Source organism: Gordonia sp. 852002-10350_SCH5691597 (assembly GCF_001665715.1).
Classification (GTDB): domain Bacteria; phylum Actinomycetota; class Actinomycetes; order Mycobacteriales; family Mycobacteriaceae; genus Gordonia; species Gordonia sputi.
This window is the reverse complement of the sequence record NZ_LZMO01000287.1, coordinates 1-51,775: the sequence shown is the minus strand read 5'-3', so window position 1 is coordinate 51,775 and position 51,775 is coordinate 1. Positions and strand designations below refer to the sequence as shown.

Annotated in this window: 43 protein-coding genes and 2 pseudogenes; 28 read left to right on the top strand and 17 right to left on the bottom strand. The window is 64.3% G+C overall.

Annotated features, from left to right (window positions below):
- The 3 genes from A5777_RS21830 to A5777_RS21820 form a co-directional block, all read left to right on the top strand.
- Positions 1–1,790, top strand: a 1,790-nt coding sequence (locus tag A5777_RS21830) for a hydantoinase/oxoprolinase family protein (protein ID WP_231895162.1), incomplete at its 5' end; no start/stop codon positions are given.
- Positions 1,787–3,763, top strand: coding sequence for a hydantoinase B/oxoprolinase family protein (locus A5777_RS21825; protein ID WP_064864539.1), 1,977 nt, complete (start codon positions 1,787–1,789; stop codon positions 3,761–3,763). The genes A5777_RS21830 and A5777_RS21825, both read left to right, overlap by 4 nt.
- Positions 3,760–4,995 (top strand): acyl-CoA dehydrogenase family protein, encoded by a 1,236-nt coding sequence (locus A5777_RS21820; protein ID WP_156529456.1) that lies wholly within the window; start codon positions 3,760–3,762, stop codon positions 4,993–4,995. The genes A5777_RS21825 and A5777_RS21820 overlap by 4 nt, the downstream gene beginning before the upstream one ends.
- Before the next feature lie 4 nt (positions 4,996–4,999).
- Here the strand turns inward: A5777_RS21820 and A5777_RS21815 are convergent, their stop codons facing one another.
- On the bottom strand, positions 5,000–5,713 hold the full coding sequence (locus A5777_RS21815) for a GntR family transcriptional regulator (protein ID WP_082933795.1): 714 nt from the start codon (positions 5,711–5,713) through the stop codon (positions 5,000–5,002).
- Between the two features lie 136 nt (positions 5,714–5,849).
- Between A5777_RS21815 and A5777_RS21810 the strand changes: the two genes are divergently transcribed.
- The 5 genes from A5777_RS21810 (at position 5,850) to A5777_RS21790 (ending at position 11,009) form a co-directional block, all read left to right on the top strand.
- Positions 5,850–6,944, top strand: coding sequence for a zinc-binding dehydrogenase (locus A5777_RS21810; protein WP_064864535.1), 1,095 nt, complete (start codon positions 5,850–5,852; stop codon positions 6,942–6,944).
- A 160-nt stretch (positions 6,945–7,104) separates the two neighbouring features.
- Complete coding sequence (locus A5777_RS21805; RefSeq protein ID WP_064864533.1) at positions 7,105–7,644, top strand: flavin reductase family protein; 540 nt, start codon at positions 7,105–7,107, stop codon at positions 7,642–7,644.
- Between the two features lie 31 nt (positions 7,645–7,675).
- The gene (locus A5777_RS21800) at positions 7,676–8,761 is read left to right on the top strand and encodes a 3,4-dihydroxy-2-butanone-4-phosphate synthase (RefSeq protein WP_064864531.1); all 1,086 of its coding nucleotides are present in this window, start codon (positions 7,676–7,678) and stop codon (positions 8,759–8,761) included.
- A gap of 44 nt (positions 8,762–8,805) precedes the next feature.
- On the top strand, positions 8,806–9,921 hold the full coding sequence (locus tag A5777_RS21795) for a maleylacetate reductase (RefSeq protein ID WP_064864529.1): 1,116 nt from the start codon (positions 8,806–8,808) through the stop codon (positions 9,919–9,921).
- A complete protein-coding gene (locus tag A5777_RS21790) occupies positions 9,918–11,009 on the top strand; it encodes a zinc-binding dehydrogenase (protein ID WP_064864527.1) in 1,092 nt (363 codons plus the stop codon). The genes A5777_RS21795 and A5777_RS21790 overlap by 4 nt, the downstream gene beginning before the upstream one ends.
- A 24-nt stretch (positions 11,010–11,033) precedes the next feature.
- Here the strand turns inward: A5777_RS21790 and solA are convergent, their stop codons facing one another.
- Genes solA through A5777_RS21775 form a run of 3 tightly spaced genes read right to left on the bottom strand, consistent with a single transcriptional unit; the run spans position 11,034 to position 14,801 of the window.
- On the bottom strand, positions 11,034–12,182 hold the full coding sequence (solA, locus tag A5777_RS21785; protein WP_064864552.1) for an N-methyl-L-tryptophan oxidase: 1,149 nt from the start codon (positions 12,180–12,182) through the stop codon (positions 11,034–11,036).
- Entirely contained in the window at positions 12,179–13,306 is a 1,128-nt protein-coding gene (locus tag A5777_RS21780; protein ID WP_064864525.1) for a tyramine oxidase subunit B, read from the bottom strand. The genes solA and A5777_RS21780 overlap by 4 nt, the downstream gene beginning before the upstream one ends.
- Positions 13,307–13,337: 31 nt before the next feature.
- On the bottom strand, positions 13,338–14,801 hold the full coding sequence (locus tag A5777_RS21775) for an APC family permease (RefSeq protein WP_064864548.1): 1,464 nt from the start codon (positions 14,799–14,801) through the stop codon (positions 13,338–13,340).
- Positions 14,802–15,046: 245 nt separating this feature from the next.
- On the opposite strand from A5777_RS21775, the gene A5777_RS21770 reads away from it, so the two are divergent.
- On the top strand, positions 15,047–16,543 hold the full coding sequence (locus tag A5777_RS21770; protein WP_064864523.1) for an APC family permease: 1,497 nt from the start codon (positions 15,047–15,049) through the stop codon (positions 16,541–16,543).
- Positions 16,540–17,229 carry a helix-turn-helix domain-containing protein gene (locus tag A5777_RS21765; RefSeq protein WP_064864522.1) on the top strand — a complete coding sequence of 230 codons (690 nt, stop codon included), beginning with the start codon at positions 16,540–16,542 and terminating at the stop codon, positions 17,227–17,229. The genes A5777_RS21770 and A5777_RS21765 overlap by 4 nt, the downstream gene beginning before the upstream one ends.
- Before the next feature lie 52 nt (positions 17,230–17,281).
- On the opposite strand, the gene A5777_RS21760 is transcribed toward A5777_RS21765, so the two are convergent.
- From A5777_RS21760 to A5777_RS21750, 3 genes are read right to left on the bottom strand one after another with little or no spacing between them, the layout of a single operon-like run.
- Entirely contained in the window at positions 17,282–18,595 is a 1,314-nt protein-coding gene (locus A5777_RS21760) for a xylulokinase (protein ID WP_082933794.1), read from the bottom strand.
- Positions 18,592–20,064, bottom strand: a complete 1,473-nt coding sequence (locus A5777_RS21755; protein WP_064864521.1) for a mannitol dehydrogenase family protein — start codon at positions 20,062–20,064, stop codon at positions 18,592–18,594. Before A5777_RS21755 ends, A5777_RS21760 begins: the two co-directional genes overlap by 4 nt.
- Entirely contained in the window at positions 20,061–21,101 is a 1,041-nt protein-coding gene (locus tag A5777_RS21750; protein ID WP_064864520.1) for an NAD(P)-dependent alcohol dehydrogenase, read from the bottom strand. Before A5777_RS21750 ends, A5777_RS21755 begins: the two co-directional genes overlap by 4 nt.
- Positions 21,102–21,226: 125 nt before the next feature.
- Here A5777_RS21750 and A5777_RS21745 point away from each other — a divergent pair, with 125 nt between their 5' ends.
- The 6 genes and pseudogenes from A5777_RS21745 (at position 21,227) to thpD (ending at position 27,777) form a co-directional block, all read left to right on the top strand.
- Complete coding sequence (locus tag A5777_RS21745; protein ID WP_156529455.1) at positions 21,227–22,291, top strand: sugar-binding transcriptional regulator; 1,065 nt, start codon at positions 21,227–21,229, stop codon at positions 22,289–22,291.
- Positions 22,292–22,341: 50 nt separating this feature from the next.
- A complete protein-coding gene (locus A5777_RS21740; RefSeq protein ID WP_064864517.1) occupies positions 22,342–23,670 on the top strand; it encodes an ABC transporter substrate-binding protein in 1,329 nt (442 codons plus the stop codon).
- A gap of 18 nt (positions 23,671–23,688) precedes the next feature.
- A complete protein-coding gene (locus A5777_RS21735; RefSeq protein WP_231895163.1) occupies positions 23,689–24,633 on the top strand; it encodes a carbohydrate ABC transporter permease in 945 nt (314 codons plus the stop codon).
- Positions 24,633–25,516 (top strand): annotated as a pseudogene (locus A5777_RS21730) (carbohydrate ABC transporter permease). Before A5777_RS21735 ends, A5777_RS21730 begins: the two are co-directional and overlap by 1 nt.
- 41 nt (positions 25,517–25,557) lie before the next feature.
- Entirely contained in the window at positions 25,558–26,667 is a 1,110-nt protein-coding gene (locus A5777_RS21725; RefSeq protein WP_005201843.1) for an ABC transporter ATP-binding protein, read from the top strand.
- A 195-nt stretch (positions 26,668–26,862) separates the two neighbouring features.
- Positions 26,863–27,777, top strand: coding sequence for an ectoine hydroxylase (gene thpD, locus A5777_RS21720; RefSeq protein WP_064864512.1), 915 nt, complete (start codon positions 26,863–26,865; stop codon positions 27,775–27,777).
- Between the two features lie 52 nt (positions 27,778–27,829).
- On the opposite strand, the gene A5777_RS21715 is transcribed toward thpD, so the two are convergent.
- Together A5777_RS21715 and A5777_RS21710 are read right to left on the bottom strand one after the other, a co-directional pair.
- Positions 27,830–28,489 carry a TMEM175 family protein gene (locus tag A5777_RS21715; protein WP_064864510.1) on the bottom strand — a complete coding sequence of 220 codons (660 nt, stop codon included), beginning with the start codon at positions 28,487–28,489 and terminating at the stop codon, positions 27,830–27,832.
- A 65-nt stretch (positions 28,490–28,554) separates the two neighbouring features.
- Complete coding sequence (locus tag A5777_RS21710) at positions 28,555–30,051, bottom strand: MFS transporter (protein ID WP_064864546.1); 1,497 nt, start codon at positions 30,049–30,051, stop codon at positions 28,555–28,557.
- Between the two features lie 120 nt (positions 30,052–30,171).
- Here A5777_RS21710 and A5777_RS21705 point away from each other — a divergent pair, with 120 nt between their 5' ends.
- Genes A5777_RS21705 through A5777_RS21695 form a run of 3 tightly spaced genes read left to right on the top strand, consistent with a single transcriptional unit; the run spans position 30,172 to position 32,688 of the window.
- Complete coding sequence (locus A5777_RS21705; RefSeq protein ID WP_231895161.1) at positions 30,172–30,663, top strand: MarR family winged helix-turn-helix transcriptional regulator; 492 nt, start codon at positions 30,172–30,174, stop codon at positions 30,661–30,663.
- An 8-nt stretch (positions 30,664–30,671) separates the two neighbouring features.
- Entirely contained in the window at positions 30,672–31,547 is an 876-nt protein-coding gene (locus A5777_RS21700) for an SDR family oxidoreductase (protein WP_064864506.1), read from the top strand.
- Positions 31,534–32,688 carry a CaiB/BaiF CoA transferase family protein gene (locus A5777_RS21695; RefSeq protein WP_064864545.1) on the top strand — a complete coding sequence of 385 codons (1,155 nt, stop codon included), beginning with the start codon at positions 31,534–31,536 and terminating at the stop codon, positions 32,686–32,688. The genes A5777_RS21700 and A5777_RS21695 overlap by 14 nt, the downstream gene beginning before the upstream one ends.
- 2 nt (positions 32,689–32,690) lie before the next feature.
- On the opposite strand, the gene A5777_RS21690 is transcribed toward A5777_RS21695, so the two are convergent.
- Complete coding sequence (locus A5777_RS21690) at positions 32,691–32,984, bottom strand: hypothetical protein (protein ID WP_005201837.1); 294 nt, start codon at positions 32,982–32,984, stop codon at positions 32,691–32,693.
- Positions 32,985–33,188: 204 nt separating this feature from the next.
- On the opposite strand from A5777_RS21690, the gene A5777_RS21685 reads away from it, so the two are divergent.
- From A5777_RS21685 to A5777_RS21660, 6 genes are all read left to right on the top strand, one after another.
- Positions 33,189–34,025, top strand: coding sequence for a sulfurtransferase (locus A5777_RS21685; RefSeq protein ID WP_197502439.1), 837 nt, complete (start codon positions 33,189–33,191; stop codon positions 34,023–34,025).
- A gap of 187 nt (positions 34,026–34,212) precedes the next feature.
- A complete protein-coding gene (locus tag A5777_RS21680; RefSeq protein ID WP_064864504.1) occupies positions 34,213–35,241 on the top strand; it encodes a zinc-binding metallopeptidase family protein in 1,029 nt (342 codons plus the stop codon).
- A gap of 2 nt (positions 35,242–35,243) precedes the next feature.
- Positions 35,244–36,017, top strand: coding sequence for a crotonase/enoyl-CoA hydratase family protein (locus A5777_RS21675; RefSeq protein ID WP_064864502.1), 774 nt, complete (start codon positions 35,244–35,246; stop codon positions 36,015–36,017).
- A 257-nt stretch (positions 36,018–36,274) separates the two neighbouring features.
- Entirely contained in the window at positions 36,275–37,486 is a 1,212-nt protein-coding gene (locus tag A5777_RS21670; protein WP_064864500.1) for an LLM class flavin-dependent oxidoreductase, read from the top strand.
- Positions 37,483–37,980: an NAD(P)H-dependent oxidoreductase gene (locus A5777_RS21665; protein ID WP_064864498.1), complete on the top strand. Its 498-nt coding sequence runs from the start codon at positions 37,483–37,485 to the stop codon at positions 37,978–37,980. The genes A5777_RS21670 and A5777_RS21665 overlap by 4 nt, the downstream gene beginning before the upstream one ends.
- Positions 37,977–38,531: a flavin reductase family protein gene (locus A5777_RS21660; protein WP_064864496.1), complete on the top strand. Its 555-nt coding sequence runs from the start codon at positions 37,977–37,979 to the stop codon at positions 38,529–38,531. Before A5777_RS21665 ends, A5777_RS21660 begins: the two co-directional genes overlap by 4 nt.
- Before the next feature lie 4 nt (positions 38,532–38,535).
- On the opposite strand, the pseudogene A5777_RS21655 reads toward A5777_RS21660, so the two are convergent.
- From A5777_RS21655 to A5777_RS21635, 5 genes and pseudogenes are all read right to left on the bottom strand, one after another.
- Positions 38,536–39,021, bottom strand: a pseudogene (locus tag A5777_RS21655) (GAF domain-containing protein).
- A gap of 46 nt (positions 39,022–39,067) precedes the next feature.
- Positions 39,068–39,892, bottom strand: a complete 825-nt coding sequence (locus tag A5777_RS21650; protein ID WP_197502438.1) for a TIGR03619 family F420-dependent LLM class oxidoreductase — start codon at positions 39,890–39,892, stop codon at positions 39,068–39,070.
- Positions 39,893–40,057: 165 nt separating this feature from the next.
- Entirely contained in the window at positions 40,058–40,333 is a 276-nt protein-coding gene (locus A5777_RS21645; protein WP_064864492.1) for a GlsB/YeaQ/YmgE family stress response membrane protein, read from the bottom strand.
- A 229-nt stretch (positions 40,334–40,562) separates the two neighbouring features.
- The gene (locus tag A5777_RS21640) at positions 40,563–41,435 is read right to left on the bottom strand and encodes a formate/nitrite transporter family protein (RefSeq protein WP_064864491.1); all 873 of its coding nucleotides are present in this window, start codon (positions 41,433–41,435) and stop codon (positions 40,563–40,565) included.
- Positions 41,436–41,573: 138 nt separating this feature from the next.
- Complete coding sequence (locus A5777_RS21635; RefSeq protein ID WP_064864489.1) at positions 41,574–42,623, bottom strand: NAD(P)-dependent alcohol dehydrogenase; 1,050 nt, start codon at positions 42,621–42,623, stop codon at positions 41,574–41,576.
- 177 nt (positions 42,624–42,800) lie between these two features.
- Between A5777_RS21635 and A5777_RS21630 the strand changes: the two genes are divergently transcribed.
- Together A5777_RS21630 and A5777_RS21625 are read left to right on the top strand one after the other, a co-directional pair.
- The gene (locus A5777_RS21630) at positions 42,801–46,130 is read left to right on the top strand and encodes an arabinosyltransferase domain-containing protein (RefSeq protein WP_064864487.1); all 3,330 of its coding nucleotides are present in this window, start codon (positions 42,801–42,803) and stop codon (positions 46,128–46,130) included.
- Positions 46,120–49,497, top strand: a complete 3,378-nt coding sequence (locus tag A5777_RS21625) for an arabinosyltransferase domain-containing protein (protein WP_156529453.1) — start codon at positions 46,120–46,122, stop codon at positions 49,495–49,497. Before A5777_RS21630 ends, A5777_RS21625 begins: the two co-directional genes overlap by 11 nt.
- An 80-nt stretch (positions 49,498–49,577) precedes the next feature.
- Here A5777_RS21625 and A5777_RS21620 read toward each other — a convergent pair whose 3' ends face one another.
- Positions 49,578–50,621: a hypothetical protein gene (locus A5777_RS21620; RefSeq protein ID WP_064864485.1), complete on the bottom strand. Its 1,044-nt coding sequence runs from the start codon at positions 50,619–50,621 to the stop codon at positions 49,578–49,580.
- A gap of 68 nt (positions 50,622–50,689) precedes the next feature.
- On the opposite strand from A5777_RS21620, the gene A5777_RS21615 reads away from it, so the two are divergent.
- Positions 50,690–51,166, top strand: coding sequence for a glutathione peroxidase (locus A5777_RS21615; RefSeq protein ID WP_064864484.1), 477 nt, complete (start codon positions 50,690–50,692; stop codon positions 51,164–51,166).
- A gap of 62 nt (positions 51,167–51,228) precedes the next feature.
- On the opposite strand, the gene A5777_RS21610 is transcribed toward A5777_RS21615, so the two are convergent.
- Positions 51,229–51,702 carry a DUF2231 domain-containing protein gene (locus tag A5777_RS21610; RefSeq protein ID WP_064864482.1) on the bottom strand — a complete coding sequence of 158 codons (474 nt, stop codon included), beginning with the start codon at positions 51,700–51,702 and terminating at the stop codon, positions 51,229–51,231.
- Positions 51,703–51,775 lie beyond the last annotated feature (73 nt).

Sequence of the window (51,775 nt, the reverse complement as noted above, 5' to 3'; positions counted from 1 at the left end):
TCCTCGACCGAGGAAACGTGCACCGCCCGCTCGACGCGCAGACCGATCCCGCATGGCGTCGGTCGTTCGGCGATGCCAACCGGCCGCTGGTGCCGAGATACCTGAGGCGCGGCGTCGTCGAGCGTGTGACCGCCGACGGAAGCGTCCTCATCGAACTCGATGAGGACAGCGCGCGCCATCAGCTCGAGGTGCTCGGTAAGTGCGGCGTCGAAGGCATCGCCATCTGCACCATCAACAGCTACATCAACCCGGCGCACGAGATCCGGCTCCGAGAACTCGTGCACGAGGTTCTCGGCGACGACATGGTGGTGTCCATCTCCTCCGAGACATCGCCTCTGGCAAAGGAATACACGCGCGCGTCGACCACGGTCATCGACGTCTTCATGAAGCTCATCTTCACCGACTACTCGGCCCACATCGATCGCGAGCTACGGGAACTCGGTTTCGACGGCGAATTGAACTTCGCCGACTGTGCCGCAACACTTCTGCCGTGGCAGGAGGCGCTCAATCGCCCGTTCCGTATCCTGTTCGCCGGGCCGGCGGCAGGCACCATCTCCAGTGTCCGACTCGGTGCGGCCATCGGCGAGAACAACCTCCTCTGCGCCGATGTCGGCGGGACATCGACCGATGTGTCGTTGATCGTCGACGGAAAGCCGTTCATCGAGAACACCTTTGAGCTCGAGCACGATCTCGTGATCAATGCGCTCTCGACCGAGGTCTACAGCGTCGGCGCAGGCGGCGGCAGTCTGGTCGGGATTGCCCCGTCGGGCGGCATCCAGGTCGGTCCGGGGTCGGCAGGCGCGGAGCCGGGACCGGCCTGCTACGGACGCGGGGGCACTCAGCCTGCGGTGACCGACGCCTGTCTGTTGATGGGCATCCTCGACGGCGAGGCGTTCGCCGCAGGTGAGATGTTCCTCGACAAGGAGGCATCGCGCGCAGCGTTCGAAGCACTCGACACTCCCATCGAGTTCTCCGAACGGGTCGCCTCGGCGTACTGGCTGGCGGTGTCGAACATCGCCGAAGAGGTGCTCAACGTCGCCGTCCGGCACGGAGTCGACATCCGTGACTTCGCGCTCATGTCCTACGGAGCTGCGGGACCGATGCTCCTGCCGGCGGTGCTGGACCTGTTGCCTCTGAAGAACGCAATCATTCCGCCGTACCCGGGACTCTTCTCCGCGCTCGGCCTGCTCTCGACGGATCAGGTCTTCTACGAATCACGTAGCGCATACATGGTGTTGAGTCCGGACAATGCCGACCAGGTCGCCGAGGTCTTCGACGAGATGGAGCGCACCCTGCGTGAACGCGTCGGCGCTGCTGGCGCAGACCTCAGGGTCAGGCGCAGCTTCGACGGACGCCTGCTCGGCCAGAGTTGGGAAACCCCCTTCATCGAGATCACCGGTGACACGATCACGCATGACACGGTGGGCGACATGATCGCGGCATTCCACCGCGCCTACGAGGATCGCAACGGGCATCGCTTCGAGCAGATCCCGGTGGAGGGGGTCACCTATCGGGTGGAGTTGATCGTCCCCTCGGAGAAGGTGGACTACATCCCCGCCGAGAACCGGGCACCATTCACCGCGTCGCCCGACAGGTTGATCACCCTCGATTACCTCACCGACACCCCGGTCACCGCGGGCGAGTACCAGCGCGCAGAGCTCGCCGTTGGGGCGACCGTCGAGGGGCCCGCGGTGATCCGCGAAGACCTGTCCACCACCATCGTCCTGCCCGAGCAGACGGCCCTCGTCGGGCGGTGCGGCGAGCTCATCATCGAAAGGAAGACGAAATGACACTCGTCGAACAGACGGCCCCCGTGGAGTCGTCGCAGATACGTGATCTCGACGCAGAGATGTTCACTCACCTCTACGGGTGCGATCGGTACACCGCCACCGTTCTGAGCAACCGTTTCGACTACCTCGTCGAACACATGAGTGCTCGCCTGCTGACCGGTGCATTCTCGCCGGTGCTCCGCGACTTCTACGATCTCGCGTGCACCATCAGCGGACCGACAGACCTCGATTACCTTGTGCCCGCGGCAAGCAATGGCATCGTGCTGATGGCGGGCACAGCGTTGGACGGAGTCGCCAACACAGTCGAGGAGTTCGGCCCGGAGAACCTCGCCGAAGGCGACGTGCTCATCTCCAACGACCCCTACCGCACGGGCAACCACAACAACGACCTGACGTTCATCCGGCCGGTCTTCGTCGACGGCAGGATCATCGGCTTCGTCAATCTCAATGCGCACCAACTGGATATGGGTGGTGTGGTGCCGGGCGGCTTCAGTGCCACGAAACGAAACGTCTACGAGAACGGGCTGGTGATCTCGCCGCGCCTTCTGGTGCACAAGGGCGAGAAGGTCCCCGAGACCTGGAATCTGATCTTCGACAACGTCCGGATGGCCGACATCCTCTACCCGGACATGCTGACGATCTGCTCCAGCCTCGAACTCGGCGAGCAACTGTTGCTCGAGTCGGTCGAGCGATATGGACTGGCGGCGGTGCACGGCACCATGCGCTACGTCTGCGACCTCGGTGCCGAATCCATGGCAACCGCGTTGTCGGTGCTCGCCGACGGCGACTGGACGGGAAGCGAGCAGATCGACTGCGACGGAGTCGATGACACCGAGCACTATTCGCTCGAGGTCGCGATCCGCAAGCGGGGCGCGCGCATCGAGGTGGACTTCTCCGGGACGTCACGGCAGGCGCGTAGCTCGGTCAACGCCACCGCGTGGGACACGAAGACATCGGTGGGCATCGCCCTGAAGTATCTCTTCCTCCCGCACGGGCGGTTCAACTCAGGCCTCTACCGCAATGTCGACATCGTGCTTCCGGAAGGCACCATGCTGTCGGCGCTTCCGCCCGACGGTTGTGTCTTCATGTACTGGGAACAGAATCAGATCATCCTGACCGCCATGCTGCGTGCGCTCGCCGATGCGGTGGGCGACGCCGCGATCGGCGGCGATCGTGGCAGTGCCGACCTGCATACCGCGTTCGGTGAACTACCGGACGGAACGCAGTGGGTCTCGGCGCTGCAGTGTGGTGGCGAGGTCGGTCCTTACGGCGCCAACCAGTTCGGCGATGCCGACAGCCAGTGCATGAGCTATCAGGCCAATGGCGTCGCACCTCCCATCGAGGCGATCGAGAAGAACGCGCCTGCCGTTGTGCTGCGTCATGAGATGAAGATCGATTCCGCCGGGCCCGGTCATTTTCGCGGGGGTGCCGCGGTGCTCCGGGATACGGTGTGGAAGCTCGACGCCGGACACTCCCTGACATCGCTGCGGTACAAGAACGCAGCGGGATTCGGCGCACAGGGCGGCAAAGACGGTGCCCGAGGCGGGATCTGGATGTTCGAGCCGCAGTCCGACGGTTCGCTGTCGGCGCCTGACGCCGACGATGCGTCGTACCGTGACGCGACGCCGTGGGCGGGAGTTGTCGATCCCGAGACGCACCTGCCGTCCGATGACGGTGATTTCGTGTACCCGTTCTCCGCTGATCGCAACGTCTCTCGGGCCAATTCGGTAATCCGTTATGTCACCAACGCCGGCGGCGGTTGGGGAGATCCGTTCACCCGTGATCCGGAAAAGGTACTCATCGACGTCCGTGATCAGTACGTGTCGGTGGACGGGGCAGCGCGAGACTACGGCGTTGTAGTGATCGGCGATCCCGAGAACGATCCCGAGGGCCTCGTCGTCGACGAACAGGCGACGAACGAACTGAGAAAGACCCACACGGGGAACACACACACGGAAGGACAGCGACGATGACCGGCAGCTTGTTCGCGCCACCGAGCGCCGTCGACAACCGATCGGTTGTCGACACCCTGATCGCCCGTGCGGCAGACCTACGTCCGCGGCTACGGAAGATGCAGGCACAGCACGAGGACCTCGGCGGCTACAGTGCCGAGATCCACGAAGAGTTCCTCGACGCGGGGTTCTATCGGGCCCTGGTTCCGCGCCGCTACGGTGGCTTCGAGATGGGTCTCGACGACTTCATGCGCCTCGGCATCGAGATCTCGCGTGCAGACCCTGGGGTGGGGTGGAGCTTCATCCTCGGCGCGGGTCACGCCTACCACGTGGCATGCTTCTTCGGCGAGCAGGCGCAGGAGGAACTGTTCGCGGGGACGTTCATCGCTCCCGGTCGAACGGTGCCGTCGGGCAAGGCCGTCAAGGTATCGGGCGGCTATCGACTCAGTGGACGGTGGGACTACTGCTCCGGTTCCGCATGGAGCACTCATGCGATGGTGCTCGCACGGACAGAGGGAGCCGACGGCGAGGCAGGTGAGCAACGGATCTTCATCATCCCCCGGTCCTCCTACACCATCCTCGACGACTGGGGCGGCGACCAGACCATCGGCATGCGCGCCTCGAGTTCGAATTCGATTACCGCCGAAGATGTTCTGGTTCCCGACCACCTCAGTGTCGCCTACGATTTCCGCGATCACGTGCTCGGCACCGATGGCACACCCGGGTACCGGCTGCACAAGAATCCGATGTATCTCGGTCGTACGCTCACCTACTTCAACGCAGAACTGGTGGCGACGCAGGTCGGCGCGGCATGGGCGGCCATCGACCAGTTCGAGGAATTGATGGAGGCGCGCCCGGCCAGCTTCCCGCCACGAACCCCGCGCATCCAGACCCCCGAGTACCACCGGTGGTTCGGAAGTCTGCTGGCACAGATCGATTCGGCCGAGAACCTGCTGATCTCCGCGGTGCGGCAGCACGAGGCCCTCGGTCGGAAATGGGTGGATACGGGCGAGGAGTTCACTCCGGAGCAGGATGCACGTCTACGTGGAATCGTGCAGACCGCGGCTCGGATCGCCAACGATGCCGTGGATCTCGCGTTCTCCACTGCGGGAAGCACGTCGGCCAAAAAGGGCTCGTCGATGGAGAAGTACTACCGTGACGTCGCGATGTACAAGACGCACATCGCCGCACAGTGGGATGTGACGTTCAATTCGTTGTCGCACTTCCACTTCGGAGAACCGCTGGTCTTCTGACGAGCTAGACCGTGAGTCGCCGCAGGCTTCGCACCGCGTTGTCTGCGGCGGCTCGCAGGTGGTCGTCGTAGAGTTCCTCGGCGCGGTCGGCATCGCCGTCTCGTGCTGCGTCGACAACACCGCGGAGTTTGTCGATCGAGATCGAATGGTCGGCGGGCATACCCTGAGCTCGCAGCACGCGTAGTCGGCTCTGCAGATTCCCGACCAGGGATTCGAGAACCGGGCTGCGCGCGCCTGCCACGATCACGGCGTGATAGTCGTCCACGGCGTCGAGAATGCGTAGTGGCTCGCCGGATTCCGTCGCTTCGGCGAACGCCTCCGCGGCTGCGGCCAGCGCGATGATCTGCGACTTTGCGGCACGCTCGACGAACCGTCGGACCAGAAGTCCTTCAAGACGACGACGCGCCTCGTACAGTTCCTGTGCTTCCTCCACCGAAGGGGAACTGACGATGGCGCCCTTCTGCGGCACGACGGTGATCAGCCCCTCGGAGGTCAACTCGCGCAGTGCTTCACGCACCGTCGTACGGGAGACGCCGAGTTGTTCGATGAGTTCTCGTTCGATAAGACGTTGCCCGGGAGCGAGTGTGAAGTCGAGAATGGCCGCTCGCAGCGCGTCGATGACCTGTTCGCGTAGCGGAGCGGCCACCCGGCCGACGGGGCCGGGCGTCCAACTCTCGGCAAGCGTCCTGCTCGGCGACACTTCTCTACTCGCAGCCACTCGCTCTCCCTACCCGCTTCACCCACCTGTACGACAAGTCTACGAAACCGCAGTGGGTACTGACCGCCACTACTTCCGTGCAGGTTCTCGGCAACGCTGATTGTCATATCGTCCGATACCAGAGGAAAGGTTCCGCATGCGTGCACATGCAGCAGTGATGGTCGCAGAGGATGCGCCGCTGGAGTACATGGAAATCGACTTCCGATCACCGGCCCCGACCGACGTCGTCGTGCGTGTCGAAGCGACACCGTTCTGCATCACCGACTGGCTCGGCGTGCACGGGTCGCTGGGCATCGCCGCTCGCGGAATCCTGCCGACGGTCCTCGGTCACGCTGCGGTGGGTGAGGTGATCGACGTGGGCACCGACGTCACCAGGGTCCGCGCCGGTGATCGTGTGCTCGTTCCCGCCACGCCCGAATGCGGTCGGTGTCGGTGGTGTGCGCGCGGGCGAATGGATCAGTGCGTCGAGCTGTTCGCGACACCGGCGGTGATCGGCTCGACGACCGACGGTGTACCCGTCACCGCATATGGAAACGTCGGCAGTTACGCGGACGTGGTCGTCGTGCGTGAGATCGGGGTGTTCGCGGTGCGCAGCGGTCTCCCGGCCGAATGGCTCTCGATGATCGGTTGCGGGATCTGTTCCGGCGTCGGAGCGGTGCTCAACGTGGCGCAGGTGCGCCCCGGCAGTTCAGTGGCGATCATCGGCTGTGGCCAGGTGGGGCTGTGGATGGTGCAGGGCGCGCGCCTGGCCGGGGCAGACCGCATCATCGCAGCCGATCCGGATGAGTCGCGTCGCAGCAGCGCACTCCGGCTGGGCGCGACGGACGTCATCGACTCCGGCGCGGTCGACGTCGTCGGGTGCATCAAGGATCTGACCGCGGGCATCGGAGTCGACTACGGCTTCGACGCCGGCGGGACCTCCGACGCTGTCGTCGACGCATTCAGGGCGACGTCCCTGGCGGGGGTGGTGGTGCTCACCTCCCTCGAAAGCATCTCCGCGACAGTGACTCTCCCGCTGTTCGACCTCGCACTGCGTGGTCGGGACGTGCGCAGCGCGCAGTCCGGACGTACCTCGTTCACCCGCGACATTCCCTTGTACACACGTTGGCTGGAGACCGGGCAGCTCGATGCGGCCGCGATGCTGGGTAATCGTTACCGGCTCGGCGACGTGAACGGGGCGCTCGATGCCGCTGGGCGGCGCACGGAGTTGACGCCCATGATCGTGAACTGACCTCTTCGCCGCAGCATCCTGCTTCACGTTATCGACACGGATGTGCACATTTCTCCGATGTGGGTGACGTGCATCACGCCATACCGTGAAAGCAATCCACAAGACATCTGGGGAATCGGAAGACGTAAGGGTCTCGGTTTCCGAGCACGGAGGAGCAGCGATGACAACCACGAATCCGATAAGCGCCGACGCGGCACCCCGGGTCGACGCCGACAGCTACCGGGCCATCTTCCGCGACCACCCCGCGGGGGTCGCGGTCATCACCGCAGACGCAGGGAATGGGCCCGCGGGGCTGACCGCGACATCGGTGTCGTCGGTGTCCGCCACCCCGCCCATGATCGTCTTCTCCCTGTCGAACGCCTCGTCCGCGGCGCCGACGATCGCCGCAGCGGAGACCGTCGTGGTGCACATGATGACGGCCGACCAGATGCACCATGCACTCACCTTCGCCACGAGTGGAATCGACCGGTTCGCCGACCGCTCCACCTGGACGCGACTGCCCAGCGGAGAACCGCTGCTGCAACCGGCCGCACGATGGATGCGCGGCAAGGTCATCGATCGTGTCATCGCGGGCACTGCGACGGTCCTGACCGTCGAAGTACTCGAAACCCACATCGACAACGATGCCGATCCGTCGGTGCCGCTCGTCTACCACGACCGCACATGGCACACACTCGGCGAGCATTCGCGCGTGAGCTGATCAACCACACTCGTGCCAGAAGGAGACGATCATGACCACTCTCACCAGCAACGACGGCTTTGTCGAGCACTACGACGCCACCAAGCTCCGGAAATCCTTCGTGCGTTCCACGTCGTGCATCAACCGCATCCACCATGCGCGCGAAGAGCTGCTGTCGGGCAAGCCGGTACTGCTCGTCGACGACGACGGTGATGAGGCCGCGGGCCACCTGGTGATCTGCGCAGAGCAGGCGCGGGTCGGTGCGGTGTCGTTCCTGGTGCGTCACAGCTCCGGGTACCTCTGCGTCGCAATGGAATCCGAACGGTGTCGCAAGCTCGGACTGCCGCCGGCGTGGGAGTCGGACGCACCGGATCGCAGTCGATTCGACTATCGGATAGCAGTGGATGCAGCGACCGGCATCGGCACCGGGATCTCGGCGACCGATCGTGCTCGGACCGCGCACGTACTCGCCGATGAGGCGACGGTTCCGGCTGATCTGACACGTCCGGGTCACGTCATCCCCGTCGCCGCAGCGCCGACAGGCGTGCTCAGCGCGGATGCGTCAGTGCCCGAGTTCGTTGTCGAACTCGTGCGCGCCACCGGCAAGAATCCGGTGGCGATGTACGGCGCGATGGTCGGTGAGGGCATCACCTCGCTGCCGAGCCGGCGCGAGCTGTTGGACTTCGCGGCGGAACATTCACTGGTTGTCTTGACACACAACGACATTCGCATGGCGTCGGCTCATCGGGATGGACGTTCACCCGAGGCTGCGGTTCTCGTCGAGGCAAACGACACCGTCAGCATCTATCAGCTCGACTGTGTCGGTCTCCCGACGCCGTGCCACGTTGTCGCGCCGGCGCAGTTGCGCCAAGAGTCCGAAGTCGTCGTAGAGGTCCGCCAGGTAGAGGGCGTCGCGGGGCTGCTCACCGGCCTGTCGACAGCTTTCGCTACCGCGTCGTCGACCGATACGGTGACCGTCTACGTGCCGTCGACGTCGCGACTGACGCAGATCCTCGCGCCGACCCTCGTGACCCGGGCACTCGACGCAGTGGGTTGCACCGCATCGGCGCGACGCGACAACCTCTCGTCGCGCCGGGCACACCTGCCGGCCCGAGAACCGGTCGCCGCGACGAACTGAACGTCGTCCCTGCATACGAGTCACCTGATCACAGTTAGGGTTTCATGGAATTCACACATACGACGCTCGGCCAGCGGGTGCGTTTCGCTACGGGGTGCGCCGCCGAGCATCTGCGATCGGAACTCTCCGAGCAGGGAATCTCGCGGCCGATGGTGATCGTGTCCGACCGCGACCGTCCCCTGGCGGACGCGGGAACCGCCGACACGAAGCCCTCGGTGTGGTGGAGCGACATCGCCCAGCATGTTCCGGTGGAACTCGTGGAGCGAGCCACCACCGCTGCGCGGGACAGTGGTGCGGATGGAGTGGTCTGTATCGGTGGCGGATCGATCACCGGACTGGCCAAAGCTGTTGCACTGCATACCGGACTGGCCATCATCTCGGTTCCGACCACCTACGCGGGGTCGGAAGCCACCAACGTGTGGGGGATGACCGAGAACGGCGTGAAGACGACCGGTGTCGACGACCGTGTGCTGCCTGCCGCGGTGATCTACGACGCGGAGCTGGTACGTGGGTTGCCGACTGAACTCGCCATGGCGTCCGGGCTCAACGCTCTGGCACATTGCGTGGATTCGCTGTGGGCGCCCCGAGCGGATCCCATCAACCGGGCACTGTCGCTCGAGGCCGCGAGCGCGCTCTCGTCGGCGCTGCGCGGAATCGCGGCGAACAGCGGCGACACGGAAAGCCTCGAAGAGTCGCTGTACGGCTCTTATCTCGCTGGAGTCGCGTTCGCCAGCGCCGGTTCAGGACTGCACCACAAGATCTGCCATGTACTCGGCGGTGCCTTCGATCTCCCGCACGCGCAGACGCACGCGGTGGTTCTCCCGCACGTCCTGGCGTTCAACGCTCCGGCGGTGCCAGAACTCGCGGCACGGCTCGCGACTGCGCTGGGTGCCTCGGCATCCGAGCAAGGTGAGGTGACAGCGGTCGCGGCACTGAACGAGCTCTATTCCGTCGTCGGTGCCCCGAATCGTCTGTCGGACATCGGCTTTCCCGACGATGGTGCAGAGCTGGTGGTCGATCGCATCCTCGAGGTGGCCCCGCCGTCGAACCCGATGCCGGTGACCCGAGGCGCACTACTGTCGCTGCTCGCTGCTGCTCGGGTGGGAGCGCCAGCCATCGGCGACGAGGTAGGAACTCGTGGTGAAGGGGGTGCGCGATGAAGGCGGCCGTTCTGCAGACGCTGGCCTCCCCCTTCGTCGTGGAGGACCTCGACTACCTGGCGCCGGAGCCTGACCGGGTGTTGGTACGCACCCACGCCACCCCCTTCTGTTCGACAGATTGCACGAACTGGGCGGGCAAGTTCGGCAAGGTGCCGCCGGTCATCCTCGGTCACGCATCCATCGGAGAAGTGGTGGAGGTGGGCAGCGACGTCGGACATGTAACCGTCGGGCAGCGCGTCGTCGTGCCTGGGACACCGGAATGCGGGCGCTGCTACTACTGCTCGATCGGACGCCCCGACCAGTGTTCAGAGCTCTTCGACCGTACCGACGGCTACCCGGTCGTCGCGATATCCGGTGCGGGGCAGAAGGTCCGGGCGTCGGGAAACGTCGGCGGGTACGCCGAGCTGATGAGTGTGTCCGCCAACCAGGTGTTCGCCGTCGAGTCAGATCTCGGGTCCGACGTGCTCTCCCTGATGGGCTGCGGGATCATGACCGGCGTGGGCTCGGTGGTCAATGTCGCGCGGGTCCAGCCCGGCGAGAGCGTCGCGGTCATCGGCTGCGGGCATCTGGGACTGTGGGTCGTACAGGCGGCGAGACTCGCAGGGGCTGCGCAGATCTTCGCGATCGACCCTGTTGCCGAACGCACGGCGATGGCATTGAAGCTGGGAGCCACGCATGCGATCGATCCGGCCACGGAGGATGCGATCGAGCTGGTGCGTGATGCCACTGACGGCAGGGGAAGTGACCACGCCATCGAGGCTGCAGGGCCCGCGGGGTCCCAGGAACTCGCGGTCGCCGTGACCAGGAGAGCGGGCACGGTCGTACTCAACGGGGTCAAACAGCTCGGTACGACGGTGACCTACCCCCAGGTGTCCATCGCGGTGCAGGGGCGCGCGATCCTCTCGTCGCAGAACGGCAATGTGCGGATGCGACGCGACCTAGCGCGCTATGTGTCCTTGCTCGAAGGAGGTCTGCTCGACCCGGAGCCCATCATCACCTCGCGGTATCGGCTCGACGGCATCAACGACGCCTTGCGGGCATCGGCCGAGCTGCGAGACCTCAGTGGCCTGATCGTCTTCGACCACTGAGGTCTCGCGACCGCATCGGCACTTTCACGCCAGTGCGACCGCCCGGTGAGCGGAGACCGTGAACGCCTCATCGGCGAACGGGTTCTGTCCGTTCGTTGCGAGCGCGGCGAGACATTCACCCCACACCGGTGCGAACTTGAAACCGTTGCCGCTGAACCCGGTCGCGACGATCACGCCGTCGGACGCCGTGTCGATGATCGGCATCTTGGTCGGCGTCCACGAGTCCGAATGCAGTGACCATCGGACGACGTCGGGTATCAGATCGGGGATCATGCGCTGAGCCTGCTCCCCGATCCAACGGAGCTGTCCGCGGTCCAGTGCTGTCGGCCGGTCGGCCCAGTCGTCGAAGGCGTCGAGATCGATGTGCGGGCAGATCTTGATGCTGTACCCGTCGAGCGTCGGCACGCCGAACGCGTGCACGTCGTCGATGTCGCGCATGAATCCGGGGAACCTGTCGGCGGTGAACCTCTCGACGTGACGCGGCATCAGCCACGTCAGTGCGAACGTCTTGGTCTGCACCACATCGGAGAGATCAGGCAGTAGGCGTGCCGTCCACGGGCCTGCGGTCACCACGACGCGGTCGGCGGTGAACGGCCCTCGGCTCGTATGGACGACCACGCCGTTGCCGGAATCGACGACGTCAAGCACCTCTGTCTCGTAGATCGCCGACGCCCCGTGCGCGAGAGCCTGATCCGTTGCCGCTGCCACAGCCATCTCCGGGCGCATGGCACCACCGAGGAGGTCGAGCACGCCGATGTCGTCGTCCTCGATGTGGAACTGGGGATAGCGCTTACGCAGTTGCGCGGCGTCGAGGATTTCATGGGGAAGATCGAAGTGCTCGATCGACGCCAGCGTCGGCTTCAGGTCGGGATGGTCCGCGGGCGCGAGGCTCAACGCCCCAGCTTCGAGGAGGACATCGGTGCCGTATGCTGCGCCGAGTTCTTTCCACAGCTCGCGCGAGCGAAGGAGTGCGGGCGTGAAGAGCTCGCCTTCCTTGGCCGCGACGCGGAACAGACGTGATTCTCCGGCATACGCTCCCTCGGTGTGCACGTGCCCAAACTGCTCGATACCGAGCACATCGACACCCTGTTTTGCCAACTGCCACAGCGTCATCGAGCCGATCGAGCCGAGGCCGACGACGATCACCTCACGGTGCCGAGCGTTCTCACTCATGACAGCGCCGGGCTTTCCCACAGGTTCAGCGGAGTACCGATACCGCGTTCGACGGCGTTGCGGTAGATCACAGTTCCCCACGCGACGTCCTCGACGGGCATGCCGCCAACCGACAGGATCACGATCTCGTCGTCGTTGCGTCGTCCCTCGACGGCGCCCGCTGCAACCGCGCCGAGATCGACGAGTTCTGAACGCGGCATCGAGCCGTCGTGGATCATGTCCATGAACTTGCAGCCGATGATGGGAATCGAGTTGTGCGAAGGGTATTCGGTCTCGTCGAACCAGGCGTCGTAGAGGCCGATGTTGTCGACGACCTTACGAACGTCGGATGCCTTGAGGCCCTCGTCGATCTCGCAGCTGGCGGGCATGCTCAAGAACGCCCCCGGTTTCAGCCAGTCGCGGCGGACGAGGGGATAAGTCGACGGATCGCCGATCTCGCCCGAGGTGCAGTAGGTGACGATGTCGCTGTCGCGCACGGCATCCTCGACGTCGTCGACCTCGATGACGGTCAATTGCGGGTACTCCCGCGCAACCCAACCGGCGAAGTTGTCGAGGCTGCCGCGGCTGCGGCCCTTCACCTTGACGGTGTCGATCTTGGGGCAGGTCGCCATGAATGCGGCCAGCGAGGTCCGGGCCATGACGCCGGGGCCGACGATGCCGACGACCTGTGCGTCCTCGCGTGCCAGGAATCGCGCGCCGACGCCCGGGACAGCTCCGGTTCGATACGCCGACAACAGGTTTGCCGACATCAATGCCAGCGGAGCACCTGTATCTGTGTCGTTGAGCATGAACATCAGAATGGACCTTGGAAGGCCCTTCTCGCGGTTGGCGATGTTGGAGCCGTACCACTTCATACCGCTCGTGCCGAAGCTGCCACCGAGGTAGGCGGGCATCGCCATGAAACGACGATCCGCCGTGTTCTTGGGCATGGTCTCGAACGGGGACTCGTCCGGGAAGGTGACCATTGCGCCGTGGGAGTCGCTGTTGGTGCCCGCCATGCGGTAGTCGCCGGAATGCAGCAGCACGAAGGTTTCCTGCATGGCGTCGACGCACGCCGCCATGTCGGTGACGCCTGCGGCGATCATGTCGGGTTCGGAGAGATAGCGAAAGTCGATGGAGGTCATGGATTTTCCTGTTCTGTGCTGAGAGAAGGAGTCAGACTGCGATGGCCGAGGTCAGGGATTCGTACGCAACGACGTTGCGGCGTCGCATGATCAGTGCCTGGACCACGCCGAGCGCGACTGCCGCGACAACGAGTGCGATGAAGAAGTCGGCAAGCGACTGCGAACCGCCGATCAGCGTCGGGAAGTTCCAGATCACCGCCACGAGGATGGTGATGAGTCCAATGAACCCGAGCGTCGGTGCGATCACTGCTCGCCAGAGGCCGGCCTGAATGTTGTTGCGGCGGAAGTACACCAGCACCGCGAGGCAGGTCAGCGCCATCAGCACGACGATTCCCAGGGTTGCGACGCCGGAGAACCAGGCGAAGACCTCGAGTTCGGGATCGAGTCCCAGGGCAGCGAAGACGACGATGAGCAGTGCTGCGGTGATGGTCTGCACGAACGAACTGACATGGGGTGACAGGTGATTCGGGTGCACCGTGCCCAGCTTCGACGGCATCGCCGTCGCCGAGGCCATCGAGTGCTGGTAGCGCGAGATCACGTTGTGGAAGCTGAGGATGCACGCAAAGAGGCTCGTGATCAGTAGCACGTTGACCGTCGTCGATGCCCAGGTGCCCAGGTAGGTCTGTGCCGTCGCCATGATCATGCCCGACGGGTCCTTCGCGGCAGCGGCGACCACGTTGTCCGGTCCCCACGCCATGACGAGTGCCCAGGACGAGAAGGCGTAGAAGACTCCAATGAGCAGGACGGCGACGTAGGTGGCGCGCGGGATGGTGCGGTCGGGGTCACGAGCCTCGTTGCGGAAGATCGCGGTTGCCTCGAAGCCGATGAATCCGGCGACGGCGAACATCAGGCCGATTCCCGGTGCGCCCGACATCACCTCGGACGGCTTGAACGAGGCCATCGAGAGTCCCTGGTTGCCGCCCTTGGCCATGATGGCGATGTCGAGGATCAGCACGATCCCGATCTCAGCGATGAGCAGCAGACCGAGAACCTTGGAACTCAACTCGATGTGCCGGTAGCCGAGGATGCCGGTGAACGCTGCGATCACCAGCGCCCACACCCACCAGGCGATCGACGGTCCGCCGAGGTCGGAGACGCCGGAGGAGATCAGCACACCGATCAGGCCGTACACCGCTGCCTGGATCATCGTGTAGGTCAGCAGCGCCAGATGCGCGGTGCCCAGTCCAAGAGGCCTGCCGAGACCGTAACCGACGTAGGTGAAGAAGGCGCCCGGCCGGGGGATGTAGCGGGCCATCGTGCTCAGTCCCACCGAGAAGAGCAGCAGGACGACGGCGGCGATGACGAACATCGACGGCACGCCCGCGCCGTTGCCGAGCAGGAATGCGACGGGCACACCACCGCCGACGACGGTGAGCGGAGCGGCCGCGGCGACCACCATGAAGACGATGGCTCCGACGCCGAGCGACCCCTGCAGGGATCGAGACGACGAGCCGGATTGGCCGGCGGTGGCAGCGCCGGTATCGATAGATGTCATGTGATTCTCTTCTGCGATCAGACGGACGACACCATGCAAGGAATCGTGCAGGGAGATGTCGTGAGGACTGGGCGTCGATGCCCGTGGATATATGTTCTGACCGCCCCGTCGCGGCGCCGTTGCCCGCCGGTAACACGTCTGGACACCCTTGTGGGACGACGCTCGACGCCGAGACCCGTTGCGTGTCACGCCCACAACACCATCGAGTAACACGGCCGAAACACGCTGTGGTTAGCGTCCGCGCTATGTCGGGACCAGCAAGAGAGCGCGTTCGCGAGCGACTTCGTCTGGGCGCTCGCACTCAGTTGGTCGGGCTTGATCGTCGAAGTCTTGGATTCACCGATGTGGTCGCGCAGTCGGTGGCCGTCATGGCGCCATGTGCTGCAGCCGCAACGATACCCATGCTGCTCGGCCAGGCGAACGCGCCGTTGGTGTGGTGCGTCGTCACGGCAACCGTGCTCTGTGCGCTGGTCGCATCGACGCTCGGTGTCTTCGCTTCGCGCGTGGTTGCTCCGGGCGCCCTCTACACCTATGCGGCCAAGGGGCTCGGCCCCGCGGCAGGCGCTGCCACCGCGGCCGCGATGACACTCGGCTACGGGTCGTTGGCGATGTTCACGCTCTCGCAGACCGCAGCCTATGGGCTACGGATTTTCGGCCTCGGTGCACCGTCGACGCTGACGACGTGTCTTGCCGTTGCGGGGATCGCGGTCGTCATGGGGGTTGTTCTGATCCGAGGCGTACGAGTCTCGGCGCGAGTCGGGCTGATCATCGAGGCCGTTGCGGTCGCCGGATTGTTGACCCTTGTCGGAGTGCTGGTCACACGCAACTGGGACCACATGTCGGTGCGCGCTGCGGTCGCGGTGCCGACCGGATGGTCGCACTACCTTGCGGGCGTAGCCGTCGCGACATGCGGGATCATCGGATTCGAAAGCGCCGCAACACTCTCGGTCGAAGCGAAACGTCCGCTGCGAACCATTCCGCGGGCGATCAACGTCTCGCTGGCCCTCGGCGCTGTCGTCGTTCTCATCGCGACACTGGCACAGGCGGGCGGAGCGAACGTGCTCGACGGCATCTCGGCACTCGGCGAGGGAAACGTCGATGTGCTCACCGAGAGTATCGGAGCGTCGTGGGTGGCCCCGCTCGTGAATCTCGGTGTGTGCGCATCGTTTCTGGCGTGTGCGCTTGCGAGTACGACGGCGCTGACCCGAACTCTGCTGTCGCTGGCCCGAGAGGGCGTCCTTCCCGGCCGACTCGGCTACACGCATCCGCGATTCAAAACGCCGGTCGTCGGTGTGGTTGTGAGTCTGCTCGTGATGGTCGCAGTCATTGTCGTATCGCTGGCGGCGGGTGCGTCGGAGAGTTCCATGCGCGGCTCGATGGCGGCAGCGCCGGCCATCGGATTCATGGTCGCCTACGTCCTGGTCTGTGTTGCGGCGCCTGCCTTTCTGCGCAAGACCGGTGAATTGCAACGACGGGCGGCGGTGACAGCCTGGCTCGCCGCGGTCGGATTCGGCGGCATCCTGGTGGTGTTCGTCGCGACGAACATCGGCGGCATCTGGGCACCTGGAATCATCGGCGCGTTGGTCTGGCTGGCGCTGGCGGCAGTCGGCTATGGGGCGCTGCGTCGCGTTCGGCCACTGGTCACAGCGCACATGGGAATACACGAAACACCAATGCGCTCGGAGGTGTTCAGCGGACACCTCGAGTCCGACGACGCAGTCAGTGGCGGACCGTCGCGATGAGTCCTGCCTTCGGGGGCGACTCGTCGTCGAAATCGGTGATCAACGCACTGCAGATCCTTGAAGAGGTCGCGACGATGGGACCGGGTGTGACCGCCGTCGAGTTGTCCAGGCATCTCGGATTGTCGAAGTCGGCGACGTATCGCCTCGTGAATCTTCTTGCGCAGGAGGAGTATTTGGTCCGTACGCCCGATCTGGGCGGCTTCGCGCTCGGCGCCAGAATCGATCGCATGCTCGGCGCCGCGGCCGGCCCACCGGTCTCCGACCAGCTCCGTACCGCTCTCGACGAGGTGCGCTCGGGTCTGCGGTTCGGTGTGCACTTGTTCGGGTGCCACCGCGCGGGGACGTCGCGGGCCCGGCTGAGCCTGATGGACATCGATCCGGATTACCCGCTCAGTGATCCCGGCCGGCTTCTCCATGATCTGACCGCGTCCGCGGCGGGCCGGCTGATGACCGCCGTCGGATCCGGGCATCCCGCCGCGGCACCGACGCATGCGAGCCAAATCGGTTCGTTCATACCCAATTTCGGCTGCGTCTCGGTACCGGTGTGGGGAGCAGATTCGACGCTGGTCGCCGCGCTCACCATCGCCGCGCCCGCCAAGCACATCGAGAACCCGGAGACACTGGTCCGATTACTGGCCGACCCTGCACGACGGGTCGCCGAGATCATGGACTCCGGCGAGGAGTGAGCTGAAGACGGGGAGTAGCTCATATCGCTGAGATCAAGACATGGTCGTGCCGCTACGTCGCCACCGGCCATCCCGGCAGATGCCCCGTCAGTGCCCAGGCAGCCTGTCGGGCCGCCCCGAGTGCGACCCATTCACTTTCGGCGGGAAGAATGACGGTGCCTTCGAAGACTGATGGTGCGATGGCACGTATCGCCGGCGATTTCGCTCCACCTCCGATGAGAATGACCCTCTCGACATCGACGCACTGCGCCTCGATCTGCTCCCGGCACCACACCAGCGAACCGAGTAGTCCTTCGACGGCAGCACGTGCGACCGATGGCGCTGTGAAGTTCTCGGTCGTGATCCCCGTCAGCGATCCAGTCGCATCGGGCAGGTTCGGCGAGCGCTCTCCGGCGAAGTAGGGCACGAGACGCAGTCCGTGTGCGCCTGCAGGGGCCGAGACCGCCAGTCGTGCAAACTCTTCGAGGTCGACGCCAAGCATTCTCGCGGTTGCGGCGAGAACCGGTGCACCGTTCAACGTGCACACCAGTGGCAGATGGCGGCCGGTGCCATCGGCGAAGCCCGCGACAATGCCGGATGGATCGCACGGCGCGACATCGGTGACAGCGCTAATGCCTCCGGAGGTACCCAGCGAGACAACCGCGTCGCCCGGACCGGCCTGTAGTCCGAGTGCAGCGGCGGCGTTGTCGCCGAGCCCCGCGCCGAGTAGCGCGCCGCCGGGGATTCGCGCGGCAGCCTGTTCGGCTTCGATCACCCTGGGCAACAACGGACTTCGCCCGTGGAGTGCAAGTTCAAGGAGGTCGGGGCGATATTCGTCTCGGGCAGCGCTGAAGTATCCTGTTCCCGAAGCATCGCTGCGGTCGGTAGTCAGTGTGGCGATGTCGGTCGACCCGGACAGGCGCCACGTCAGCCAATCGTGGGGAAGACATACAGCGGCAGTCGTGTTGGCGTTCTGAGGTTCGTTGTCGGCGAGCCAACGCAGTTTTGCCGCAGTGATCGAGGCAACCGGGACGACGCCGACTGTCTCCGCCCATTTCTCGGGTCCGCCGAGCTCGTCGATCAGATCGGCGGCGCTCGTCGCCGATCGGGTGTCGTTCCACAACAAAGCATCTCGAATCACCCTGCCCGACTCGTCCAGGCAGATCATGCCGTGTTGCTGTCCGGCAACGGACACGGCCGCGACGTTGTCTAGCCCGCCTGCGGCGGAGATGGCCGCGCACAACGCAGTCCACCAGTGCTCGGGATCTACTTCGGTACACGGCGGGTGTGGCGCGCTCGCCGAGCGAACGACGGCGCCGGTCTCGGCATCACAGATCACGATCTTGCAGGATTGCGTCGACGAGTCGACCCCCGCCACGAGTGTCATGAGAGCAACTCCTTCAGGGTCTCGCGGGAACCCTTGGACCGCAGAGTTTCCAGCGCCCACAGGTAGGGCTTGGTGAAGCCGTCATGGTCGGCGAGTTCGCCGAAGAGCCCTCTTTCCGATACGAAGGCGAGCGGTTCGGTCCGCGACTTTTGTGCCAGTGGCACGAGTTCGTCGGCCTTCGGGTCGACGACGTCGATCGCGTCGCCGTTCTCGTCGATGCCCTCGGCGTATCGCGTCCAACTCGCCACGACGGCAGCGGCAAGATCGACGTTGCCACCCGCCTGGAGCCGCTCGCGAATCACGGGCACGAGCCATTTGGGAATGCGGTCGGAGGAATCCTGGCACAGGCGTGCGATCGTGTCGGCAATGGCGGGATTGGCGAAGCGCTCGAGAAGTGTGTCGATATATGCGTTGACGTCGACACCGGGCAATGGTGCAAGTGTCGGTTCTGCTTCGTCGAACATGTAGCGGCGCAGCAGTTCACGGATGTCGGAATCGCTTGCAGCGTCGTGAACATAGCGGTAGCCGAGTAGGTAACCGAAATAGCACAACGCTTGGTGGCTCGCGTTGAGCAGACGCAGCTTCATGAGTTCGTACGGCGTGACGTCATCGACGATCTGCACTCCGACATTCTCGAGCGCAGGCCGTCCGTCGCTGAACGAGTCCTCGAGGACCCACTGGGTGAATGGCTCGGCAACGACAGGCCAGTTGTCGACGATGCCGGTGCGTGCCTCGACCTCCGCCGCCAATTCAGGCGGGGTGACCGGCGTTATCCTGTCGACCATCGAATTGGGAAACGACGTGTGGGTGTCGATCCACTGAGCGAGCTCAGGATCACGCAGATGCGCGTAGGCAAGGAACGTCGAGCGCGCTACGTGGCCGTTGCCCTGTATGTTGTCGCACGACATCACTGTGAACGACGGAATGCCGCGTGCACGCCGACGTGCAAGGGCTTCTGTCACCAATCCGAAAACCGTTGCCAGAGGCTGATTTCCGCTCAGATCTGCGACGATGGCTGGATTCTCGGCGTCGAATTCACCTGTCGCAGGGGAGAAATTGTAGCCGCCCTCGGTGACCGTGAGCGACACGATGCGGGTGCCGGGGTCAGCGAGCTTTTCGAGGACAGTCTCGGGATTGTCTGGAGCATAGAGATACTCGACGATCGATCCGATGACCGAGGTCTCGACAGCGCCATCAGGACTCTTGAGGGTCAATGTGTAGAGCCCGTCCTGGGGCACGAGGGCGTCCCGCATGGCCTGATCGGCATGCCGGACACCGACGCCGCAGATACCCCACGATCGTGACTCGGGCTCGGCGAGAAGGCGATCGACATACATTGCCTGGTGTGCGCGGTGAAATCCGCCGACACCGAAGTGGACGATTCCGACGGTGATGTGTGCGCGGTCGTAACCGGGAGTCGGAATGCCGGTGATTGTTGGGAGAGCGTCGTTGCTGAGCCGGATACTCACGAGTGCGCCTTTCGGGTGTCGGGTCGGGGTTCGGTGTAGCGCGAGAGTGCCGGGTACACAACAGCTTTGATGTGTCCTGTGATGTGATCGGCGTTGAGCGCCGCGGGCAGCTCGTCGAGTCCGAAACGGGCGGTGACCATGGAGTCGAGGTCGACGGCGCCGGTGGTGGCGAGTCGGGTCGCCGTTGGCCAGGTGTTCGCATAGCGGAAGACGCCCGTCAGGACGATCTCGCGGTTCTGTATCAACGATATGGGCAGTTCCATGGTGTCAGCACCCATGCCGACGAGCACAGCACGGCCGCCGGGTCGAAGAGCGGAGATGCCCGCGGTGACTGCTGCCGGCGCGCCGCTCGCATCGACGAATGCGTCCACGGGTGCGATGACCGTGCCGGGAACGGCGACATCGGTTGCCCCGAATCGGAGTGCCTGCGACCGACGCTGTTCGTCGGGCTCGGTCACGACGATTCGTGAGAGCCCGGCCGCACGGGCTACCTGCGCGCACATCAGCCCGATCGGCCCCGCTCCGCTGATCAGAAGTGAATCACCAAGTCGAACCGATGCTTTCGCGATCGACGCGAGACCGACCGACAGGGGTTCGAACAGTGCGGCGGCCTCGTCGCTCACGTCGTCGGGTACGGCATGAGCGAATGCGGAACCGATCGTCACGAACTCGGTCAGTGCGCCGTCGACCGGGGGCGTTCCGTAGAAGCGCATGGCCGGGCACAGGTGGTAGTCACCACGCATCGTCTCCGTGCTCGTCGGGTCGGGTCGCTGCGGCTCGATCGACACACGTTGGCCGATGCGTGAGGATTGGACGCCCGCTCCGACGTCGACGATCACCCCGGCGGCCTCGTGCCCGAGGATCAGCGGCTCGCGCACCACGTGCTCACCAATGCGTCCGTGGCGCAGGTAGTGCGTGTCCGAACCGCATATTCCGACCGCGCTGACCTGCACAAGGACATCTCCGGGGCTGGGCCGGGGTACGGCTCTGGTCTCCACGGTCAGCTGTCGGCCGGGTGAGAGAACCGAAGCCCGCATTGCGCAGAGTCCCTGATCACTCGTTGTCGAGGATGTTGCATAGCTCACATCACGGATGTTAGCGTATTGAGCACATTCACCGCTAGTGAGCAAATGCTCACCAGTCGACATCACGCGAACAGGCGATGCTCATGGCGACACGCAACAAGACACCGGCACAGACCCGAGCCGAGGCGACGCATTCCGGTGCCGGCACCTCTTCACGTTCGACGTCTCGCGCGACGTCGGATAGTGGATCGGATCTGAGGTTGCTGGTCCGAGCGGCAACGATGTACCACCTCGAGGGCTTGACCCAAGCCGAGATCGCCGCGCGTCTCGGCGTCTCACGCCCGACCGCTGGGCGGCTCGTGGCACGTGCTCGGGCGCAGGGCCTCGTTCAGGTGACGGTTTCGGCTCCGCCGCACCTCTCCGCGTCGATTCACACCGATGTCGAGCGGAGCGTCGAGCAGGCATTCGGACTCGATGAGGCGCTAATCATCGATGAGGTCGCCGACGGGACCACATCCGGTAACGCTGCGCTCGGCAGGGCCGGGGCTTCGGTCCTCGCACGCCGAATCCAGCCCACGGATACATTCGGATTCACCTGGGGCCCTGAACAAGTCGCGGTAGCCGATGCGATGAGCGCCTCGGCGTCGTGTCAACGGGTGGTCCAGATGGATGGTTCGATGACATCCGTCGAGTACCACACCGGCGTCGATCATGCGCTCGCGAGATTCTCTGAACGATTGCATGCGCAACCACTGCGGTTGGTCGCCCCGCTCTACGTCGACGCAGAGACCGTCACCGCCCTCAACCGCGATTCGATTCTGTCCCAATCGCTTTCCGCGGCGCGGGGCGCTCACATCATGCTCTTCGGAGTGGGCTCCGTGTCCACCTCGACGACGCTGTTCGAGGGTGCGTACATCGACGCCATCGTGCTCGACGAGCTCATCGAGCTGGGCGCGGTGGGAGAGATCGGCGGACGCTTCTACGACGCCGCGGGCGAGCCCGTTTCGTCGAGCCTCGTGGAACGGACGGTGTCTGTGCCGCTCGATGCCGTGCGCGCCTGTCCCACATCCATTCTCGTATCCGGTGGAGTTCACCGCCGTGAATCGATACTCGGAGCCCTGCGCGGCGGTTTCGCCACCATTCTGGTGACCGACACCGAAACCGCCGAATGGCTTGTCATGCAAGAGAAAGGCCGACAGTGAGGTCACTGAGACAACGAAGTCTTCGCGCCGCGCGACGACGGACGACATACATGGTGGCCGCGGTGTGTGCCGCTGCATCACTCGCATTCGTCACCGGGTGTTCGGGCGCGGGTTCGCTTGGCGGAGGCAGCCGAGAGGTCACCGTCGCCATGGTGTCGAACTCGCAGATGCAAGACGCCGTCAAGCTCTCCGAGCAGTTCGAACAACAGAATCCGGGAGTGCACGTCAAGTTCGTGACGTTGTCGGAGAACGAGGCACGAGCGAAGATCACCGCGTCGGTCTCGACCGGCGGTGGCGAATTCGACGTGGTGATGATCAGCAACTACGAGACACCCATGTGGGCAAAATATGGCTGGCTGGTCAACCTGACGCCCTACATGAATGCCGACTCGTCCTACGACGCAGACGATTTCATTCCCTCGCTCAAATCAGCACTTTCCTACAACGGGCAGATGTACTCGGCGCCCTTCTACGGTGAGTCGTCATTCCTCATGTACAACAAGAAGCTGTTCGCGCAAGCGGGTGTGAGTCTGCCCGCCACCCCGACGTGGCCGCAGGTCGCCGACGCCGCTCGCAAGCTCACCAACGACAAGACAGCCGGAATCTGCCTACGTGGCAAGCCCGGATGGGGCGAGGTGCTTGCGCCGCTCAACACGGTGATCAACGCGTACGGCGGACGTTGGTTCGACGAGGACTGGAACGCTCAACTAACCAGCCCGGAGGTCGAGGCTGCGGTGCAGATGTACGTCGACACGGTTCGCCGATCCGGCGAGGCCGGTGCCTCGTCGTCCGGTTTCCAGGAATGCGGAAACCTGATGTCGCAGGGGCAGGTTGCCATGTGGTACGACGCGACGTCGGCGGTGTCCGTGCTGGAGAGCCCCGACGACTCGACCATCGCCGGCGACGTCGGCTATCTGCCCGCGCCGACGATGGCCAAGAAGGACAACGGGTGGCTCTACACCTGGTCGCTCGGCATTCCGTCGAGTAGCGACAACAAGGACGACGCGTGGAAGTTCATCGACTGGATGACCAACAAGCGATACATCCAGCACGTCGCCACGACACTCGGCGCGACGCATGTCCCGCCGGGCAGCAGATTGTCGACGTATCAGTTGCCCGCTTATCAGAAGATCTCGCAGCCGTTCGCCGAGCAGACGCTGTCGGCGATGCAGGCGGCAGATCAGCTCAAGCCGACGCTCAAGCCGGTGCCCTACACCGGAATCCAGTTCCTCGCGATCCCAGAGTTCCAGGACCTCGGTACCCGTGTCAGCCAACAGATCTCGGCCGCGATCGCAGGTCAGATCAGTGTTCATGACGCACTGGAGCAGGCGCAGCAGTACGCGCAGGTCGTCGGTAAGTCCTATCAGAGGGAGAGGTAGACCATGGCGACTGCAGTCATGACACCGCCGGCGCAACCCGACGCCGGTTCGGGTAAGGCGGTAACGTCCAAGCGCGACCAGATCACGCGCGCCGAGGGTTGGCGCAGGCGGGGACCGCTGCTACCCGCGCTGATCTTCATGATCGTGGTGACACAGATTCCGTTCGTGTTCACCCTCTACTACTCGACACAGTCCTGGAACCTGGTCCGCCCCGGTTCGCGTCGATTCGTCGGACTCGACAACTACGGCGCCGTCTTCTCCGATAGCCAGTTCTGGAAGGTCACGCTCAACACCATCGTGCTGATTGTGGGAACGGTGCTGATCTCGGTGGTGTTGGGGCTGATCTTCGCGCTGCTGCTCGACCGAAAGTTCTTGGGACGAGGGATAGTTCGAACCTTACTCATCACTCCCTTCCTGGTCACACCGGTTGCTGCGGCACTGTTGTGGAAGACGAGCCTGCTCTCGCCGACCAACGGCCTGGTCAACTGGGCACTCAGTCCGCTGGGGATTCACGTCGACTGGTTGTCGCAGTTCCCACTCATGAGTGTGATGGCCGAATTGATCTGGCAGTGGACGCCGTTCATGATGCTTCTCATTCTCGCTGGACTGCAGTCGATGCCGCGCGACATCCAGGAGGCAGCGCGAGTCGACGGTGCGACCAGCTTCCGGCTGTTCCGCGAGCTGACGCTCCCACACCTGCGTCGCTTCATCGAACTGGGCATGGTACTCGGTGCAATCTATCTGGTCAACACCTTCGACGCGGTCTACATGATGACGGCGGGCGGGCCGGGTGTTGCCAGTTCCAACCTGTCGTTTTACATCTACCAGCGGGCGTTTCTCGGATTCGACATCGGCCAGGCCGCCGCGATGGGTGTCGTCACTGTCATCGGGACGATAGTCGTTGCATCGCTGGCACTTCGACTGATCTTCAAATCATTCACCGGAACCGAGGAGGCAGCCTGATGACCGCCACCGCCACCGCCACCCCGACAACGTCGAGGTCTCCCTCGACGCCGACCCCGATCATCCGACGTCGACGCGATCCGCGCGGCGGTGTGCTGACCGCGATCACCTGGATACTCGCCATAGGGTTCTTCTTCCCGGTGTTGTGGATGGTACTGACGGCGTTCAAGCAGGAGAGTGACGCGGCAACCAACCCGCCCACCTTCTTCTTCACGCCCACCCTGCAGCAGTTCCGCAATGTGTTCGACGCCGGGATCGGCACCCCGCTGCTGAATTCGTTGTGCGCCACCGTGGTCTCGACGATCCTGGTGTTGCTTCTCGGTGTACCAGCAGCTTTCGCGCTGTCGCTGCGCCCGGTGCGTAAAACCAAGGACGCTCTGTTCTTCTTCATCAGTACGAAGATGTTGCCCATCGTCGCGGCCATTATCCCGCTGTACGTGATCGTCGGAAAACTGGGGATGCTCGACAACGTCTGGACGTTGATCATTCTGTACACGGCGATGAACCTGCCGATTGCAGTGTGGATGATGCGGTCGTTCTTCCTCGAAGTGCCCGGAGAACTGTTGGAGCGGCCAGTATCGACGGCGCGAGTATGTGGACCGCCGTGCGCGAGGTGATCTTGCCGCTCATCTCACCCGGTATCGCTGCCACTGCACTGATATGCGTCATCTTCTCGTGGAACGAATTCTTTTTCGCCGTCAACATGACCGCGGTCAACGCGCAGACCATGCCGGTGTTCCTCACCGGGTTCATGTCGGGGCAGGGACTGTACTGGGCGCAACTGTCTGCGGCGTCGGTCTTGACTGCACTTCCCGTCGTCGTTTGCGGGTGGATCGCGCAGAACAAGCTCGTCCGCGGACTGTCCTTCGGCGCCATCAAGTAGTCAACAGACAATCCAACATTCAGCACACACAGGAGTTCACAATGGCTTCCATCACCTACGACAAGGCCTGCTGCGTTTATCCCGGAGCCGAGAAACTGGCTGTCGACTCACTCGACCTCGACATCGAGGACGGCGAATTCATCGTTCTGGTCGGTCCCTCGGGATCCGGCAAGTCGACGGCCCTTCGAATGCTTGCAGGTCTCGAGGAGATCGACTCCGGCGCAATCCATATCGGCGGGAACAGCATGGTGGGTGTTGCGCCCAAGGATAGGGATATCGCGATGGTGTTCCAGAACTACGCGCTCTACCCCAACAAGACGGTCGGGGAGAACATGGGATTTGCGCTCAAGATGCGGGGAGTGCCCGCAGACGAGCGTAAAGCCAAGGTTGCCGAGGCGGCAAAGCTGCTCGACCTCACCGACTTCCTCGATCGCAAACCCGCGAAACTCTCGGGTGGGCAACGGCAACGTGTGGCGATGGGCCGTGCGATCGTGCGTGAACCGCAGGTGTTCTGCATGGATGAGCCGTTGTCGAACCTCGACGCCAAGCTCCGCGTGCAAACCAGAACTCAGATCGCCGCACTGCAGCGTCGGCTCGGCACCACGACGGTGTATGTCACCCACGACCAGGTCGAGGCCATGACGATGGGCGATCGGGTCGCCGTACTGAAGAACGGGGTGCTGCAACAGTTCTCCACTCCGACCGAACTCTATGACCGACCTCGCAACGCATTCGTGGCAGGCTTCATCGGGTCGCCGTCGATGAACCTGTTCACCGCTCCGGTCACCGACGGCGCGGTGGGTATCGGCAAAGCGAGTGTCGATCTCGACGCGGAATCTCAAGCGGCGCTGCGTAAGTCCGGTGTGTCGTCAGTGACCGTCGGTATCCGTCCTGAGCACCTTGCACTGGCCGATGACGGGGATGCCGGTATCGACGCCGACGTCGCTCTTCTCGAGGAACTCGGTAGTGAGACCTATGTGTACGCGTCTCTGGTCGACGACTCGATCAGAAATCTCGACGGCGACCCGATGACCGTGGTGATCCGATCCGCCGATCGCGCACCGGCCAAGAGGGGCGACGGCATCCGACTGCGCCAGGCCGATCGCGCGGTACACCTCTTCCATCCCGAGACGGGGGAGCGGCTGAACTGATTTCTCCTGGCCATCTGTGCAGTTGGCACCGACTTTTCGGTGGTCTATGGACCCTTTCGATGGTCGACGCACCGTCTTTGGGTACGTAGACTCCGCGAGTGCATGGGCCGCGGTGTGGTTTCGTGCCCACCCGCCGTCTGCAGGCCGGTACGAGTACGCTGCGGCTCCGCTGCACCAACACTCGACCATGGCGAAATGCAGATTGAGGAAGGATCAGCGTTGATCACAGAAACTCGAACGGCCAGCCGCCCCGTGGACGTGTACCGAACACGGCTCGCGGATCACGGAGAGATCGAACCCCGCCCACACCCCGTCGTGTGGGCACAGGACCAGCAGGGTCCGCTGTCGACCGCGGAGATCGATGGCTACCGCGACCGGGGATACCACACAGCTGAAAACGTATTGTCCGACAACGATATCGACACATGCCTGACCGAGGTCGCCTCGATCACGGACAGGTTGGGAGACGACGAGCGCGTGATCCGCGAATCGTCGAACGGTGAGGTGCGATCACTCTTCGCGGTGCACCACCTCAGCGACGCGATCGCGGAGATCTGCGAGCGCACCGAGATCGCAGGCGTCGCACGGCAGATACTCGGAGACGACGTCTACATCCACCAGAGCCGGATCAATCTGAAGCCGGGATTCGCTGGTGGTCCGTTCTACTGGCACTCCGATTTCGAGACGTGGCACGCCGAGGACGGCATGCCGACGCCCCGTGCGCTCAGTGTCTCGCTCGCGCTCACGCCCAACCTCCTGACCAACGGGGCCCTGATGATCATTCCGGGTTCGCACAAGCAGTTCGTCGGATGTGTTGGACGGACCCCCGACGACTACCACAACCAGTCGTTGGTCTCCTACCGTCCGCCGTTCGGGACTCCCGAGGAGTCCGACGTGACAACGCTCGCAGACGAACACGGCATCGACATGATCACCGGGCCTGCGGGGTCGGCGCTCTACTTCGACTCGAACTGCATGCACGCATCGTCGGGCAACATCACGCCGTACCCGCGTAGCAACCTCTTCGTCGTGTTCAACGCGAAATCGAATGCGCTGCAAGAACCTTTTGCCGCCGATGCACCCCGACCGGACTACCTCGCACACCGCTGAGCGGCCAACCGGCCGAGTGCGCTGCCGCCGGACGGCCGCATGCCCGGTCGGATCAGTCGGTCAGGGCGTCGGCGAACCCGAGTCCCTCCGAGGTGAGAAAGTAGAACAACGGAAGGATCGGAAAGACGACGAGCGCAATGAGCGGGTAGACGAAGAAGCCGAGTAGTCCGGCAATCAGATAGAGCCCGATTCCCGCCACCGACCGCCACACCCCGTGCCGCGTGTAGTTCGGTTCCACGCCGTCGGCAAGTAGGTCCGGACGTCGAATCAGATAGGCGTACAAGAGAACCCAACTGGCACACATCGCAGCTGTGATCAGCGCGTAGAGCGCGATGGCGGTGCGGGCGTCGGCGCCGGTGAGATCCTCACGCAACGCGTCGGAGACGACGGCGGTGGGGAATGCGATGAGCGACGTCGTGAAGAGAACGCCGAGGTTGAGTGCGAGTAGCGGCCGATTGGCGTAGCGGATTCGGGCGAAGGCCTGATGGTGGTTGAGCCAGATGACACCGACGTAGATGAATCCTGCCGTATAGGCGACGTAGTCGGGCCAATGTGCGACGAGCGACGGAAACAGTTGACCTGGTTCGTGTCGTGGATCGACCAGACTGAGCACGATGATCGTGACGGCGATGGCGAACACGCCGTCGGAGAAGGCTTCGACGCGGCTGGTCGGCAGAGCCGAGAATCGCTGCCTCTGGTCCGGTGCCGTCATGCGAAGACCTCCCGGTCGGATCCGTCGTCTGATGTCGACGGTATCCGGCCGGGAGGTCTTCGGACTCAGCTGGTGCTGCCGACCGCCTGCGCGTCGTCGGACGACGGCGTCGCCGTCGGTACCGGCTGCGGACCGCGCTTCGGGATCGTCAGCGTGATCGCGACGCCCACGAAAGCGGCGATGGCTCCGACGAGGAAGCACAGCCGGAACGAAGTGTGTGACGGCATGTCCTGTCCCCCCATCGAGACGGTTGCTGTGGTCAGCAGCACCGCCATCACGGCAGACGAGACCGTGGTACCGATCGAGCGCATCAATCCGTTGAGGCCCACGGCGGAACCGGCCTCGGTCATGGGTACCGAACCCATGATCAGTGTCGGCATGGCCGCGTACCCGATTCCGACGCCAGAAGCCGCGATGATCGATGCGATCATGAGCTGCCACGGCGAGTTCATCAAGAACAGTGCGATCAGGTAACCCACGCCGAGAACGGTCGCACCGATGGCCAGCGTGTATTTGGCGCCGATCTTGTTGATCAGGATGCCCGACACCGGAGAGAAGACCAGCATCATCAGTCCACCTGGTGCCATCCAAAGCCCGGCTGCCAGCATGGTCTGGCCGAGTCCGATCCCGGTTTCCTTCGGCATCTCCAGCAGCGCCGGGATGACCACCGACTGAGCCATCATGCCGAAGCCGATCGCGATGGCGGCGATATTGGTCAGCAGCACCGACGGCCGCGCGGTGGTACGCAGGTCGACGAGCGGGTCTGTGGTGCGCAGCTGGTAGAAACCCCACGCGATCAGAACGACGATGCCCGCAGCCAGCAGTCCCAGCGTGGTGCCGGATGCCCAGCCCCAGTCGTTGCCCTTGGAGACGGCGATGAGCGCGGCGCACAGTCCGATGGCCAGGCCGATGGCGCCGACGATGTCGAGGCGGCCACCGGTGGCGTCGGGCACGTGCGGCACGACGACGACGACCAGCGCCAGCACGACGGCGCCGAGAGCCGCGGCGACCCAGAACAGGGCGTGCCAGTTCCATGTCTGTGCGATCCACGCAGACAGCGGCAGGCCGATCGCACCGCCGACACCCAAGGTCGCGCTCATCGCGGCGATGGCCATCGAGGTGATCTTCCGCGGAGTCACCTCGCGCATGAGGCTGATGCCCACCGGGATGAAGCCCATCGCGAGGCCCTGGATGGCGCGACCGATGATCATCGGGATGACCGAGTCGCTCAGTGCACACACAACCGAGCCGACGACGAGTAGGACGCCCGAGCCGACCAGCACTCGCTGCTTTCCGAACATGTCACCGAGTCGGCCCGCGATGGGCATGGCCACAGCTGCGGCGAGCAGCGTAGCGGTGATGACCCACGAGGCGTTCGAGCGCGACGTGCCGAGCAACTGTGGCAGTTCAGGTTGGATCGGGATCACGAGTGTCTGCATCAACGCGGCGACGAGTCCGCCGAGGCACAGGGCGATCACGGTGGCGACCGCGCCGGTCGCGGTCTTGTTCTCCGCATGCGGCAGTGAAGTTTCTGCAGCAGGGGAAGATTGTGTGTCGGACATGGACACCTCCTTGGGATATGCACAATACATATGTAAACTACATATGCCTAATCGCTAGGGATATTTCGGACATAGTGGACAGTGTTGAGGGCGAAGGGAATTCGTGTGACGAGGGAACGCGTGAGCGGCACCGACGACTCGAGCGATGAGTACGCACCCTGGCCTTCGCCCCTTTATCGCGATCTCGCGGAGGAATTCCTCCGCATGACGCGCCGTCGTTCGCACGTCGATCCCGACTCGATCCTCGAGGTCTCCGCTTTCAACCTGCTCTGGATACTGTCCGATGGCAGGCCCCGCACCCTGCGACAGCTGACCGATGCCATGCAACTGGAGCAGTCGACCGTCAACCGGCAGGTGAACGCGGCGATCAAGCACGGCTATCTCGAGCGCTTCGACGTCGCGGGATCGATCAGCAAGCAGGTCAGGCCGACGAAAGCGGGTCTCGACGCTTTCGAGCACGACGGCCTGCTACGTGCGCGACGCCTCGAGCGTGTGCTCTCCGACATGGGGCCCGGATCTCCGGAGGCGTTGTTTCGCCAACTCCACGCGTTCAACAATGCGTATGACCGTACGCTGGCCGACGACGACCGCAACCGGCGGCGACACGGATAGGAGGCACGATGGCCGACGCTCCGCGGCGATACGTGGTCACCGGAGCCGCCTCTGGAATGGGCTGCGCAGTGGCCGAATCCCTTCGGGCACAAGGGCACACCGTCATCGGTGTCGATCAGCGTGACGCCGACGTCGTCGCCGACCTCGCGACGTCCGACGGTCGAGGCGCCGCCGTCGCGGCCATTCTCGCACTCTGTGACGGTGAGCTCGACGGCGCCGTGCTGGCCGCGGGAGTCGGGCCCAAGGCGGGTGCAGAACGCGCGATTGTCGAGGTCAACACCTTCGGTGTCACAGAACTGCTCAGCGGGTTGCGCGACGCGCTCGCGGCGTCGAACAAGGCGAAAGTGGTTGTCTTCGGCTCCAATTCGACGACCTCCACGCCGTTCGTGCCGAAGTCCGCGGTGCGCAGACTGATGAAGGGCGACGCGGCTGGGGCGGCCACGATCATCCGACGCCGAGGTAAGGCACTGTCGGGGCCGGTCGCTTACGCGGCGTCGAAACTCGCTGTGACCCAATGGTGTCGTGTGCACGGTACCGATCTCGACTGGGCAGGCGCGGGTATCCGGTTGAACGTGATCGCGCCGGGTCCGGTGATGACCCCGCTGTTGCAGGCGCAGCTAGAAGGTGCGTCGGGCAAGAACGTCCGGTCGTTCCCGGTTCCGTTGCGCGAGTACGGCACGCCGGAACAACTCGCGGCGTGGGTCATGGTCATGCTGTCATCGGATGCCGACTTCATGTCGGGTTCAGTGGTCACTGTCGACGGCGGCACGGAGGCGTATCTCCGGTCGCGCGATTGGCCGGTCCGGCTGCCGTTGCACGAGGTCCCGAGAACACTGTGGCGTATGTACCGGGCTCCCAAGGAGGGTCGTGTTGCCAGATACTGAAGGTTCGTCGTCCGAGAATGATTGGGCACCAGGAGCTCTCGACGGCCTTGTGGTCGCCGACTTCACCCGCGTGCTCGCCGGTCCGTACGCGACGATGATGCTCGCAGACCTCGGCGCCGACGTCGTCAAGATCGAACGCCCGGGGGTGGGGGACGACACGAGGACGTGGGGGCCGCCGTTCACCGCCGACGGCACCGCAACCTATTTCGCGTCCGTCAATCGCAACAAGAAGTCGGTGACGCTCGATCTACGCGATCCGGACGATCTGGCCCGCGCTCGCGCGATCGCGCTGCAGGCCGACGTCGTGATCGAGAACTTCCGGGCCGGGACGATGGAGCGTCTCGGTCTGGGATATGACCAATTGCGTTCGGAAAGACCAGATCTCGTGTACTGCTCGATCACCGGATTCGGTCGTGACGGGGGCGCGGCACTGCCCGGATACGACCTGCTCGTTCAGGCGGTCGGCGGATTGATGAGTGTCACCGGCTCTGGACCCGACGAACCGGTGAAAGTCGGTGTCGCGGTCGTCGACGTACTCGCCGGATTGCACGCGGGCTTGGGAATCCTTGCCGCACTTCGTCATCGCGACCGGACCGGACACGGTCAGCGCGTCGACGTCGACCTGTTCTCGGCGTCGTTGTCGTCGCTGGTCAATCAGGCGTCGGGGTTTCTCAACGCAGGTGTAGTACCCGCGCCGATGGGAAATCGCCATCCGAGTATCACTCCCTACCAGGTGTTCTCGACGGCAACCCGTCCGATCGCGTTGGCTGTCGGCAACAATGGTCAGTTCGAGAAGGCTGTCGAGGTTCTCGGCCGCCCGGAACTGGCTGCAGACGAGCGCTTTACGTCGAACTCGGCGCGCGTTGCCCACCGCGATGAATTGATCGACGAGATCACCATGGTGCTCGTCACGAAGGATGCCGATCACTGGTACGCCGAGTTCACAGCGGCGGGAGTACCTGCGGGACCGATCAACTCGGTTGCCGAGGCGTTCGACTTCGCCGACGAACTCGGAATCGACGTGCGCGCCGCGACCCCGGACAGCAAGATCGTGACGACCGCGAACCCGATACGGATGTCGGCGACGCCTGTCACCTACCGCAGTGGAGCGCCGGAACTAGGCGCCGACAACGAGGGCTGAGGTCACTCGTTGTGATCCTTGGGCCAGTCGCCCTCAGTGATCAACTCTTCGAAGTTCTTGAGGAGATGCGGATTGAGCTCGTCCTCGACCGCCTTCTCGTAGTTGCCGTTCCACTTGGCGAACCACTTCTCGTCGCGATCCATCAGATAGATCGGCCAGCCGTGCGTGATGATCAGTTCGTCGGAGTACAAATCCGTCGACCCGTCGTCACGCATGTACCAATACTTCTTGCCTGAGTCGTAGAACGCGGCCAGTTCCTCGGCCGTCACGAAGTATGTGCCGTCTGCCTGCCTCATGGCGACGATCCTACGGAGTTGGGCAGGCCTGCGGGCAGGACTCGACACACGGGCAAAGGCCGGTGGTGGCGAGTTCGGGCGCCGACAGGGCACGATTGGTATGCGCGGGTCGCCATGAGTCCACCTCCGCCATGACAGGTCCGTGATCCTTGTTCGCCCCAGAGTGTTGTTTCCCAGGTAGTTGTTTGTGCAGAGAGGTCTCGTGTGTCAACCGTGCTGATCGACGTTGAGCAACTTGCCGACGCCATGCTCTCCGACACCCCACCGGTCGTGCTCGACGTCCGGTGGCAACTCGGCGACGCCGACGGTCACGCTCGCTACCGCACCGGACACATTCCGGGAGCGGTCTATGTCGACCTCGACTCCCAACTCGCAGCGCCGCCGTCGCCAGAGGCCGGGCGGCATCCGCTACCCGAGATCGACGCGCTGACCGAGGCGGCGCGTTCGTGGGGCATCGACGACACCTCACCCGTCGTGGTCTACGACGACAACGGCAACCTCGCAGCCGCTCGCGCCTGGTGGCTACTGCGATGGGGCGGCCACCCCGACGTCCGCCTTCTCGACGGCGGTCTGGCCGCATGGCGCGATTCCGGCATGCGGTTGTCGAGTGGAGACACACCCGTTCGGCCCGGAAAAGTCACGCTGCAGGCGGGATCACTGCCGGTCGCCACGATCGACGACGTCGCGGCGCTCGGTTCCGATGACTCAAGGGCAGTCCTCGTCGACGCGCGGGCAGCCGAACGTTATCGCGGCGAGGTCGAACCCATCGACCCGCGCGCGGGTCATATTCCAGGCGCGATCAGCCTTCCCACCAGCGAGAACATCGACGCGTCCGGACGTTTCCGCGCCGCGTCGGAGCTGCGAGAGCGGTTTGCACAGGCGGGCGTCACGGACGGATCGGCGGTCGTCGCCTACTGCGGTTCGGGTGTGAATGCCGCACACGAGATCGCCGCCCTGGAGATCGCAGGATTGTCCGGGACTCTGTACCCCGGCTCGTGGTCACAATGGTCGGCCGACCCTGCGCGTCCAGCCGAGATATGACCGAACTGGGACCTGAACACAATCGAATTCGACGAATGTAGTGCGAGAACAGGGTGACACTGGTCACGAACGCGTGCAGAAGGCAGCGCGGCTCCGACCTCCATCACGATGCATAGCTCTGAGACGTCAACGACTCAGAGTTCACCACCGGGTTACGTCCGGCCCGACGAACGAAAAGAGTGAGTAGATGCGCGATTTCCATTGTTCCAACTGTGGGCAGCAGCTGTCCTTCGAGAACACCGTCTGTCTCAATTGCGGACACAACCTGGGATTTCACCTGCCCAGCCGCACGATCCAGGTACTCGACGACGACGAAAAGGGCACCGTCGATGGGGCGACGATCGTCCGCTGCGCCAACAACCTTCCCGCCGCCTGCAACTGGATGGTAGAGGAGGGGCCGGATCTGCCCGCGCTCTGTGAGTCGTGCCGGTTGACGCGCACCAGGCCGTCGGATTCCGACGAACAGGCCATGGCGGCCTTCGCCGAGTCCGAAGCCGCAAAGCGTCGAGTGATCTACGAGCTCGACGAACTCAAGCTCCCGATCTTCGGGAAAGACACCGACCCGGAGACCGGACTCGCGTTCGATCTGCTGTCGAGCCGCGATCAACCGGTCACCACCGGGCACGCCGATGGTGTGATCACCCTCGACCTCGCCGAGGGCGACGACGTGCACCGTGAGCGACTGCGCGTCTCGATGGACGAGCCGTACCGCACGTTGATCGGACACTTCCGTCACGAGATCGGGCATTTCTATCAGATGGTCCTCGTTGGTGACGGCCCGAACCTCGAGCGGTACACAGAGCTCTTCGGTGACCCCAATACGAGCTACCAGGACGCGATCGATCGTCACTACAACGACGGCCCGCCGGAGGATTGGGAACAGGACTACGTTTCCTCGTACGCAACGATGCATCCGTTCGAGGACTGGGCCGAGACGTTCGCTCACTACCTGCACATCCGCGACACGCTCGACACCGCAGCCGCTTTCGCGCTGGCTCCCGCGGGTGCGACGTTGGAGGCAGATCTGCCGGGCAAGGTGGGTTTTGAGCGGATCATCGACTGGTGGCTGCCGTTGACCTGGGCGCTCAATCAGATCAATCGGTCGATGGGGCATCAGGACCTCTACCCGTTCGTGCTGCCGCCCAAGGTGCTCGAGAAGATGGAGTTCATCCACGAGCTCATCACCTCCGACGACCACGCGGTGGTCGCGCAGTAGTCATGTCCGAGCCGGTCCTCTGCGAGGTCGACGGGTCGATCGTCACCATCACGCTCAACCGGCCCGAAGTACGCAACAGCGTCGACGGGCCGACTGCGCACGCACTGCGGGCGGCCTTTCACCGATTCGACGACGATCCCGATCTCAAGGTTGCGGTACTCGCAGGCGCGGGCGGGACCTTCTGTGCCGGAGCCGATCTCACGTCGGTCGGTGATCCGTCGCGCCGCAACGACCTCGACGTCGACGGCGGCGGTGACGGCCCGATGGGACCGACGCGCATCCCCTTGTCCAAACCGGTGATCGCCGCGGTCAGCGGGTATGCGGTGGCCGGCGGCTTGGAGTTGTCCCTTCTCGCCGATCTCCGGGTGGTCGAAGAAGACGCGACGCTCGGCGTGTTCTGCAGGCGGTGGGGGGTACCGCTGATCGACGGCGGGACGGTACGCCTACCGCGCATCGTCGGACTCGGTAGGGCGCTCGACCTCATACTCACCGGGAGGCCGGTAGACGCAGAGGAGGCCTTGGCGATGGGGTTGGCCAATCGAGTTGTGCCGCATGGCGAGGCGCTGGACGCTGCGCGGGAACTCGCGCGCCAGATCGCGCAGTTCCCGTTCGAATGCGTGCTCGCCGACCGTGCGTCGGTGTACGCGGGACTCGACCTCCCCCTCGGCGACGCGCTCCGCGCCGAGGGGGCGGCAGGCGTACCCATCGTCGAACGCGAGGGTGTCGCCGGTGCAGCACGTTTCGCGGGCGGCGCAGGGCGTCACGGGAGCTTCTGAAGCGGACCACGATCTACGCGCGGCGACGGGACCTGTTGATCGTTGCCGAACCGAGGACGGCGAAGGACACCGACACGGCGAACGGAACGGCGGTGACGAAGGGTGACACCGCGACGGTCGTCGGGTGGCCTCAACGGACTCGCCATGTGGCAAATCTAGTAATCACTGCGAACGCAACCCTTGGAAAAACTCTCCACCTGCACTGAACTGGTGTAGTTGCGCCTACGGCGCGCCACCTTCTCGCGCTCGATGCCCGGATGTGTCGATCGACGAGATGCGTCGATCGAGGAGAGAGGCTTTACGTGAGCTCCCTGAAGTTCCACTGGTTCCTGCCCACCAACGGTGGTGACAGCCGCAACGTCGTCGGAGGTGGTCACGGCGTCGCTGCCGAAGCCGCGGGTCGACCGGCGTCGGTGCAGTATCTGGGACAGATCGCGCGCAGCGCCGAGCAGCTCGGCTTCGAGGCCGCGCTCACTCCGACGGGCGCCTGGTGCGAGGACGCGTGGGTCAGCACGGCCATGATCAGCAGTCTCTCGGAGCGTCTGAAGTTCCTCGTGGCGTTCCGCCCCGGCATGACCGCCCCGTTCTTGGCCGCGCAGATGGCCGGGACCTTTCAGAACCTCTCCGGTGGTCGACTCCTGCTCAACGTCGTCACCGGCGGTGAGGATGCCGAGCAGCGGATGTTCGGCGACTTCCTCGACAAGAAGCAGCGCTACGCGCGGGCCGACGAGTTCCTGGAGATCGTGCGACGGCTCTGGACCGGCGACACTGTGAACTTCGACGGTCAGTACCTCTCCGTCGAAAATGCGGTGTTGCACCAGATCCCGAATCCGTTGCCGCAGATCTACTTCGGCGGCTCGTCGCCCGAAGGAATCGCGGTGTCGGCGAAGCATGCCGACGTCTACCTCACCTGGGGCGAGCTACCAGAAGCCGTGGCGGAGAAGATTTCTCGTGTCCGTGCCGCCGCGGAGGAGCAGGGTCGCGAACTGAAGTACGGAATCCGGTTGCACACCATTGCGCGTGACACCTCCGAAGCCGCATGGGCCGAGGCGGATCGCCTGCTGGCCAACATCTCCGAAGACGACATCGCGCGCATCCAGGCGGGGCTGAAACGCTCGGCGTCGGAGGGGCAGCAGCGCATGCTCGCACTGAACAAGGGGTCCAAGGACGGGTTGGAGATCTACCCGAACCTCTGGGCGGGCGTCGGCCTGGTGCGCGGCGGTGCTGGAACCGCAATGGTCGGCTCCTTCACCGAGATCGCCGACCTGATCGAGGCGTATCACGAGGTCGGGATCGACGAGTTCGTGCTGTCGGGCTACCCGCATCTCGAGGAGTCGTACTGGTTCGGGGAGGGTGTGCTTCCCGAGCTCACCCGTCGCGGACTGTGGGAGCACCCCGCGCCTGTCGCGGTCAGTGCATCGGTTCCGTTCGGGTCGCCCGCACCGCTCAAGCGGGTGTCGGCGTCGTGACGACTGCGGTCGTGGTCGGCAACCCGAAACCGGGCAGCAGAACACTCGGCGCCGCAACGTATCTGGCCGCGGAACTGTCGGGATCTGAACCTGATCTGATCGTGGACCTGGCATCGCTCGGCTCGACGATTCTCGACTGGGGTGACGAGCACGTCAACGATCTCGTGTCACAGGTCGGCGGGGCTGATCTCGTCGTATTCGCCAGTCCCACATACAAAGCCGCATACACCGGCCTGCTGAAACTGTTCCTCGACCGCTTCGCCGGCGGGACAGGACTCTCCGGAATCGCGATTCCGCTGATGCTCGGCGGAAGCCCTGCACATTCACTCGCGCCGGAGCTCACGTTGCGTCCCGTGCTCACCGAGATCGGTGGCACGGTGCCGGGACGTGGTCTCTACGTCATCGACTCCGCATACGACGACCCAGCCGCGTACGCCGAATGGCTCACTGCGACAGAGCCGATCGTCACCACATTGCTGAAGGCAGGCTCATGAGCGAACCGCGTCCGAACGAACTCCCGACCAACGAACTGCATACCAACCAGGATCTCGATCCCGCTCGTCTACGCAAGGCATTCGGCATTTTCCCGACTGGTGTCGTCGCGGTTGCCGCAGAGGTCGACGGCCAGCTGACCGGCCTCGCCGCAAGCTCGTTCACCAGCGTCAGTCTCGACCCACCACTCGTGTCGGTCTCGGTGGCGTCGGGGTCCAAGACGTGGCCGGATCTTCGACGCGCAGCACACCTCGGCGTCACAATCCTCGCCGACCACCAGGGTGCTGCCTGCCGGCAACTCGCCGGAGCGGTCGAGCACCGGTTCGACGGCATCGCGGTGAAGGCATCCGACGAGGGAGCCGTCACCCTCGACGAGGGACTGGCACATTTCGATTGCACCATCTACCGCGAGGTCGAGGCGGGCGATCACATCATCGTGCTGCTCGAGCTGCATGGCGTCGATCATCCGGAGGCCGGGGTCGACCATCCGGAGACCGGAAATCCGCTGATCTTCCACCGCAGCGGGTTCGGCAAGCTGGCGCAGGTGGTCTAGGAAGCTACGCGAGAGACGCGATGAACGTCTCGGCGATTGCTTCGAGACCCGCCTGATCGTCGGCTCCGAAGCGGTCGGGTACTGGGCTGTCGAGGTCGAAGACTCCGATGAGCTCGCCGTCGTGCACCAGCGGCACAACGATTTCCGACCGACTGTCGGCGTCACAGGCGATGTGGTCGGGGACGGCGTGCACGTCGGCGACGCGTTGCGTGATGCGGGTTCTGGCGGCCGCCCCGCAGACGCCGCGACCCAACGGGATGCGTACGCAGGCAGGTTTTCCCTGGAACGGGCCGACCACCAGCTCGTGACCGTCGAAGAAGTAGAAGCCAACCCAATTGACCTGTGGCAGAGCCTGATAGACCAGCGCCGACAGATTGGCAGCATTGGCGACGCGATCGGATTAGCCATCGATGAGTGCGCGTGCGGCGTCGGTGAGCTCAGCGTAGTCGATCGCGGGGCGGCCGGTAGGCGGAAAGTACTCGGTGCTCATCTCACCACTGTGCCCGCATCGGTGGCTGTTGCGCCAGCGCGGGTGTTCACGTGTTGACCTGTGCCTTGCGTGCGAAACGTTCTTGGAGAGAGCCGAATACCGATGGCTCCCCAAACCAGACGACGACGTCGTCGGCGCCGGCACGACGCCAGGAGTCGAGCTCGTCGACCAACGCGTCGACCTGGTCGGCGGTGCGGACGAAGCGCTTGATCGCCGTCGTGACGCGACCCTCGGTACGACGTTTGAGGTCTGCTGCTATCGCGCGGAACGTCGCCGGGTCGGTTCCCGAGTTGTCGAAGTAGATCGACTGCCAGCGATCACCAAGGCGTGCAGCACGATTCACCGCCGCGGGGGAGTGCCCGCCGATCGTGATCGGAATGCCCTGTGGGCGGACCGGGGTGGGATACCCGCCGCCGAAGCTGTAGTGCTCGCCCAGCAGGCCGTCGGTGTTGCCTGCCCACAGGTGGCGCAGCACGCCGATCGCCTCGTCGGTCCGGCGCCCGCGGTCGTGGAATTGTGCTCCCACAGCGGAGAATTCGCCGGCGTCCCACCCGACACCGACCCCGAGTTCCAGCCGCCCGTCGCTCAGCGCGTCGACAGTCGCGGCCTGTTTGGCGACGACGAACGGATTCCTTAGGGGGAGAACGAGTATGGATGTTCCGACACGCACGGTGGTGGTGTGCGCGGCGATGAAACCGAGCAGGACCAGCGGGTCGTACTCGGCGGCATATGCCGAATCGGGATGCTTGATCGGAGGCAGGACGTGCTCGGCCAGCCACACCCCGTCAAAGCCGAGGTTCTCAGCCGCGGTCGCGAGTTCGGTGAGTTGCTCGATGCTGCCGTCGTTGGGCAGTGCGACGTGAAAACCCATACACACCATAGTGTGACGTACGCGTCGCGCAGACGATCATTGTGCCCACGGCGATCACAAGTGAGTCGACTCGTGATCATCACCCACAGCGGTGGATTCGAATGCTGTAGATACGACTGTGGCCGGGAAGCCCCCGTGCTTCCCGGCCACGCGTCACCCCCAGTACTAGTGGCGGACGGCAGTACGTCCCCGGATCGCCAGGTATGCGGCGATCAACACGATGGCGACGATGATGCCGACGATGAACGGGATGACCTCCCAACCGCCGTTCGAGTTGCTGTAGCCGAACTGGTAGGTCAACCACGACCCGATGAGCGATCCGACCACGCCGAGCACGATCGTCATGATGATGCCGATGTCCTGCTTGCCCGGCATGAACAGGCGAGCGAGTGCGCCGATGATCAGGCCGACGATGATGGCGCTGATGATTGTTCCGATCACGTGAAACTCCTCCGTTGGCGGGGCCTGATCCCCCTTGGATGTTCCACGACTGCTTCATGGAAGGTACGTCGATTATTCGAAGTATCCGCAAGGCCCTATAGTCAACGTACGGCCGGGGACTGGCGGCATAGCTCACCGTCGATCGCGTCGTGATCCAATCGCAATGTCGGACATATGACCCATCTCGGGTGGGCGCCGATTGGTCCGGAGCGCGCAGGGGCGTGACGGTTCAGTGTCGGTGCCGTCGGAGGTGCACGAGGTGGGTGTCGCGCTCGTCGTTGACCCACGCGTAGTAGAAGCCGATGAGGATTCCGCCGCCGACGAAGTTGCCCAGCAGCACGGTCCCGAGATTGCCGAACACCAAACCGATCGGTATGCCGTGTTGGAATCCGACGATCATGAACAACACGGTGTTGGCCACGGAGTGCTCGAAATCGAGGAACGCGAAGACGAAGACGGCGGTGATCATCGCCATGCATTTCGCGATGTCTTCGGTCAGATAGCCGTTGTAGACGAGCAACATCGCGAGGTTGATCATGAAGTTGCAGAGCACCGCGCGGATGAACAGGTCGAGCCAACCGCTGAATCCGTTACTGAGATAGCCTGTCTTGACGTCGACCGCGTGCACCATCGCGTTGAGTACCGGGCCGTCGAGAAGTGTTGTGCCACGCAGCATCACGGCGATCAGCAGGCCGCCGAGGATGTTTCCGAGGTAGCAGAACAACAGGATGCGCATGATCAGGACGGGTGTCACGCGTCGGTAGTACGCACCGACCGAGACGATCATCATGTTCGAGGTGAGTAGCTCGGACTTGGTGTAGTAGATGAACACCAGCGCCCAGCCGAAGGCGAGCGCACCGATGAGTTTGCCGACCGCGTGCAGTTGCCCCGGCGGATCGGTCATCGTGTCGAATGCGGCGACGATCGTGTAGTTGATGACGTAGAAGATCGCGATGATGATGCCTGCCATTGCGGCGCGCTGGATGAAGCGGCGTCGCAGATGGCCGGTCATCTTTTTCTTGGACTCGAGCACGTCGAGTGTGGTGCTGATGAAGAACTTGCCCGGGAAGAGCTTGTTCACATCGAACTCGGGGTCGCTCATGTGTCAACGGTTCCACAGCGCATGGCCTGGCGCCCGTTATACGTACACAACTGCGACCTCAGCGCGAGGCCATCGAAATTATTGTCGTGGCCTCGCGCTGACGACCGAGTTGTGTACGTACTCCGTCGAGGGTCGGGGTCAGTCGGCGAGAGTCGCGGTGTCGATCACGAATCGGTACCGCACATCGCTGTCGACGACGCGGTCGTAGGCGGCGTTGATCTCATCGGCGCTGATCTTCTCGATCTCGGCGCCGATGCCGTGTTCGGCGCAGAAGTCGAGCATCTCCTGAGTGGCGGGAATTCCCCCGACCATCGAACCGGCGATCGAACGGCGGTTGGCCAGCAGCGAGAATGCCTTGATCTCCAGGGGATGCTCGGGCACCCCCAGTTCGACGAGGGTGCCGTCGATGGCCAGCAATCCGAGGTAGTCGTCGAGGTCGAGATTCACCGACACGGTGTTGATGATGAGGTCGAACTCTCCGCGCAGGGTGCGGAAGGTCTCGGAATCCTTGGTCGCGTAGTAGTGATCGGCGCCAAAGCGTTCGCCGTCATCCTTCTTCGACAGGGTCTGACTCAAGACGGTCACTTCCGCGCCCAGCGCATGGGCGATCTTGACTCCGATGTGTCCCAGGCCGCCGAGACCGATGATCGCGACCTTCTTGCCAGGGCCGGCTCCCCAGTGCTTCAACGGCGCATACAGCGTGATTCCCGCGCACAGCAGCGGTGCCGCGACGTCGAGGTCGACGCCCTCGGGGATCTTCAGCACGAAGTCCTCGGTCACAACGACCTGTTGCGAGTACCCACCGTGGGTGAACTCGCCCTCGTAGGTCTTCGAGTCGTAGGTCTGGACGACGCCCTTGGTGCAGTACTGCTCGTCGCCGTTCTTGCACGCGGCACACTCACCGCACGAGTCGACGAAGCATCCGACGCCGACGCGATCGCCGACCTTGTGCCTGGTCACCTCATCGCCGACGGCGGCGACCGTTCCGGCGATCTCGTGTCCGGGCACGACAGGGTAGGTGGTCCCGCCCCACTCATTGCGGGCGGTATGGATGTCGGAATGGCAGATCCCGGCGAAGGCGATGTCGATCAGGACGTCCTTCGGTCCGAGATCCCTGCGCTCGATGGTTGTCTTCGATAGGGGTGCATCGGGAGCTGTTGCCCAGAAAGCATTGACGGTTGTCGTCACTGTGTTCCCTCTCCGGCGTCCGCGGAATCCACGACGATCTGCCGGTGCCGCGGGCACCTCACCACATCCAGCCTGCCGACGTATTGCCGGATGCGCATGCGACTGTGTCGCGTGACACGCCTTGCTGAAATGGGGCCGACTTGGTTTTGTCACAGACAACCTGACTAGCATTCGCGTGTGACCGAATCGCCGGAGAAGACGACAGCTGCGCTGCCCGACCGTCGATCCGACGACCCGAATAATCGCGCACGACGCCTCTCACCTGGGACGACGTCGATCATTGCTGTCGTGGCGGGTCTGATCGCGATCGTTGCGGCAGTACTCACGCCCTTCCTTCCGGTCACCACGACGACGGCGACCATCACCTGGCCGCAGGGCCAGGAGCTCGGTGCGACCAACGCCGACATCACCTCTCCGCTCGTCGCGCAGATGGCGCAGGATCTCGACGTCACCATTCCGTGTTCGCTGCTGCGGTCGGCACCGACGGATGCGTCGTCGACGATCCTCACGACGATGCCGCCCGCGGCGAAGAACCAGCGAACATCTGCACTGAATGTGACGGCCGACGCGAACGCGGTGACGGTGACGATGCGTGGCGACACCGTCGCGTCCGCTCCGCGCGCCGACGTCGCGTCGGATCGGTGCACGCAGCTGCACATCTTCTCGTCGGCGGCGGGTTCGGGCGCACGCTTCGTGGGACTCGGTCCGGCACAGACGGCGCCGGATGCCGACCGGCCGCAGGTGGCGGGCCTGTTCACCGACATCCCGACGTCGACGATCACGTCGACGCCCGGCCTGTCGGCGCGCATCGTCGTCGACGATCGGTTCGATTCGAGTCCGTCGGTCATCAAGTGGCTCGTGATGATCGTCGGCGTGCTTGCGGCGATCGTCGCACTCGCGGCGCTCGCACAACTCGATCGCATGTACGGCTACCACCGACGGGTCGGTCGGGTGCGGTGGTTGGCGCTGCTGCGTCCGCGCGTCACCGACATCGCCGTGACCGCCATCCTGGTCATCTGGCATTTCCTCGGAGCCGGCTCGTCCGACGACGGCTACATCCTCAACATGGGTCGGAACGCCGAGCACGCGGGTTACCTGGCCAACTACTACCGCTTCTACGGCATCCCCGAGGCGCCGTTCGACTGGTACTACGACTTCCTCGCGCACTGGTCGTCGGTGTCGTCGACGGGTGTGTGGATGCGCATCCCGTCGTTGGTGATCGGATTGGTGAGCTGGTTCATCCTCAGTCGGGTGCTGCTCCCGCGTCTGGGGCGTGCCGTCCGCACGTCGCAGTGGGCGATGGTGACCGGCGCCGCGGTCTTTCTCGCGTTCTGGCTGCCGATGGCCTCGGGTCTGCGCAGCGAGGGCGTCGTGGTGCTCGGCAGTCTGCTGACCTGGTGGGGCGTCGAACAGGCCATCGCGACCCGGCGCATGTTGCCCGCCGCGGGAGCGGCCTTCGCCGCCGCTTTGACCCTTGCCACCGCGCCGACGGGTGTCATCGCGGTCGCACTGCTGATCACCGGTGCGCGGCCGATGCTGAAGATCCTTGTTCGACGACGCCGCGAATCGGGCCTTGCCTCTCTTCTGCTTCCGCTGTTGGCGGCTCCGGCGATCGTGGTGATCATCGTGTTCCGCGACCAGACACTCGCGTCGGTGTTCGAGGCCATCCGGGTGCGTTACACCGTCGGGCCGACGCTGGCCTGGTACCAGGAACTCCTGCGGTACTACTTCCTGGCGGTCAACACGCGCGACGGCTCGCTGGTGCGTCGGGTGCCGGTGCTGTTGCTACTGGTCTCACTGTTCGTGGTTCTCGCGATCATGCTGCGGCGCAAGAAGATCCGTGGAGTCGACAGCGGACCGGTCTGGCGCGTCACCGGGGCGGTACTGATCACGATCGGGCTGCTCTCGCTCACCCCGACCAAGTGGACGATTCAGTTCGGCACCTTCGCGGGCCTCGCCGCGGCGCTCGCTGCGGTCGCCTGTGTTGCGATCGGGCAGGTGGCGCAACGTAATACGCGCAACCTGTCGATCCTGATCGCAGGTCTGCTCGTCGCCTGCGCAGCTGCGGCGGCCGGATACAACGCGTGGCCGTGGTCGTACGACTTCGGTATCTCGTGGTTCGACAAAGCGCCAGTGGTTGCGGGACTGCAGGTCTCGTCGATGTTACTGGTGCTGGCGGTGATTGCCCTCATCGTCGCGGTGTGGCAGCATCTGCGCCTCGACTACGTCGCCGACACCGGACTGCACCACGATGCGGGCAAGCCGCCCAACCGGTGGCGAACCGGCATCGCATCGTCGCCCATCGCCGTCATCGCGGTGATCATCCTGCTCGCGGAACTCGCGGTGTTCGCCAAGGCTGCAGCGGCTCGCGCAGACACCTACTCCGTGCTGAAGGGCAACGTGCACGCGGTCACCGGGGGCTGCGGGATGGCCGATTATGTTCTCGTCGAACCCGATTCGAACAAGGGCAGTCTCGCTCCGGTCGACAACGCCTCGGCGTCGAAGGCATTGGAGGGCACATCGCGGGGCTTCTCTGCCCAGGGTGTCGCCGACGACCTCACGCCGGAGGCGGATTCGATCAAGCCGGGTACCCAGAACACCTCGGCCGATCTCTCGAAGACCTTCGTCGTCGCCGGTGGTGCGCCGGGCACGACGGGCGGGCGCGGACCAGAAGGGGTCAACGGCAGCACTGCGGCACTGCCGTTCGGACTCGACCCCGCGACGACCCCGGTGATGGGCAGTTACGGAGCCGACGGCCAGGCATCGCTGACGACCGACTGGTATCGACTGCCCGCGCGCGACTCGTCGCCGCTGATCGTCATCACGGCGGCAGGTGCGCTGGCCTCGACCGATCCCGACGGGGTCACGACGTACGGGCAGTCGCTGCAGGTGGAGTTCGGCGTCGAGCAGGACGGAAAGTTCCAGCAGGTCGGCGCCGCCGTGCAGCCGATCGACGCCGACCGCAAGGCGAATCGGCCGTGGCGCAACCTGCGTATCCCGATGTCGTCGGTGCCCGCTGGTGCGACCGCGATGCGGATCGTCGCCACCGACAACAACCTCGACCCCGACCAGTGGCTCGCGGTGACACCGCCGCGTGCGCCCGAGTTGAAGACGTTGCAAAACGTCGTCGGGTCGTCGGACCCGGTGCTCGTCGACTTCGCGGTCGGTGCGGCGTTCCCGTGCCAGCACCCGATGGATGCGTCCAACGGCGTCAACCAGATTCCGCAGTGGCGAATCCTGCCGGAGCTGGCGGTAGCGAATTCGCAGTCGAAGACGTGGATGGCCACCGTCAACGGTGGACTGCTCACCACGGCGGAAGCGCTGACGACGCCGTCGACGATGGCGACGTATCTGAAGAACGACTGGTACCGCGATTGGGGCAGCCTGCAACGGTTGTCGCCGTTGGTGCCAGAGGCGGTGCCTGCAGCGGTGAGTACCGGAACGTCGACCAGGTGGGGCTGGAGCCGTCCCGGAGCAATGCAGGTGGTGCCAGAAGATGATGAGTGAGACGCCGGTGAACGCAACGGGGAAAGACGACGACAAGCCTGCCGACAACGGCGCGGGCGGATCGGTGTCGTCGAGGTCGGCCGATCGGATCAGGATCGCCAAGATCGTCGCGGTGGTCGCGGGGCTCATCGGCATCGTGATCGCGTTGCTGACCCCGTTCCTGCCGGTCAACTACACCAAGACGGAACTGACCTGGCCGCAACAGAATTCGGTCGGCAGCGTGGCGGCGCCGAGCGTCTCGTTCTCGCCGGTGTCGATGGACGTGTCCGTCCCATGCTCGCTCGCCAAGAGTCTGCCGGCGTCGGGCGGCGTGATCGTCTCGACGGTGCCGTGGAACGGAACCGATGCCAACAAGGTCGGCTTCTTCATCCGCGCCACCCGCGACTCGCTGCAGTTGACGCAGCGAAACATCGTGTTGCTCAGTGCCCCTCGAAGCGCGGCGGAGAATTCACCCGGATGCCGCGTCGTCTTTCACGCCGACACCGACGGCGCCGCAGGCAAATTCGAGAATCTCTCGACAACCGACACCGGTCTGGGCTCATTCGACCTGCGCGACGCGACAGCACGACCGCAGATCATCGGTGTGTATTCGCAGTTCCCGCAAGACGCGCCGACGGAAGGCCTGTCGTTCCGCGCCACGCTGGACACCCGGTTCGCGTCGACCCCGACGACGCTGAAGTTCTGGCTGCTGGTGATCGGCGTCGTCATGACGATTGCCTCGATGCTCGCGCTGGCCGTGCTCGACGCCCGTGACGGGCGCGGCGTCCACAAGCTCTTCCCGCAGGGGTGGTGGCGACCGCGCTGGGTCGACGCCTTCGTCACGCTCGTTCTGCTGATCTGGTTGTTCGTCGGTGGCAACACGGCGGACGACGGTTATCAGGTCACCGTCGCCCGAGTCGCCCGCAATGCCGGCTATCTCGACAACTACTACCGGTACTTCGGTGTGCCGCAGGACCCGTTCGGCTGGCACTACCAGTACCTCTCGCTGTGGATGGAGGTGAGCACGGCGACTCCGTGGCTGCGCTTGCTGCCCTTCCTCTACGCGGTGGTCGGCTGGTGGCTGATCAGCCGCGCCGCCATCCCGCGACTGGGCTACGCGGTTCGGACATCGCAGTCGGCGATCTGGGCTGCCGCGCTGGTGTTCCTCGCGGTGTGGATGCCGTTCAACAACGGTCTTCGTGTGGAACCGATCATCGCCGTCGGCACGCTGTTGGCGTGGGTGCTGGTGGAGCGGGCGATAGCCACCGGACGGTTCTTCCCGTTGACGCTCGCGATAGTGGTCGCGGCGTTCACGCTCACGATCCACCCGACCGGCGTGATCGCTGCCATCCCGCTCATCGCGGGAATCCGACCGCTGTTGAAGCGTCTGATGATCAGGCGACGACGAGACGGCTTGTGGCCCATCCTCGTACCGATTCTGGCGTCGGGACTCGTGGTGCTCTACGAGATCTTCGCCGACCAGACGCTCGCCACGATTCGCGAAGCGATCAGGGTCAACTCCGCTGTCGGTCCGACCAACAAGTGGTGGGAGGAGGGCATGCGTTACTACATGCTCATGAATCCCACCGCCGACGGTGGCATCGCGCGCCGCTTCGGTGTGCTCATCACCTTCGTGTGCCTGATCGTCGTGGTGGTCATGCTGCTCAACCGTCGACGGTTGGCGGGCATTGCGTCGGCTCCCACGTGGCGGTTGGTTGCCACGGTGGCGGGGACTGCTGTGATGATGGCCTTCCTGCCGACCAAGTGGACTCACCAGATGGGTGTGTATGCCTGCATCGCAGGCGCTTTGGCCGCTGTCGCAACCGTGTGCGTCGACCGCGCCGTGATGCGTCGTCGACGCAACCGCACGCTCTTCGCCGCAGCGTGTGCCTACGTTCTCGCGCTGGCATTCTCCGGACGTAACCAGTGGTGGTACGTCGGCAGCTACGGAATCCCTTGGCGCGACGCCGTTCCCGACGTGAAGGGGATTCCGGTCTGGGCGGTCATCCTCACGGTCGCGGTGTTGTTGACCATTCTCGGTCTCTGGCAACACTTCCGCGACGACTACGTCTCCGACGACGTTCGACGCGGTGAGGAGCGGGTATCGAAGAAGCGGTGGACGGCCTGGCTGCGTTCGCCGTCGATCATCGTCGTATCGGTGATCATGCTGCTGTTCACCCTCGTCTCGTTCGCGAAGGCGGATTGGACACAACGGAATTCGTGGTCGTGGCTGAGTTCGAACGTCGCGGCGGTGCGCGGTCAGCCGTGCGCGCTCGCCGACTCGGTGCTCGTCGAGAAGGACGTCAACTCGGCCTTGCTCGCACCTGCACGTGTTGCGGGACAGAACAACCCGTCACCAGGAGCGGCGCTCGCGGGTGCCGAGGCGACCGGTTTCGACCCGAACGGCGTCGGATCCGATCTCTCCGACGACGGCACCGAATCGGACTCGTCAACGGGGACATCGTCGGCCGAGGTCGACCGGACGCAATCGGACGCGACCGATCAGACCGGAACGGACAGCGGTAGTCCGTCGAGCGACACCGCGGGCGGCACGACGTCGACCACCGGCGTCAACGGCTCGAAGGTGAAGCTGCCGTTCGGGCTGTCGCCGCAGCGCACGCCGGTGCTCGGCACCTACGGATCACCGTCGGGCACAGGCAGTCTGACGTCCGATTGGTATCAGCTACCCGCGCGCAACTCCGACGCTCCGCTCATCACCATGTCGGTTGCCGGGCAGATCGAATACGTCGACGACCTCGCAGTGACGCGTCCGGGACAGCAGGTCCGCCTCCAATTCGGCCGCGTGGGCCCGGACGGGTCGGTGACACCTGCGGGGATCATGATCCCGATGGACATCGGCGGTGCACCCGCGTGGCGCAACCTGCGGTTCCCGCTCGACGGTGCCCCGCAGGGCGCGACAGTCGTGCGTGTCCTGGCGCAGGACACGTCAACCAACCCCGACCAGTGGCTCGCTGTCACACCGCCTCGTGTCTCGAAGATGGTGACGCTCAACGACCTCGTGGGTAGCGAAGCGCCCGTGATGATCGACTGGGAGGCCGCGCTGGCGTTCCCGTGTCAGCGTCCCGCACAGGTGTACAACGGTGTGCTCGAAACACCGGAGTGGCGGATCTCGCCCGACCGCGAGGGCGAGCGGGTCAACTCGCAGCGCTGGATGGCGGGGACCGCAGGCGGTCCGCTCGGCATCGTCGAAAACGAGATGCGCCCAACGGTGTTGCCGTCGTATCTGCGCAACGACTGGGCCAAGGACTGGGGCATGTTGCAGCGTCTCACTCCGCTTGTGCCGCAGAAGCCAGCAGAGCTGACGGTGACGACCGATGTCCACAACGGACTGTGGTCGCCCGGACAGATCCGCGCCGTAGGCTTCTGAGGTCCGTCGGTTTTGGGGTCCGTCGGTTTTGGGGCCCGTCGGTTTCTGAGGCCCGTCGGTTTCTGGGGCCTGTCGCGAGATCAGGCGGCCCCGATGTCGGCGGCCGGTGCGTTCGGGGTCTTGCGGCCCCGAACGCGTCGCTCGAAGAGGTAGACGGCGATACTCACCGCGGACCACATGGTGAGCACCAGGAACGGCCAGACATGTTGATGCCCACGGAAATACACTGCGGTGTGCAGTGCGTTGACCGACGCGCCGGGCGGCAGCCAGCCGCCGATGGTCGCGATCACCCTGGGTAGCAGCGGCCACGCGACCGAGCCTCCCGATGAGGGATTGCCCAGCAGTACCATGACCGCCCACGTCGGCAGGATTGCCCAGCGTCCGAACATCGCGCTGAACATCGTGAAGATCATGCCGCAGGTGAACATGGTCAGGGCGAGGATGAGCCATACCTCGAGCACCGGCAGCGTCAGCGCACCGATGATCCAGTCGATCATGGCGCAGATCGTGAAGCCACCCAGTAGCGAATACAACGCGGTGAATCCGATTCTCTCCCAAGGCCGCAACTTGTTGGCGTGTACACCGAGTTGGATCGCGCCGACGAATCCGATGATGACCGCGGCGAGCATCATGTAAAAGATGGTGAGTCCGTGCGGATCTCGCGGTTGTAGCGGGTTGGCGTCGCGAATGCTCACGCGGTACCCGGTCCCGGCGGCGGCACGCGGCATGCTCTGTTCGAGTAGTTGGGCGACCGTTGCGCCGGATGCACTCGACAGGTCGACGTCGATGGTGCGTGCCGTGGTGTCGATGTCGACGACCGCGAAGACCTGCTGGTTCTGCAACTGTTCCATGGCCTCGGCGTGCGTCGACAGGTGCCGTACCTCGACGGAACTCCCGAGTTCATGTGCGAGCCGTGCCTCGACGTCGGCCGACTGCGGCGGTGGCAGGGTGCCGACGACCGCGATCGGCACGCGTTCGGGTTTCGGGTTGGCCGTGGAGTAGGTGTAGGAGCCGACGAACAACGCCGCGGCGATACCCAGGATCACCACGATCACCAGCGCGGGCGCGAACCGAGAGGTGCGGACGGTGTGCCAAGCCCTGCGGAAGTCATCTGAGGTGCGCACGCTTCAAGGCTATTCGTTGGTCGGATAGGCTGCGGAGAAGCTGATCGGATCGACGCGGAGGTAGGCCCATGACCAGTGCCTATGATTTCACGGCAACGGACATCGACGGCAATACCGTCGACCTCGACGAGTATCGGGGGCGGCCTCTGCTGATCGTCAACACGGCGTCGAAGTGCGGTTTCACCCCGCAGTACAAGGGACTCGAACAACTCAGCAAAACCTACGCCGAGAGCGGACTCGTCGTACTCGGGTTCCCGTGCGATCAGTTCGCTCACCAGGAGCCGGGCGACGAGACGGAGATCAAGAACTTCTGCTCGCTCACCTACGACGTCAGCTTCCCGATGTTCGCGAAGGTCGACGTCAATGGCTCCGCCGCGCATCCGCTCTTCGCGTGGCTACGCGAGCAGAAGTCGGGCGTGCTCGGCAATCGCATCAAGTGGAACTTCACCAAGTTCCTCGTGAACCGCGACGGTCAGGTCGTCGACCGCTTCGCACCGACCGTGAAGCCGGAGAAGCTGACCGGAGACATCGACAAGGTGATCTGAGAACGGGAATCGCCGTGTGGCCGTTGTCTGCCGTGTGACCGTTGTGTGCCGTGTGACCGTCGTCAGCCCAGCCACACAGACCGCGCCCCGGAATCGCCGACGCGCACGACCATCACCAGAGCGCCAAGCGCCACAACGATAGTCGCCACCGCGAGCGCGACTCGCAGCCAACGATGCGAGCGCACCGAGGCCGCAGCGGGCACACGTCGTGCGATGGTGTCGTCGTACATCGCCCAGGCGAGCACGACCAGTACGAAAAGCGCTGCGACCCAATAGAGCATCTGGTCGCCGAGCTCGGTATGCAGGTGCAGTGTTTCTGAACGCGGCACCTGCTTCTCCAATGCCTCACCCGCGGAAGTGGTGAGCGGAGTGATGGCCATCGCGACAACCGCGACCGCCGGCGTGAACCAGCCGAGCCGTCGGCGTGCTGCCGGCCATACGCTCGCCAGGATCGCCAGAACGGCCGTCAGGGGAATCGCCACCACTGCAAGGTGAACAAAGAGTGGGTGCGCGGGCAGTCCTGCGATCGTGTCCATCGCACGAGTGTGACGGCCGGTCGCTGAAGGAGCGCTGAGAATGCGTCGGCAAACTCATCGAGTGCAGCGATTC

Coding starts and splice junctions, on each gene's coding strand:
- A5777_RS21825 (WP_064864539.1), top strand. CDS start 1,787: ATGACACTCGTCGAACAGACGGCCCCCGTGGAGTCGTCGCAGATACGT.
- A5777_RS21820 (WP_156529456.1), top strand. CDS start 3,760: ATGACCGGCAGCTTGTTCGCGCCACCGAGCGCCGTCGACAACCGATCG.
- A5777_RS21810 (WP_064864535.1), top strand. CDS start 5,850: ATGCGTGCACATGCAGCAGTGATGGTCGCAGAGGATGCGCCGCTGGAG.
- A5777_RS21805 (WP_064864533.1), top strand. CDS start 7,105: ATGACAACCACGAATCCGATAAGCGCCGACGCGGCACCCCGGGTCGAC.
- A5777_RS21800 (WP_064864531.1), top strand. CDS start 7,676: ATGACCACTCTCACCAGCAACGACGGCTTTGTCGAGCACTACGACGCC.
- A5777_RS21795 (WP_064864529.1), top strand. CDS start 8,806: ATGGAATTCACACATACGACGCTCGGCCAGCGGGTGCGTTTCGCTACG.
- A5777_RS21790 (WP_064864527.1), top strand. CDS start 9,918: ATGAAGGCGGCCGTTCTGCAGACGCTGGCCTCCCCCTTCGTCGTGGAG.
- solA (WP_064864552.1), bottom strand. CDS start 12,182: ATGAGTGAGAACGCTCGGCACCGTGAGGTGATCGTCGTCGGCCTCGGC.
- A5777_RS21780 (WP_064864525.1), bottom strand. CDS start 13,306: ATGACCTCCATCGACTTTCGCTATCTCTCCGAACCCGACATGATCGCC.
- A5777_RS21775 (WP_064864548.1), bottom strand. CDS start 14,801: ATGACATCTATCGATACCGGCGCTGCCACCGCCGGCCAATCCGGCTCG.
- A5777_RS21770 (WP_064864523.1), top strand. CDS start 15,047: ATGTCGGGACCAGCAAGAGAGCGCGTTCGCGAGCGACTTCGTCTGGGC.
- A5777_RS21765 (WP_064864522.1), top strand. CDS start 16,540: ATGAGTCCTGCCTTCGGGGGCGACTCGTCGTCGAAATCGGTGATCAAC.
- A5777_RS21760 (WP_082933794.1), bottom strand. CDS start 18,595: ATGACACTCGTGGCGGGGGTCGACTCGTCGACGCAATCCTGCAAGATC.
- A5777_RS21750 (WP_064864520.1), bottom strand. CDS start 21,101: ATGCGGGCTTCGGTTCTCTCACCCGGCCGACAGCTGACCGTGGAGACC.
- A5777_RS21745 (WP_156529455.1), top strand. CDS start 21,227: ATGCTCATGGCGACACGCAACAAGACACCGGCACAGACCCGAGCCGAG.
- A5777_RS21740 (WP_064864517.1), top strand. CDS start 22,342: ATGGTGGCCGCGGTGTGTGCCGCTGCATCACTCGCATTCGTCACCGGG.
- A5777_RS21735 (WP_231895163.1), top strand. CDS start 23,689: ATGACACCGCCGGCGCAACCCGACGCCGGTTCGGGTAAGGCGGTAACG.
- A5777_RS21725 (WP_005201843.1), top strand. CDS start 25,558: ATGGCTTCCATCACCTACGACAAGGCCTGCTGCGTTTATCCCGGAGCC.
- thpD (WP_064864512.1), top strand. CDS start 26,863: ATGCAGATTGAGGAAGGATCAGCGTTGATCACAGAAACTCGAACGGCC.
- A5777_RS21715 (WP_064864510.1), bottom strand. CDS start 28,489: ATGACGGCACCGGACCAGAGGCAGCGATTCTCGGCTCTGCCGACCAGC.
- A5777_RS21710 (WP_064864546.1), bottom strand. CDS start 30,051: ATGTCCGACACACAATCTTCCCCTGCTGCAGAAACTTCACTGCCGCAT.
- A5777_RS21700 (WP_064864506.1), top strand. CDS start 30,672: ATGGCCGACGCTCCGCGGCGATACGTGGTCACCGGAGCCGCCTCTGGA.
- A5777_RS21690 (WP_005201837.1), bottom strand. CDS start 32,984: ATGAGGCAGGCAGACGGCACATACTTCGTGACGGCCGAGGAACTGGCC.
- A5777_RS21680 (WP_064864504.1), top strand. CDS start 34,213: ATGCGCGATTTCCATTGTTCCAACTGTGGGCAGCAGCTGTCCTTCGAG.
- A5777_RS21675 (WP_064864502.1), top strand. CDS start 35,244: ATGTCCGAGCCGGTCCTCTGCGAGGTCGACGGGTCGATCGTCACCATC.
- A5777_RS21670 (WP_064864500.1), top strand. CDS start 36,275: ATGTGTCGATCGACGAGATGCGTCGATCGAGGAGAGAGGCTTTACGTG.
- A5777_RS21660 (WP_064864496.1), top strand. CDS start 37,977: ATGAGCGAACCGCGTCCGAACGAACTCCCGACCAACGAACTGCATACC.
- A5777_RS21650 (WP_197502438.1), bottom strand. CDS start 39,892: ATGGGTTTTCACGTCGCACTGCCCAACGACGGCAGCATCGAGCAACTC.
- A5777_RS21640 (WP_064864491.1), bottom strand. CDS start 41,435: ATGAGCGACCCCGAGTTCGATGTGAACAAGCTCTTCCCGGGCAAGTTC.
- A5777_RS21625 (WP_156529453.1), top strand. CDS start 46,120: ATGATGAGTGAGACGCCGGTGAACGCAACGGGGAAAGACGACGACAAG.
- A5777_RS21615 (WP_064864484.1), top strand. CDS start 50,690: ATGACCAGTGCCTATGATTTCACGGCAACGGACATCGACGGCAATACC.
- A5777_RS21610 (WP_064864482.1), bottom strand. CDS start 51,702: ATGGACACGATCGCAGGACTGCCCGCGCACCCACTCTTTGTTCACCTT.